The organism is Terriglobus sp. TAA 43, from assembly GCF_000800015.1.
Classification (GTDB): domain Bacteria; phylum Acidobacteriota; class Terriglobia; order Terriglobales; family Acidobacteriaceae; genus Terriglobus.
The window spans coordinates 3341924-3399594 of sequence record NZ_JUGR01000001.1 but is presented as its reverse complement, the minus strand read 5'-3'; the positions used below and the strand labels follow the sequence as shown (position 1 = coordinate 3399594).

Genomic DNA, 57671 nt, shown 5'->3' with positions numbered 1-57671 from the left:
GGCACACTCTCTTTGACTATAAGGAATGACGGACAACCCTGACAGAAGGTTTCGTGAGAATTAACGCCAGGCACCCGTGAGCGCTAATACCGCGTCTTTATAATCTCCATGTTGCCGGTCCCTCACTCCGGCATCTCCGTATCGCGGATAACAAAGAGACAGGGAGTCGCAAACCATGGAAGACGATCGCCTGTCCGGCGTCGCCGCAACTGTATACCCAGAGGCGAATGAGGCCAATGATGTGCCTCTGTGCGTCGACCTCGACGGCACCCTGGTAAAAAGCGACACCCTCATCGACGCGGTTCTCCTGCTGGTCCGTCAGCAACCCGCTTCCCCGCTGCACTGGCACCGCTGGGTCAGCAAGGGCCGGGCAGGGTTCAAGCGCGAAATCACCGGCCGAGCCCAGGTCGATGTCGAATTTCTGCCCTACAACCAGCCGCTGCTGGAATACCTGTGGGAACAGCACGCTCTGGGACGCCGCATTTATCTCGCAACTGCGGCAGACATTGGGTTTGCGCAACAAGTCGCTGACCACTTTGGCGACCTGTTCACGGGTGTACTCGCCTCCGATGGCACCCTGAATCTGGCGGGATCCAACAAGCTGAAGGCTTTTCAGGACCGCTTCCCCGAAGGCTTTACCTACATCGGCAACGCCATTCCCGATCGCACACTCCTACGTGAAAGCGTCCTGCCCATGGTCGCCAATCCGCACCGGAAACTGCGGAAGGCCCTCCAGGCCGACCGCACCGCCATTCACCGCGAATTTATCGACCGCAGGTCCACATCCAAGGTCTTTTTGAAGACCATCCGGGCGCACCAGTGGGCGAAGAATGCCCTCATCTTCCTGCCCACCATCCTGGCCCACGACTTCTCAGGGCGCAGCTTGATCGCCTGCCTTTTGGCGTTCTTCTCCCTGTCCTTCTGCGCCAGCGCGACCTACATCATCAACGATCTGCTCGACATCGAAGCAGATCGCCGCCACCCGCGAAAGCGCCTCAGGCCCTTCGCCTCCGGAGACCTCTCACCCATTGCGGGTGTAGCAATTGTGGTGGCGTTTTTCCTGATTGCCGTGGTGCTCGCCGTTCTCGTACCGCACACCGCCGGCCATTTCTCCGGGACTGTACAGCGAACGGGACTGCTCCAGGCACCGGCCAGTTTTGTCCTGTGGCTTGGCATTTACACCGTCACCACGCTGGCTTATTCCTTTGCTTTGAAGAGGATGATGCTTGTCGACGTCATCGTCCTCAGCGGCCTTTACACCATTCGTCTCCTGGCTGGTGCGGCTGCCAGTGGTGTGTTCATCTCAGAATGGCTGGCCGCATTCTCCATCTTCTTCTTCCTCTCGCTGGCCTTCGTCAAACGCTTCAGTGAGCTTGAACTGATGGTCGCCAGCGGGCGCGACAAGGCCTCCGGGCGCGGATACGGCACCGGCGACATCGAGCAACTGCGAGCCCTGGGCACCTCCAGCGCATTTGCCGCAGTCGTTGTGCTCAGCATGTACATCTCCAACCTGACTGCGGCGCACCTATACACCCACATGAGCCGTCTGTGGCTCATCGAACCGGTGCTGATTCTCTGGATCAGCCGAGTCTGGCTGCTGGCCAGCCGCGGCCAGTTGCATGAAGACCCCGTCGTTTACGCCATCACCGATCGCATGAGCTGGCTATTGGGCGCTGTATGCGCTCTCATCGTGTGGCTCGCCCTGTAGCGCCTCGCGCTCGTTTATCCTGTAAAGACGCATCATGACGGATACCATCACACCCCTGAGCGCGTTCGATGACGCCTCGCTCGACCAGGCTTTCCGCGCACTCACGGACGAAGTTCGCTCCGCAGCCGCGCAACTGACCACGCCCGAAGCGCAGGAAAACTTCCGCCTCGACTGGCTTGGCCGCAAACAGGGCCGCCTGAAGCTGCTCAGCGAAAGCTGGCTGAAGACCGCGCCGCCCGAAGCGAAGAAGTCGCTCGGCATGCGCTTCAACGCCCTGAAAAACGAAATTGAAGCAGCACTTCTCGCTGGCCCAACCAGCATGGCGGCTGAAGGTTCATCGCTGGACCTCTCCCTGCCCGGCATCCGCCGCACCATCGGCACGGAGCATCCGCTCACGCGCACCATGCGTGAGATGACCGCCGTCTTCGCCGCGCTGGGCTATTCCATCGGCATCGGGCCCGAAGTGGAAAGCGACTTCTACAACTTCGAGGCGCTCAACTTCCCGCCGAACCATCCCGCGCGCGACACGCAGGACACCCTCGTCGTCGCCGACCAGGACAAGAAGCCGCTACGCGAGCGCCTGTTGATGCGCACGCACACTTCGCCCGTGCAGATTCGCACGATGATCTCGCAGCCACCACCGCTGCGCATCGTCATCCCCGGCAAGGTGCACCGCAACGACGAAAGCGACGCCACACACTCGCCCATCTTCCATCAGGTGGAAGGCCTCTGCGTCGACACGAACATCACCTTCAGCGACCTGAAGGGCACGCTCGATCACGCGATGAAAGCGTTCTTCGGATCGTCCGTGAAGACGCGCTTCTTCCCATCGTTCTTTCCCTTCACGGAGCCCAGCGCCGACGTGCAGATCTCCTGCCCCTTCTGCGGACAGAAGGGCTGCCGCAAGTGCAAGTTCTCCGGCTGGATTGAACTTCTGGGATGCGGCATGGTCGATCCCGCCGTCTTCGCCGCAGTGGATCAACGCCGCATTGAAAACGGACTCGAACCCGCGTACGACAGCAAGAAGATCAGCGGCTTCGCCTTCGGCATGGGTGTGGAACGCATCGCCATGATGAAGTATGGCGTAGGCGACATCGGTCAGTTTTACTCCGGCGACCTTCGTTTCTTGTCGCAGTTTGTTTAGCGCGATAGCGCACAGGATTTGCAATGAATATTCTCAGCAACTGGCTGCGCGAATATCTTCCCGCGCTCGAAGTAAGTGATCGGCAACTCGCCGACGACCTCACCCTCCGCGGCATCGCCGTGGAAGGCGTACACGCTCTGCCCGATGGTGGCTCGTTGTTCGAAATGGACATCACCACCAATCGCGTCGACGCCATGAACCACTACGGCATCGCACGCGAAGCCGCCACCATCTACGGCGTACCGCTACTGCAACTGGAAGATCGTCGCGTGCTCAACGCAGAAGGCGAACCCACCGGCTGCGTTCCCACAGAGGCAAACGGTGCGTACCCCGTACGCATCGACGCGCCCGAACTCTGTGGCCGTTTCACCGCGCAGGTCATCCGTGGCGTCACCGTCAAGCCCAGTGAAGGCATCGTCGCAGAGCGTTTCGCGCAGATAGGTCAAAAGCCCATCTCCAACGCTGTCGACATCACCAACTACAACTGGCTTTCGATGGGTCACCCCACGCACGTTTTCGACCTCGACACCATCGAAGGCGGCATCATCGTGCGTCGCGCCCACGCAGGCGAGAAGATCACACTGCTCGACGGCAGCGAGAAGACGCTCACCACTGACGACGTTGTTATCGCCGATGAGAAGAAAGCACTCAGCCTCGCCGGTGTGATGGGCGGATGGGATTCGCGCGTCACCGAAGAGACGAAGAACATCCTCGTGGAAGCTGCATGGTTCGATCCAGCAACCATCCGCGCCACCTCTCGTCGCCACGGCCTGCACACCGACGCATCGCACCGCTACGAACGCGGAGCCGACCTCGGCGCATGTGCTCTTGCAAATCGTCTGGTCACGCGCGGTGTCATCGCAGCATGCGGTGGCGAAGCCATCGGCGCCATGAGCGATGTCGTCATCGAAGCGCAGGAACTGCGCACCACCAAGCGCCCACACGTCGCGCTCTCAGTCGAAGAAGTGCAGCGCCTCCTCGGCACCACCATCGAGGAAAGCACTGCAGGCCACCTCGTTCCTGCAGATGTTGTGGAGCAATATCTGCAAGCACTCGGCTGCCATCTGCGCCCCAGTGCGGACGCCGCAACCTACGAAGTCACATTGCCCTCGTGGCGTCTCGACCTCGAACGCGAAATCGACCTCATCGAAGAGATCGCACGCGTCTACGGCTACAACCGTTTTGCAGACACACTGCCCAGCTTCTCCGGCGGTGTTATCGCTCTGCCGCACGCAGCAAAAGAAGAAATCGTACGCACCACGTTGCTCGCGCTCGGCTGGACAGAAGCCATCAGCAGCACCTTCGCCTCGGAGACCGACTCGGCGATTTTCACCACGGAATCCGCAGTGCCCATGGGCAATCCGCTCAATGCGGAAGCAGGCAATCTGCGCCCGTCGCTGCTACCCGGCATGGCTGGCATGCTGCTACTCAACAGCACACGCGACGTCGCCGCAGTTCGCCTCTTCGAATACGGCACCGTCTTCATTGGCACCACAGCACAGGTGAACGAGCATCCTTCGCTGACACTCGGCGCATACGGCAACGCATCTGCCACACGCACCATCGACGTGTCAGACGCGCTCTTCTTCGAAGTCAAAGGCGCAGTGGAAGAACTGCTCTCCCGCTTCGTTGCAAGTGCACCAACGTTCACAGCAGACAATCTGCCGAAGTGGATTGCTCCCGGTCGCGGCGCATCCATCACGCTCGAAGGCAAGACCATTGGTTGGTTCGGTGAACTAACCAATGAAGAACGCGAGCGCCGCAAGCTGAAAGAAAACGTGGTCCTCGCAGAGCTGAACATCCCGGCTCTCTTCGCCTTCGACCTGAAACAGCCCGCAGCAAAAGAACCTTCGCGCTATCAGGCCGTCGAACGCGACTTCTCGTTCCTCTTCGCAGACAACATCACCTGGTCCGCTGTCTCGCAGGCCATCGCTGCATTGAACATCGCAGAGATGATCTCGCTGCAACCCATCGAAATCTTCCGCGACGTTAAGGGCAAGGCGGTTCCCAAGGGCGAATACTCGCTCCTCCTCCGCACTATCTTCCAATCGCCGGAACGCACACTGCGTGAAGAAGAGATCGCAGGATGGCAGGAAGCCATCGTTGCGGCGCTCATCAAGCTCGGCGGCAAACACCGAGCCGCATAGCCCACGAACAAAACCAAAATTAAAGGGGATGCCACAAAGGCATCCCCTTTAACTGCATCACACGCCGAAGGCGTCGAGAACAGTGCGAAGCACCTATTGCGGAGGCTTCGGCGAGAAGTATCCCTTACGCGCACGCACGTGATAGCGCTGGTCAACCGTAGAGAGATAGATCGTACGGAAAGAGCCATCCTGCTTCAGATCAGCCGGACGATAGCGCAGCGAATACTGCGAACGCAGTTCCGTCTCAATCTCCTGGAATCCCTTGGCCACATCTTCAATCTTCAGGGGGAAGAAGGTGCGTCCGCCGGTCGCTTCGCTCAAACGCATCAACACATCGTCACCCTTGTCGCGCGACGGCGAAACATTGGTGGAGATGGTGTACACCAGCGTATCCGCGCGCTGGCATTCCTTAATGGCTTCCTGTTCCTGCACGCGCGAGTAGTTATCCTCACCGTCAGAAACCACAATCAGCGCCTTACGAATCGTCTCGTTGCTGGTCACCGTCAGCATCTGGTCGCGGCACGTTTGATAGATCGCATCGAAGAACGCCGTACCGCCACCGGGCCGCAGCTTCTCAATCGCCGTGCTCAGCTTGTCGATGGAGTTGGTGTAATCCTGCACCAGGTCCAGTCGCACATCAAAACCGCTGACAAATGCCGCGTCCTGACGTGGACGCAACACCTGCAACAGAAACTCCGTCGCCGCCTGCTGTTCAAACTGAAAGCGCGTGCGGATGGAGTTGGATGTGTCCAGCATGATGCCAATGCGCAGCGGCAGATTTGCCTGCTGCGTAAAGCTGATGATGCGCTCCGGATGACGACCATCGTCCAACAGGCCAAAGTCCTGCTGTTTCAGGCCGGTAACAAAGTGGCCCTTCTTATCCGTAACCGTGAACACCTGGTACACCTCAGGCACAAAGGCCTTCAGCGTATAGCCGCCACCTTGTGCATCCCCCGTGGGCTGCTCGCTCTGCGGAGGAGCCGCCCCGGGTTGCGCATTCGTATTCGCCGGTGGAAGCGGTGCGGACGGCTGCTGCTGAGCGGACAAAGTGATCGATGTGGCCACCAGTGCAACGGTGCCGGCGGCTAAAACTGCGAACTTGCGAAAAACTGCCATACGGGGCGTAGTTTACCAATCCTCGGCGTGTTTTGGCTTGGCGGGCGCCGCCGGAATTTCCAGCGCACGAAGCTGCTCTAAGAGAGACGCAAGTTCTTCCGGCAGGGGAGCCTCCAGATCCAGTTCTTTTCCTGTGATCGGATGTTCCAGCACCAAATGCGCTGCGTGAAGAAAATTACGATGCAGTGTCGGCCCAGTACCCTCTGCTTTTATCCCCGGAATCTTCGCGGGCGCGCCGTACAACGTATCGCCCACCACCGGATGCCCCAGCGACTGCATGTGGACGCGGATCTGATGCGTGCGGCCCGTTTCAATCTTCACGTCCAGCAATGTGAAATCGCCAGCGGTGGTGTGCAGGCGCTCCAGCACGGTGTACAGACTGCGCGCCGGACGCGGATCATTCGGCCTCCGCGAGGTGCGCTCTTCCGGCTCATCCGGATGACGCTTCGCAGGTGTGCCGTGGCTGTCCGTGGTCAGGTAGCGGTTCCCCACACGCGTGGTCATGCGCGTACGACGCAGACGATCGCGCGCAATCGGCAAATCGATGATGCCGCGATCACTCTTCACATGCCGATGCACCAGAGTGATGTAGCGCTTCTCAAGCGACCGCTCTGAGAACTTCTCGGCCAGCGCACGATGCGCCGCATCACTCTTCGCCACCATGATCAACCCGCTGGTCTGCTTGTCCAGGCGATGCACAATGCCCGGACGCAGCGCCCCGCCCACATCGCTCAGCTTGTCCTTGAAATGAAACAGCAGCGCGTTCACCAACGTTCCACTGCTGCGAGCATCATCGGTAAGACCGCTGCCCGCATGCACCATCATGCCCGCAGGCTTATCAATCACGGCCATGTGCTTGTCTTCATACACAATGCTCAGCGGAATATCTTCCGCCGTGGCACGCAGCGGCGCGGGCTGCGGCTCGCCTTCCACCACAATCTGCTCATTGCCGTGCATCTTGTACTTCGCCTTCGCAGACGAACCACTCACACGCACCTGGCCATGCTCAATTAACAACTGCGCGCGCGCACGGCTGATCTCCGGCAGCGCCCATGCCAGATAGGCATCCAACCGCATGCCACGCGCTTCAGGCGTAGCAACCAGCGTGCGCGTCGTGGTCAATCCACCAGAGGAAGAGACAGCCTCCACCGGCAGAATCAACTCATCATCCTCGTCCATCGAGGACGCAGGCAGCTCCTTCGCTACGGTCGTTTCCCGCTGCTGCCGCTTGCCGCTCTTCTGATATCCCTTGCCACGCTTATCCGGCACAGCCGTGTTCGGAATCACAGGCTTCACCGCGGGAACTTCTTCGCCATAGAGCACGGCTTCCGTCACCGCCAGCTCTGCAGCTTCTGCATCGCGCGCCGCATCCCGCTGTGTGCGGTAATCCGCCTTCACAGACTGCCGACGCTTGCCTTTCGGCAACATATTTTTACTGGGCATAACGCACGCCCTTTCGTTGAAAGAAAAAACTCAACCCCCCCACCGCCAGCAACATCAGCACAAGCTGGTCCACCCGCAGCAGGTTGCCAAGCATCGTCTCCGGCAGAACCCAGCCCGGACGAAGTGTATCCACAAAAAACCGAATCAGTGCAGCAAGCGTCAGCCCAAGCCCAAACGTCTCGCCCGGCTGCGACTCACGATGCAGCCACACAAACGCCACCGCACACGCCACCAGCGTCAACACCGCGGAATACAACGCAACAGGATGATATCCCTGATCGCCAAACACCACACCCAACCGCGACGTTGTGGCCAATCCAAGATCATCGCCAGAGAAGTGTGTCCCGAGGTGCAGAAACGCCTGCAACAACAGCGCCGCAGGAGCCAGCGCATCCAGCGTGCGCAACCACGGCATCCGTTTGACCAGCATGTACACCGCGCCGCTAACCAGCGCCAGCAACAATCCCCACTTCGTCACCGTGGGCAACGTCAAAATGTACAGCGGATACTTCGCGAACGACTTCCACACCTGCGCCACAATAATCAGTCGCGACAGCACCAAGGTTCCTGCAGCCATCCATAGACACAGGTTCCACACGGCATCCTCATTCAGCCGCATCACCCGCGCACCACGCGCCGCCAGCGAAATCGCCAACACCAGCCCCAATGCAGCAATCGCCCCAAACGTGGGGACAGTCACCGGGCCGATACGGAAGAGATGCGGGTGCATAAGACGCTGTCTTTAAGAATACTTGGGAATCTCTTCACAGTTCTCAACCTGGAAAGATCACCACAGCAATTCCCCGAAACCATGACATGCATTCGGCAAAACAAAACGGTGGCTCCATGAAAGAGCCACCGTTTCAATCAAGCGAGGACCGACCCACTGGGCCGTGTTGGAAGCGCCGGTGAACCCGCTAATAAGCGGTGGGATTCAGCCGTGGCTCTTTAGGCATTCCGGACTGGCGGACACTGCACACCGAACCATGTATACGAGCCGAACCCCTGTTCAATGAATGTTGGTTCAACCGACGTTGTTCCCCCACCTGCTTTGCAGGTCGGTCATCTAAAGGCAGATGCTACGCGGAGTGCGAAGGGTTTGCAAGTTGAGTAACAAAACCATTTTGTGCCAGCAAAAATGCCCCAATGCCCCTTGCGTTTACTGTCCTGGAGATGGTCCGCTGCCCGTGGATGCTAACTGCTTTTGTTCCTTCGCCTGGGCCACCAGTTTTCGAATGCGCCCATCAATGTTCGATCCTGATCCCACATTCTCCGCCATCAACACACCGTTGGCATCAATCGTGAAGTAATGCGGAATGGCATCGATACCAAACATCTTCGTCACACTATGATCCGCATCCAGGTACTGATTCCAACTCATGCCATTGTCGGCAATGAACTGCCGCCATTTGTTGGCGTCGGAGTCCCAGGAGATGCTGATGATTTCGAGCGGTTCATCTTTATAAGCTTCCGCCAGCTTCTTCATGTGTGGAAGTTCTTCTTTACACGGACCGCACCATGTCGCCCAGAAATCAATCAACACCACACGGCCATGCATGTCATCCAGGTTGAATCGCTTGCCGCCGAGTGTGTTTACCAATACCGCAGGCGCCATCTTTTCGCGCGCCATCTCAGGGTGACTGGAAAAGTACGTCGCGCGCGACAGCAGCGCATCATCCTTCCGCGTCAACTTCGCGTACTGACCAAAGGCCGCACCCGCATCCGCATCCTGCTTCATCAGCGCCAGCACTTGACCGTCGTAAAAGTAAGCAGCCGTGGCATGCGCAGCGGCAGCCTTCTGTAACTCCGCATGGGCATCCTGCAGCACAGCCATATTCGGCTTGTTCCTGTCGACCATAGCAATCGCTACGCGCCCTTCAGCAAGCTCAGCACGCACATGATCAAGCGGCTGTTCGCTTGCAGCATCCCACTCCTTCGCAGCCTTCAGCGCATCTTTGTACTCACCCAGTCGTAACTGCGAAGTGAACACGCCTTCCAAACACTCCATGCAGTGGCCACCCGCCACCTTGTTCGCCTTCTTCCATGTGCCAGGCGCAAACATAATCTTGTTATTCAGGCGTTGCTCGTCCTTTGCCTCAGCGCGAAGCTTCTGGAACTCAGGCAGGTTTTCATAGGCAGGGGCAGACGTCTGCGCAACGCACGCAGAACCCATAACAAGCAGCAGAACAAAGGAGAAAATTTTCACAGCAAGCAGATTACTCGAGCCGCTCCAGACGGCCACAAAAATCTTCTATTGACGTCCCATTTAGGGAATGCGCGTTATCGTTACTTCTTCGCCGCCCACAAAATCGCGCGCTTCAAAATCCCATCAAACACGGGATCTTCGTAGTAGCTATTGTCATGGCCCAGCGCGATATAAAACTCGCGTCCGCCATCAAACTCCTGCCACCAGGCAATCGGCATGGGATTCGGAAAATCCTTGCGATCCAGCTTGAAGTTCGTCACATCCAGCTTCGACGTATCCACCGTCAGCAGCGGATGAATCGTATCGCTGAAGCGCTTCGTAAAGTAGCACTCATCGTTCACCGTGAACTCCGCCGGAACACCCTGCATCGCCGGGAACTTCGGATCAACTACCTTCACCGTGAACTGCTGCTTCTTCGGATGCATCAGAAAGCGGCCGCCCACCATCTGCGCAAACCAGTCCCAGTTCCGCTCATTGCCAGAAGCCGAGTGGATACCCACCCAACCACCGCCATGCTCAATCCATCCCTTAAACGCATCGCGCTGCGCCTGCGTGCTGAACGCCTCATTGTTGCTGTTGCTGAACACCATAACGGTGTACTTCTTCAGATTTTCCGGCGTGAACACGATCGGATCGTCCGTGTTGTCCGTGGGAATCTTCAATTCCGCCGCAATCTTCTCCACCGCCACCACACTGCTGGCACGGTTGCCGTGGATATACCCTTTGCCGTCTGCCGTGTAACTGCGCGTGTAGATCAGAATGCGATCCTGCGCGACCGCCGCAGCTGATGAACACAGTAACAACAGGGCAAGCAGACGTTTCATCCCAATCCTTTCGTGCCTCCGCAAATCAACAGAAGCACATCGGCGGCATGGTATCGCGCCATTGGAAGCGTTTGCAACCAATGCAAAAGAGAAGGGCGCAGCCGAAGCCACGCCCTCTCGCAAAATGAAACGCTAATCGTTTACACGGCCACGCGATACTCATCACGCAAAGCTTCATCCAGCATGGATGCCAGCGAATGCGCACGATGCCGGTTTGCCGTCTCCGCGTGATCCAGCGAATCCAGCAGCTCACGGTGACGCTCGCGCAGTTCCATCAACTCATCTGCAATGTTCAACGCTGCCAACACGGCTACACGCAACGAATCCACGGTAGCGCCCTGCGACGACACCGCACGCATCTTGCTGTCCACAAGCTGCGAAAGCGCCTCGATATGCTGAGGATCGATGCCGCGCAGATGGTAGTTCTGGTCGTAGATGGCAACCGTTACGGACTGGGGGACGGAATTCTGCATGCCTTCTCTTCTTTTCTTCGGTTACACCAGTTCGTCGAGCTGCTTCAGCATCGCGTCCACGCGACCCTTCACCTGCTCGCGCTCGTTCTTCATCGAATGCAACTCGGCGGTAAGCTGCGAATTCTCCGCAGAAGCCGTGTCCAGCAATTCCTTCAGCGCCTCCACTTCAGACTCTGCCGTGGCGCGTGCCTCGCGCTCTTTCCGGATCAGCTCCACGGTGCGAAGAACGCGCTGTTCTAGCGCCTGAAACTCGTCAACGCTGATAGTAGTGGTGGCCATAAAATCCGGTGCTCCTCTGCGCAATAGATTGCTCGCTTCCGCGAGTATAGGTTGGTGATTTGTGAATGCCGAATAGCAAATCGCATTGGGGGTATCTCTTTTGGCTACCCCCGCCGCTTCACGACACTACTTGCGTTTCCAGGTAACGCCGTCTTTACCGTCTTCGATTACGACGCCCTTTTCCAGCAGTTCGTTGCGAATGGCATCCCCGCGAGCGAAATTCCGCTTCTTGCGAGCGTCCGTGCGCTCTGCAATCAGCGCTTCAATTTCCTCATCTGTGATGCTCTGCGCCTGCAGCAACTCCGCTGCGATATCGGTACGGCCTTCCGTTTGCGCCCACTCCACAGCGGCCTTGCTGACAGCCGCATCGCGGTCCGTCAACACGTCAAACACCGCATCGAAGTCGTTCAATAGCTTCTGCACCGCGTCCACGTTGCCGCGGCCAAATGTGCCGTGATCCAGCGTGATGTTCGCCGCCCGCACCATGTCAAATACCGCAGCACGCGCCTCGGCTGTATTCAGATCGTTCTGCAACGCAGCATGAAACGCATCGCGCTTCGCCACGGTCAGCGCCAGCAACTCCTCATTTGCAGACTCAGGCAACGCGGGATTCTTCACCGCAGCATCCAGCCTGCGCACAAACGTCCGCAGACGTTCAATCGCATTCGCGCTCTCCGTCAGACCTTCAAACGTGAAGTTCATCTGGTTGCGATACGGCACGCTGATCAGCAAAAAACGAATCGCCGACGCGCGATATCCCTTCAGCAGCAGGTCGCGCAGCGTGAAGAAGTTGCCCTCGCTCTTGGACATCTTCTTGCCCTCAACGAGCAGAAAACGCACATGGAACCAGTGCCGCGCAAACGGCTGATGCGTCGCGCACTCACTCTGCGCAATTTCATTCTCATGGTGCGGGAACGTTAGATCCTCGCCACCAGCATGCACGTCAAAGTTCGGCCCCAGGTGCTTCAGCGCCATCGCCGAACACTCAATGTGCCATCCCGGACGTCCTTCGCCAATCTCCGTCTGCCACGACGCCTCACCGGGCTTCGTCGCCTTCCATAGGGCAAAGTCACGCGCGGCATCCTTCTCGTACTCGTCCACATCCACGCGGGCGCCGTCTTCAATGCCGTCCAGGTCTTTGCCGCTCAGCTTGCCGTAATCCGGAAACTTCGCAATGCGGAAGTACCACGAGCCATCCTCGGTCTTGTACGCAATGTCCTCGCTGGCAAGCTGCTCCACCAGCGCGACCATCTCGGGGATGCTCTCCGTCGCATGCGCCACAATCTCCGGGCGTTCCACGCCCAGCGCATCCATGTCTTCGAAGAAAGCCTTCTCGTACTTTGCCGTGTAGTCGCCAATGGACATGCCGGCAGCGCCAGCATTGCGGATGATCTTGTCATCCACATCCGTGATGTTCATCACGTGCTTCAGCGCCAGGCCATTCAGCCGCGCAGCGCGCCGCAACACATCCACATGCAGGAACGTGCGGAAGTTGCCAATGTGGCCGTAGTCATACACGGTGGGGCCGCAACAGTACATGCGCAGCGTGTTGTCCCGCGACGCAGTCAGCGGCTCCACGCGGCTGCCAAGAGTATTAAAGAGTTCGATGGGCATCCGGCGGATTCGCGTGCCTTCCGGGACTTGCGAGCGCGCCCGGGCCACCGCCCCGCCGCCGCATTCCGTCGTTTTTAATCTTATCCGAGGCGAAGCTGTGGCGTGGCATTCAAAGCGGGTCCCGCAAACTCACCCTGCGCGAACTTCGGCCACGCCGCCGCCGCAATCATCGCCGCGTTATCCGTGGACATGGCCGCAGCCGGGAATCGCACCTTCAAACCGCGCTTCTCCGCCTCCGCCTCAAACCGCGCCCTAAGTTCGCGATTCGCCGCCACGCCGCCGCTCACCACAATCCGTTTCGCACCAAAATGCTGCGCTGCCGCCATCGTCTGCCGGATCAGGTTTCCCACCACCGCTGCCTGAAAACTCGCGATCAGGTCCAGCGTCTCCGTATCGCAAAGCGCACGAACATCGTCCAGCGTCGGCGAATCAACCTTCTCCAGCGCAGCCCGCCGCTCCTCAATTGCCGCCTTCATGCCATGCGTTTCGATGTACCGCAGCACCGCCGTCTTGATCCCGCTGAATGAAAAATCAAACGAAGGCTCATCCGCCGTCCCGCGATTAATCTCCACAAACCGGAACGGCACCGCCTTCGGATTTCCAAATGCACTCAGCCCATCAATCCACGGCCCACCGGGATACCCCAGCCCCAGCAGCTTCGCCACCTTGTCATACGCCTCACCGGCAGCGTCATCCACGGTCCGACCCACATTCCGATAGCGCCAAACACCATCCTCAAACGCAGCAAGATAAAGATGCGTATGCCCACCGCTAACAACCAACGCCAACGTAGACTCGGCTGACTCACCGCCCTTCTCCATCAGTACCGCATGAATATGCCCCTCAAGATGATTCACCGCAATCAGCGGCTTCCCCAGCGCATACGCATACGCCTTGGCATACGAAATCCCCACCAGCAGCGCGCCAGCCAACCCCGGCCCTGCCGTCACGGCAACAGCATCCACATCCTTCGCTTCAATGCCCGCCTGCCGCAGCGACTCCCGCACCACCGGCACAATGTTCCGCAGATGTTCGCGGCTAGCCAACTCCGGCACCACGCCGCCATAAAGCGCGTGCATCTGCATCTGCGTCGCCACCACGTTCGACAGCACGTCGCTTCCCGCACGCACCACCGCCGCCGCAGTTTCGTCGCAGGAGCTTTCAATCCCCAAAATCAGGCCATTGCCCATCTCTTTATCGTATCGGGATTAGTGCACGCCCGCTTCCGCCAGCCGCTGCTTCCATATCTGCAACAGCAAAATCGCCGACGCCACCAGCACCGGCCCCAGAATGAACCCACTGATGCCAAAGAAAGCCAACCCGCCAAAGATGGCAACAAACACCACGCCCGTATGCAGATCCGTCTTTTTCCCCACAAACACCGGATAAAGAAAGTTATCCATGGTGCTCACCACAGCGCTGCACCAGATCGCCAGGATCAGGCACTTGGTCCAACTCAGCACCAATCCCACATACAAACAGATCGGCACCCACGCCAGAAACGCGCCAAACGCCGGAATCAAACAACAAACAAACGTGACAAATCCCCACAACAGCGCACCCGGCACACCCACCAGTCCGTACGCCACACCGGAAGCCACTCCCTGCAACATGGCAATCAGCAAACGTCCCGCGAAAATCGCCTCGATAACGTCCCGCAGCTTCAGACTGAAATCAAATGTCTCGTCCTCGCGCAGCGGCAAGATCGACTCCCACGCACGCAGAGCCACGGCCTCGTCCCGCACCAGGAAGAAGTAGAAAAACAGCAGCAAAACAATGCTCACAATGCCGTGAACGATCGCGCCAAACGCCTGCCCTACCTTCGGCGCAGACCACCCCGCAATCGCGCGACCTGACATGCCCGGAGCAAACTGCGTAATCGCATTTTGGATCGCATCGCCCAGCTTCGGGTGCTTCATCGCAAGCTCTGCAAGAAAGTCATCCACGCCGCCCGACTCCACATAACGAACCAGCGCAATCGCCTGCACCACCAGGTGCTTGATGAGCACATACATCGGCACAAACAACACCAGGCTCACCAACGCCACCATGGCAATCCCAGCCAACGTAGGGGACCACCGCTTGCGCAACCACACTGACAGCGGCTGTGTCACCACAGCCAACGTGATCGCGCCGATGATGGGGAACATCAGCGTGTGGGCAAACAGCAGCGTCGCCACCACGCACGTCAGCGTCAGCGCAAACAGCGCCGCAGTTCTCCACTGCACATACCCTGTGCCCGATTCCGTCGTGAAATGGCTCATGCGTTCTTCCAGTTTCTGATGCAGATTTTCACATCACTGCTGCCGCAAAGACATCCTCACACGAAAGGAGCATCCTAGAGAGTGATGAAGGCACTGAAAAACGCGAAAGCAACAAAGTCATTTCGAGCGGCGCTACACATTGTGGAAGAACTGCGCGACCGCGGATTCCAAGCCTATTTCGCAGGCGGATGCGTGCGCGACCTGCTCATGGGCATCGCCCCCAAGGACTACGACGTAGCCACCAACGCGCGCCCTGAAACTGTGATGATGGGCTTCGATCGCACCTTCTCTGTCGGCGCGCATTTCGGCGTCGTCATCGTATGCAGCGCCAACAAAGGCGAAGGCTGCGAAGTACAAACAGAAGTTGCCACCTTCCGTTGCGACGGCGAATACGTCGATGGCCGTCGCCCCGTGGACGTGGAGTACGCAGAAAAACCAGAAGACGATGTACAGCGCCGCGACTTCACCATCAACGGCATGCTGCTCGATCCCATCGGCCTCACCGAAGACAACATCAAAGAAAAACTGCTCGACTTCGTAAACGGCCAGCAGGATCTGCACGCAGGCATCGTGCGCGCCATCGGCGATCCCCAGAAGCGCTTCGAAGAAGACAAGCTCCGCATGCTGCGCGCGGTTCGATTCACAGCGCGCTTTGATTTCACTATCGAAGAACAAACCATGCGCGCCATCCAGCAGCAAGCTGCCACCATCACGCAGGTCAGCAACGAACGTATCCGCGACGAGCTAACCAAAATGCTCATCGAAGGCCACGCGAAACGAGCCTTCGAACTGCTCGACGAAACCGGGCTCCTGCAACACGTACTGCCCGAAGTTGCCGCCATGAAAGGTGTGGAACAACCGCCCGAATATCACCCCGAAGGCGACGTGTGGATTCACACGCTCATGCTGCTCGATCAACTTCCCGCAAACGTAAAAGGCACACTGGCATGGGGCGCACTGCTGCACGACGTAGGAAAACCGCCAACATTTCACGCACCCGACCCTGCTGATCCAAAGCCGCGCATCCGCTTCAACGGCCACGCCGAAGTCGGCGCCACCATGACGCGCGCCATCATGAACCGCCTGCGCTTCTCATCAGCAGACATCGATCAGGTCGTCTCGCTCGTCGCCAACCACATGCGCTTCGGCGACGTGAAACACATGAAGCAAAGCACGCTCAAACGCTTCTTCCGCCTGAACGATTTCCCTGAGCATCTCGCGCTGCACAAGCTCGACGTCACCAGCTCGCACAACCTGCTGGATCTATATCGCTACGCAAAAGAAGAGTTCGAGAAAGCCCCCGAAGAGATCTACAAACCCACGTTATTACTCACCGGGCGTGACCTCATCGATGCAGGCCTCAAACCCGGTCCACGCTTCAAACAACTGCTGCAGGACCTGGAAGACGCGCAGCTCGAAGGAACCATCCACACACGCGAAGAAGCCATCAATCTCTTGCGTGATCTGCTCGCAAAATCTCCCGTGGAGACAACCCGTTGAAACACGTCATCGTGATTGGTGCAGGAATCGCAGGCCTGATAGCTGCAATGAAGCTACGCGCCAGCAGCGACCTGCAGGTAACGCTGCTTGAAGCGCAGGACCGCATCGGCGGCCGCATTCGCACTGTGCAGCAGGACGGCAACTTCATCGAACTCGGTGCGGAATTCATACACGGCAATCCACCCGAACTTCTCGCTCTACTCGAAGACCTCAACCTCGAAACTTACGAGCTATCCGGCCAGGACTTCAACTACGACTGCAGCGACGACTCGCTCCACCCGCAGGATGAAGGCACACATAGCGATAAAGATTCACCATTCAACGTCCTCGAACAGATGACGGCATGGAGCGATGCTCACTCCACAGAAGACCTCGCATTCGACGCATGGTGCGAGCGCGAAAACATCGATCCTGACGTTCACTCTGGCGCGCGTGGATACGTGGAAGGTTTCAACGCCGCCGATGCATCCCGCATCTCTGTGCGCTCACTCGCCATCCAGCAGGACGCAGAAGACAGCATCGCAGGCGACGCGTTGCACCACGTAAAAGGCGGATACCATCGCCTTCCTGAAGAACTCGCCGCACGATTCAAACGTCTCGGCGGAACACTCCGTCTGCAATCACAAGTGAAATCCATCACATGGTCGCGCGGATCAGTAGATGTCCAACTGCACTCAGGCGAATCGCTTCATGCAGACGCCGCAATCATCACGCTGCCGCTCGGCGTCCTGCAATCATCCGGCGTTACGTTCGATCCCGCACCAGCAGACATTCTTCAACATGCCAACCGCATGGCGATGGGCCCCGTCCTTCGCATGAGCCTCATCTTCCGTAGTCGCTGGTGGGCGGAGCTTGACCACCTCCAGAAGAAGGCGCTTCAGAAACTCTCCTTCATCCTCCCTGAAGAGCAGCGAAGCGATCTGAACTTCCGCGTCTTCTGGACTGGCTATCCCTCACTCGATCCCGCACTCACAGCATGGGCGGGCGGTCCAGCCGCCGAAGCCTTCGCCACCAAAACTAATCAGCAAATCGCCGAAGCCGCATGCCACGACCTCTCACGCATCTTCGGCGTTCCGAAGCAGCAGATACTCGATGAACTCGTCACGCACCACCGCCACAACTGGAGCAGCGATCCACTCTTCGGCGGCGCTTATTCATGGGTCCCAGCGGGTGCAGTCGACGCCTCAGAAAAGATGTCGCATCCCGTAGAAGACACACTCTTCTTCGCAGGCGAACACACGGACATCACCGGCCATTGGGGCACCGTTCACGGAGCACTGCGCAGCGGCATCCGCGCCGCACAACAGCTATTGGATTCGCACTAAGCAGCCTTACTCGCAGTCACCAGCGCAACAGAAGCCAGGATGATTGCCATCGCAATCCACTGCGATCCATGCAGCGATTCATGCAGCAGCACCGAACTCAAAGCCACGCTGACAATCGGATTCACGTAGGCATACGTTGCCACCTTCGCCACCGGCACATGATGCAGCAGCCACATGTATGCGGTGTAGCCCACCAACGATCCAAAGAACACCAGCCACAACACCGCCAGCAGCGCGCTCTTATTCCAATGCGCACTCTGCCATCCACCCAGCGCTGATCCCAGCACAATGCTCAACGTACCGCCCAGCAACATCTGCCAGCCAGCACCGAGTAGAGGATCAACCTGCGAAGGCTTGCGTCCCGAATAAAGCGACCCAACAACCCACAGCAGGTCCGCCACCAGCATGATCATCACGCCGGTCGATGCAGAACCGACACCACCTCGCAGCAGCGGAGCCAGCAAAACAACCAGCCCTGCAAACCCCAACACCGTGCCCGACCAGCCCATGCGGTTCAAAGGCGTTCCGCCAGGAATAAACGTCTCCGCCAACGCGATCATCAATGGAATCGCCGCAGCTAACAATGCAGCCAGCCCAGCAGAAAGCGACTGCTCTGCCCAACTGATCATCACGTTATTGCCCGTAAGCATCACCACACCCAGCAACAACGCACGCTGAAACTCCGCACGCGGCAACACAATCCGAGTACCGCGCAACGCAAGTACCGTCAGCATGATCACGCCCGCCGCACAGTAACGAAACCCCGAGACAAACGCAGGCGAAAGCGACTGCACACCCACGCGAATCGCAACAAACGTCGATCCCCAGAAAAAGTAAACGCAGGCAAACGCAACAATGACGAGCGAACGCGATGTGGCTTCATGCTTTCGGGTCATGGGCCACAGCCTATCAGGCACCGCCGTTGCCACAGCGCAATCTTCGCCGTACCATCGCCTTAGCGACCTGAACGATGGACTTTCTCAACAAAAAGCGCTTCGACCTAAACCGCTCCACCCCCTCAGCAGATGCAGAGCGCCTCGTCAGCGCCAGCAGCATGGGCGAAGACGCAGCCTTCGAACTCAAGCTGCGCCCCAACCGCCTCGGCGAATTCATCGGCCAGCACAAGGCAAAAGAGCAGCTCGCCATCGCGCTCGAAGCCGCCAAGTCACGCGGCGATGCTCTCGATCACGTTCTGCTCTACGGCCCCCCGGGTCTTGGCAAAACCACGCTCGCCACCATCATCGCCAACGAGATGAACGTGGGCTTCCAGCAAACCAGCGGCCCCGCCCTGCAAATCCAGGGCGACCTCACCGCCATCCTCACCAACCTGCGCGAAAAGCAGGTGCTCTTCCTCGACGAAATCCACCGTCTGCAGCCGGTACTGGAAGAAAAACTCTACACAGCACTCGAGGACTACAAGCTCGACATCATCATCGGCCAGGGCCCTGCAGCACGCACCCACGTGATGGAGATTCGTCCCTTCACCTTCGTCGCTGCAACAACGCGTCCCGGCCTGCTGTCATCGCCACTGCGTTCACGCTTCGGCATCCTGTTGCGACTCGAGTTCTACAACGATGACGACCTTCGCTTCATCGTTGAACGCAGCGCGGAAGTCCTCGGCGTGCAGATCGACGCAGATGGCGCAGCAGAAATCGCCATGCGTTCGCGCGGCACACCGCGTATCGCCAACCGACTCCTCCGCCGCGTTCGCGACTACGCACAGGTGCGCGCCAACGGCGTCATCGACCAGAAGACCGCACAGGCCGCACTGCAGATGCTGGAAGTCGACCCCCACGGATTCGACGAACTCGATCGCCGCCTCCTTCGCACCATCATCGAAAAGTACGACGGCGGCCCCGTCGGCCTGAACACCCTGGCCGCAGCACTCGCCGAAGAAGAAGACGCGCTCGAAGAGGTCTACGAACCCTTCCTCATGCAAATCGGCTTCCTCGACCGCACCCCCCGCGGCCGAGTCGCCACACGCCGCGCCTACGAGCACTTCGGCTATCCCGTGCCCACCAAGGCAAATCAATTCGATAAGCCAACCCTGTTCGACTAAGCTGGAAGTATGTCGATTGCAGAAAATTTAGAGCAGGTACGCGCGGAAATCGCAGCCGCCTGCGCCAAAGCGAACCGTAACCCCGCAGACGTGAAGCTGATGGCCGTTTCCAAAACCTGGGGTCCGGACGTCGTCGCCGAAGCGTTCCGCGCAGGCCAGCGCCTTTTCGGTGAAAACCGCTTGCAGGAGTGGGAGCACAAGCAGCAGCAGCTCCACACCATCCTCGGTGAAGACGTGGGCCAGCTTGAGATGCATCTCATCGGCAACCTGCAGTCCAACAAGACCAGCAAAGCCGCATGGGTCTTCAGCGCCGTGGATTCAGTGGACAGCCTGAAGGTTGCGAACCGTCTCAACGACGTCTGTGAACAGGTTGGCAAAGTCCTGCCCATCCTCGTCGAAGTCAAACTCTCCGAGGAAGAAACCAAGCACGGCATCGGCGAATACGCCCTCACCGGCCTGCTGCGCAACATCCTCGAAGAAATGAACGGCCTGGAAGTCCGCGGCCTGATGATGGTCCCGCCGTACACCGACGATCCCGAAGGCGCACGCCCCTACTTCCGTCGCCTCCGCGAACTCCGCGACGAAGCCGTAGCCACCATCGAAGGCCTCTCACTCCCCGAACTCTCCATGGGCATGTCGCACGACTTCGCAGTAGCCATCGAAGAAGGCTCCACCTGCGTCCGCGTAGGCTCCGCCATCTTCGGCACCCGCACCAAGTACCGCGAAGACGACGAAGAATAGTTTCGCAATGAACATCCGAGACATCGACGGCGGCGTAAGTTTCGCAATCCGCGTGCAGCCCGGCGCATCGCGCGAAGGCGTCGTCGGTCTCTACGGCGAAGCCATCAAGATCGCACTGAACGCACCCGCCGTCGATGGCAAAGCGAACGAAGCACTCATCCGCTATCTCGCCACCGCGCTCAACGTTCCGAAGACAAGCATCAACATCGCCGCGGGTCTCACTTCGCGCTCCAAGGTGATCCACGTTCTCGGCGTCACAAACGAAGAAGCCGCGGCAAAGCTCTCGCCCGCCGCGGCCGTTTAAACCAATTCCAGAGTTACGCCGACTGCATCGCAGCCGTCTTCACCACAAACGTCTCGCCTTCACTCATCACATCCACACGATTCGCCACGCCAAGCTTCTTCGCCGCTGCCATCAGCCGGACCGGAGGCTCATCCATGGGCTCTTTGCCCAGCGGAAACGTGCCATAGTGCATCGGAATCATCGTCGTTGCAGATTCCAGATCCAGAAACGCCTGCAATCCCTCTTCCGGCGAAGTATGCACCGCGCGATAGCTATCCGGGTAGTAAGCGCCAATCGGCAGCAACGCAATCTCCGGCTGCAGCCTGCGCCCAATCTCGCGGAAGCCATTGAAGTAAGCCGTATCGCCTGAGTGGTACACGCTGTGCCCCGCGCCTTCGATCACATACCCACCAAACAGCCGGTGCGTATCGCTGAACATGCGCGCGCCCCAGTGCTTCGCAGGAGTCATCGTCACGGACACATCATCGCCCTCAAGCGACGTCTTCTCCCACCACTCCAACTCCGTCACCTTGCGAAAGCCAACCTTGGCAACCAGATCGCTCACGCCCTTTGGCACAATCGCCTCCGGTGCCACGCCCGTCAGCTTCTTCGCATGACGAACAATCCTCCGCAGCGACGGCAGATTCAGGTGATCCATATGCGCATGGGTCAGCAGAACCGCATCAATCGGCGGCAGATGGTCAATCTCCACACCCGGCAGCCGAGCGCGACGCAGCAGGATCAACCGCGTTGCAAACACGGGATCTACCAGCACATTGCGGCCAGCAATCTGGATAAGGAATGAAGAATGGCCAATGAAGGTAACGCCAAGCTCTTCCGGGTCCACCAGCTTCGGCGGATTCGGTTTGCCCTGCATCGGTTGGCGGTGGCTCTCACGAACAACATTCCAGAGCTGCCGCAGTTTACGTAAAACAGACGGGTGATTCTGAACTTTGCTCACGGTCATTGGATGTTCCAGGCTGAATAACGATGCGGACGCCCCTCTGGACTAAGCGGCCTGCAACCTCGCCGCCCGGGCATCCCACCACTTCATCACCCAGCGGCGGCCCGGACGCTCCACATACAAATGCAGCAGGAGACTCAGAGGCAGAAGAACAAGCAGCCGAGGCACCAGGCCGGCAATCGTCATCGGCCAGTGAAAGACCCACCATGCCCAGTCGTTAAACATGAAATGCGTCAGGTAAAACGCATAGCTTGCCTCGCCCGCCAGAACAAACGGGGACCACGACAGCACATTCGACACGATATTCGGACGTGCAAGCCCATAAAGAATCAGCACATAGCAAGGAATCAGCAGACCGTTATGCAGCAGAACGAACGGCAGATGATCCGCGAAGAGCAAAGCGGTAACCATCACCACGCTCCCAACGGCCAAGGCCACCTTTGCAAAGCCGTCGCTGATCGGCCGTTGCAAATAAATCCATCCCGCCACGATGCCGCACAGGAACTGGGGAAGCATCAGCGGTGGGAATCGGCGAACAACGTACACCACCGGACCATGATTGGACAGAGCGACCTCGCTCCATGCGCGGGCGGGGTCAAGATGCATGGCAATCATGCCTGGAATCAAAGCAAGAACCCAGCATCCCGCCAGCAGCAATATGCCATGGCGCAGGGAGTTTGGCCGCAAGCGCGGAGCGATGAAGGGGAAACAGAAGTAAAAGAAAGCTTCTTCTGACAAGCTCCACGCAACGATATTGAAAAACGGCGTCAGGCGGATATGCCAGGACTGCAGCATGAATACCTGCGCTATGTACGCAATCACGTGGTACTTAGGGTGAAAAATTACTTTATAGCTAAGAAAGCCCGCAATGATCGTGACGAGCAGGTACAGCGGATACACGCGCGCAAAGCGGGCCACAAGAAAGCGTTTTACGTCTCCCTTCCCACTGACAAACTCCACGCCATGCGTGTAGACCAGGATGAACCCGGAAAGGAAGAAGAAGAAACTGACAGCCGTGTAGCCAGCACCCCAGAACCCGGCAAACCTGCCCCACAATTCAAATGGGCGCACCATGTGAAAGAAGCCCACATACAGTGCGGCCAGCGCACGTATGCTCGTCAACGCTTTCAGGTGCGGTGGACGCTTAACTGTTGTTGCCGATGAAACAGGATTCCGTACTTCAGTAAGCGGAGAAAAACGGTCATCGGTTGGGGGCATCGGGCTAATTATACTGAGCACCTCACTACCTCAAATGAAACACCCGTGTATCGATAGGCCCCCGAATCGGGCAAATTTCCCCTACATCACCACAGCTCTTCAAACCGATAAAATGAACAGTAATGCCCACAATGCTGTCCACGCACGCCCATTACATCCTGTTGGTCGTCGCGTCGCTGGCAGCCGGCGCTCTCAACGCAGCAGCGGCAGGCGGATCATTCATCAGCTTCCCGGCCATGCTCGGCGTGGGTATCCCGCCCGTCCAGGCCAACGCAACAAACACCGTCGCCATCTGGCCCGGCCAGCTCACCAGCGTTCTGAAACTCCGCAACGACCTCCGCCGCGAACTCCTCGTCGTTGCATTCATCACCTCCATCCTCGGCGGAGTGGCTGGAGCGCTGATTCTACTGTGGTTGCCCCCACAAATCTTTCTTTACATCCTGCCCTGGATGATCAGCAGCGCCACCCTGCTGTTCCTCTTTTCCGGACGCATCAGCCGCTGGATGCGTAAAGAAACAAGCCAGCCACATGTACATCGCCCCATCTCATCGTTGCTCCTCTTTCCGCTGCTGCTGCCGGTGTGCATTTACATCGGCTACTTCGGCGCAGGCGGAGGCCTCATGGTCATGGCGCTGCTCGCCCTCCTGGGCGTGGACGACATGCACCAGCTCAACGGCATGAAAGTCCTCGTCGCCTGCCTCTCCAACTTTTCGGCAGTCGTCACCTTCATCGTGGAGCGCGCCGTCGTCTGGCATTACTGCTTCATCGCCATGATCGCCGCAGGCATCGGCGGTTATATCGGCGCACATTACGCCCGCAAACTTCCCCAACGCGCCATGCGCATCCTCGTCATCATCGTCGGATTCAGTGTCAGCGGCTATTTCTTCTACCGCACCCTGCATCCGGCCCACTGAAGGAAGAGAATTAGAAGTATGAGTCACGAAGGCATCCGCATGATCAGCCGCGAAGAGAGTGAGCGCACCGCCGCCACCGAACAGCCGCTGCCCCCTGCCGCCATCAGCCCCGCCAAGGTCAAAGTCGACATCACCAACGGCACTGGCATGGAGATCACCTGGAAAGACGGCCACCACTCCAAGTGGACTTTCCCCTACCTCCGCGACGCCTGCCCCTGCGCCACCTGCCACGAAGAACGCGAGAAGACAGGCCGCGCCCTCGGCGAACCCCGCCCCGCGCCCAAGGCCCTCTTCCCCATCTACACGCCGCCCGCAAAGCCCAACAGCGCAGAGCCCATCGGCCGCTACGCCATCAAGTTCAAGTGGGCCGACGGCCACGAAAGCGGCATCTACTCCTGGGACTTCCTTCGCCGTCTCGATCAGAACGCATTGCCCTTCAAGGTAGCCGCAAAATGACCGCGACCACACCACAGATCGCAGCCCTCGAAGCAAAGCTGAAACCGCTTTACGACCAGCTCGCAAACCACCGCCTCTACAGCTCGTTCCACACTCTCGCTGACCTGCACACCTTCATGGAGTCGCATGTCTTCGCCGTGTGGGACTTCATGAGCCTGCTCAAAGCGCTCCAGCGCGGACTCACCTGCATCGACGTCCCATGGATTCCGAGCACATTCCCCGAGAGCCGACGCCTCGTCAACGAGATCGTCCTCGGCGAAGAAACCGACGTCTACAACGGCCAATCCCTCAGCCACTTCGAGCTGTATCTCCTCGCTATGAAGCAGTGCGGAGCCGACACTACCGCCATCGACCGCCTCGTCTTCGCACTGCGCGACGGCGCCGATCTGCACCAAGCCGTGCGCGGTAGCCACGCCTCCGAACCGGCAAAGCTCTTCGTGCGCGACACCTTCCACATCCTCAGCGAAGAGAAACTCCACACCACCGCTGCAGCCTTCACCTTCGGCCGTGAAGACCTCATCCCGGCAATGTTCAAAGGCTTCGTGCGCGATCTGAACCGCGACCTCGGCGGCAACCTCGACACCTTCCTCTGGTACCTCGAACGCCACATTGAAGTCGACGGCGAAGCACACGGCCCCATGGCCCTCCGCATGATCGCCGAACTCTGCGGCAACGACGAGCACAAGTGGCAGGAAGCCGAACAAGCCGCTACCTACGCCCTGCAGTCGCGCCTCACCCTCTGGGACGGCATCGCCAACACCATCATGAAACGTTAGCGACAGGCCTACGCAACTTCGCGCATCCTGTAGCCTTCGCACCACCGCCAACGTCCAATCGTTCATGCGATACTCCGCGCCTGTTGCCGCCCTCCTGTGCGCCTCTCTGCTCGCCTTCCCCCTGCCTGCCCTGGCTCAAAGCGCCTCACAAGCAGACGCCAAGACGCAAACGCTGAACGTCGACGCACGCCTCGTCGTCGTCCCCGTCACCGTCCGCGACAGCAAGGAAAAGCTCGTCCGCACCCTGACCAAGGACGACTTCACCCTCACCGTCGATGCCAAATCGCAGAACATCCGTTACTTCGACAAGGAGAACAACCTCCCGCTCACGCTCGGCCTCATGGTCGACGTCAGCGGCAGCCAGCGCACCGTCCTCGACGCGGAGCGCACCGCCTCCTCCTCCTTCCTCGACAACATGCTGCAACCCGACCGCGACAACGCTTTCATCATCCAGTTCGGTCGGCAGGCAGACCTCCTTGCAGACGTCACTAACTCCATGCCGAAACTCCAGGCAGCCCTGCAAAAGATTGACTCCGACCGCGAAAAGCCTCAATTCAATCAGGACGACCGTAGCGACAACGGCAACGGCAGCGGCAACTCAGGCAACAGCGGAAGCACCAGCAACAACGGCGGCTACGGCAGCGGAGGCTACGGCGGCTACGGTGGACAAGGCCGTCACGGCGGCGGTCAGCGTCCCGGAGGAGGTGGCCAGCGCGGAGGAGCAGGCGGCGGCACGCTCCTGTACGACGCCGTCTATCTCGCTTCCACCGAAGTCCTGCCCAAACCCACCAAGGACGCCAAGCCCGCTGGCCCCAGCCGCCGAGCACTCATCCTGCTCACCGACGGCGACGACCGCGGCAGCCGCGAATCCCTCACCGACGCCATTGAAGCCGCGCAACGCGCCGACTTCACCGTCTACGCGATCTATTACAAAGGCGAACAGGATCACAACGGCTACGGCAACGGATTCCCCGGACGCTTTCCCGGCGGCCGCGGTGGCTTCCCCGGCGGTGGCGGCCGCATGGGTGATCAGGGCAGCCGCGAAAAGAACGACGGCAAGAAAATCCTGCAACGCATGACCGAAGAAACCGGCGGCCGCATGTTTGAAGTCACCAAGAAATACACCGTCGCCGACATCTACAAGGACATCGCAGAAGAACTCCGCAGCCAGTACCGCCTCGGCTTCTCACCCGTAAACAACGACGACGGCTACCACCGCCTCACCGTCGACATCCCCAAGCAGAAGAAGCTCATCCTGCAATACCGCGACGGCTATTACACCGGCGTACCCAAGCAGCAGTAAGACAAAACTCGCCAGCGGTATTGACGGAAAACCGCAAAGCATCGCTACGATAGCGTATGCAAACACTCTTTGTGCAGGAGACGCCCCGCGACGGCAGGCGCACGTCCATTCAAAGAGTGGCCTCCGTGGTGTTGCACCTTGTTCTGCTCGCGGCCTTCACCTTCCAAGTCCACAAGGTGGTGAAGGTCGTCGCGCGTCCGCACAAAGTCGCGGCTGTCATTATTCCGTACGCCCCCGGCCACCAGGCCGTCGTGCAAAAGCCGCGACCCAAAGTTCAGCCGCCCAAAGACCCGCCAAAGCTTCCGCTCAAGCGGCCCGATCCTCCGCCCGTCAGCAGCGGCGGCGATCCCACCGGCGAAGACGACGTCTCCGTGGCCACCGCCGATTTCTATCCCGACCCCAAGCCCGATCTCGCTATGTTGCCCCACGGCACGAATGGCGATATCGTCGTCGATATCGTCATCGACGAAAGCGGCAAAGTCGTCGAAACCACACTCGATCAGGGCCTGGGGCACGGCTTCGACGAAGCCGTCATGGCCGTCATCCAGACCTGGATCTTCACTCCCGCCACCAAGGCAGGCAAGCCCGTAGCCAGCAAGCAACAACTCCTCTTCCATTTCGTGCGCGCATAATCTCGCGCTGCTACGCGTGCAGAAACGCCGCGTAGTTTACGTTGGTAAACATCCTCTCTTCTGGAGACGTCATGCGCGTACTTCGTGCCTGGGCAGCAGTGTCCATGTGCTCAGCGATAGCCATTGCAGCCGCTCAGGCTCCATCGGCAAAACCTGCCACTGCTAAACCCGCGCCGCCCGCGGCGGCCGCCGCTGCCACCACCACCGAAGACGGCAGCCCCATTCCCGCTTCGCCGTTTCCATCCGGCCCACCCAGCAAGGCAGGCGAACAACTCACGACCATCCACAAGGTCGACATGGCATGGCGCGAAACGCAGCGTGGATACCGCCCACCCGGCGCGCGTCAACGCATCCAGCCCTCTGTGCTTCCAGCGGTTGACGCAGCCACGCAACAGAAGGCGCTCGAACACTACGAAGGTGTAAAGGCACAGCTCGACAAGCTCTCCACCGACGGCATGAGCGAAGCCGAGCGCATGAACCTGGAGATTTACGTCTACCAGATCAACACGCAGATCGCCGACAAGAAGTTCAAGGAGTATGAGAAGCCCGTCAACTCCCTCGAAACCTTCTGGACAGAAGCGCAGGGCACCGGCCAGCGCGGCTTCCGCACAGAAAAGGATTACGAGAATTACCTGCTCTGGATGGCGGACATCCCGCGCTACTTCCAGGAAAACATCGTCAACATGCGCGCAGGCGTGGCTCGCGGATTCGCACCGCCGAAGATCACGCTAAACGGACGCGATCAGACCATCGTCCCCATCGCCAACGCCACCAGCGCCGATGCAACACCCTTCTGGAAGGCATTCACCCACATGCCCTCCACGGTCAACACTGCGGAGCAGGCGCGCCTCCGCGCCGAAGGCAAGAAGGTCATCGAACAGCAGGTCATCCCCGCGTACAAGGAACTGCTCACCTTCTGGAACGCCGAATACTATCCGCACACGCAGGCCTCCATCGCCGCAGAATCACTGCCTGACGGCAAGGCCTATTACAAGGCGCAGATCAAGCGTTACACCACGCTCGACCTCACAGCGGAAGAGATCCACAACATCGGCCTCGCTGAAGTCGCCAAGATTCATCAGGAAATGCTCGACACCATCGCGGAAGCCAAGTTCCAGGGCGACTTCCCAGCCTTTCTCAAATTCCTCCGCACCGATCCGCAGTTCTACGCCAAGACCCCCGACGAACTCCTCGGCAAAGCCTCGTACATGATGAAGGAGTTCGACGATAAGTCCGACCGCTACTTCGGCTATCAACCACGCGGACGCTTCGGCATCCACCCCATCCCCGACGAAGTCGCGCCCTACCAGCCAGCAGGCTTCGGTGGTGCAGGCGGATTCCAGATCAACCTGTACGACCTGCCGTCGCGCCCCATCTACGCCATGCCCGCACTCACGCTGCATGAAGCTGCCCCCGGCCACTCTTGGGCCGGCCTCATCGCGCGCGAGCATCAGAACCCCGACGGCTTCCGTGGAGGAGGTTCCGCCTTCGGTGAAGGCTGGGCACTCTACTGCGAACGCCTCGGCACTGAGATGGACATGTACCACACGCCCTACGAAAAATTCGGCATGCTCAGCTTCCAGTCGTGGCGCGCTTCCCGTCTCGTCGTCGACACCGGCATGCACTCCATGGGCTGGACGCGCGAACAGGCACAACAGTTCCTGCGTGAGAACACAGCACTCAGCGAACATGACATTGAAGAAGAAGTCGATCGCTACATCTCCTGGCCCGGCCAGGCCCTCAGCTACTACCTGGGCATGACCGTCATACAGAAAGAGCGTCAACACGCACAACAGGCGCTGGGCAAGAAGTTCAACCTGCGCGCCTTCCACGATGCCATTCTCGCCACCGGCGGCGTGCCCCTTCCCGTGCTCGAGGAATACCTTGAAGCATGGATCAAGGGCGGCGGTGTCGGCCCCTATCCAGAGATGGAAAAGTAAACCTCTCTTCACACCAAGAGTTATGGGCACGCAAAACGCGTGCCCATAACTTTTGAAACACAATCATCCACAGCTAAGGTGCAATGCGACGCACCACCGTGATCGGAATCGAACCATCCGGACGCGGAGCTACCTTCCAGCTCAACGTGTCGTCTTCCACTTCGTATTCGCGAACCTGCGTCGTGTCATCGCCATTCGGATACGTGCTGCGATCGATATGCAGAGTGATCTTGTTCGCAGCAGCATCTACGGTATAAGTGCCAAAGCTGCAACTGCTACTCAGCTGCGCCTCCTTGTACTCGTCGAACGTCCCCTTCTCACGATCCTTGCTCGCAAACTTCGTCCGCACATTCCGAAACACATCAATCATGAAGTGGCCATCCGCCGTAAACACCGCCATACCGTGCGGCTCAGCACCATAGTCAGAAACACGCGTTCCGTTCGGCAGTAACTTATCTGCAGCAATCAGTTGCCAGCTACCAACAAACGGATTCCCGCTCTTTTCCTGGCCATTCAAAGCGCAGACAAAAAGCATCGCACTCGCAAGAAGCGAGACATATTTGTTCTTCATAAATGGATCACCCTTCTACTTCTCTCGCACGGCAACTAAGTCGATTTCAACCAACGCGCCACGAGCACCCGCAGGCAAAACCACAGACAATGTAGTGCGCGCCGGCTTATGCGGCTGCTCCTTCGTGCCAAAGAACTGCGTATAGGCCGCCGTCATTCCCGCCACATCCATCTTGTTATCCTTCGCAGGATCAGCCCCCAGAAACACGCGCACCATGGCTACGTTGCGGAACGTCAGCTTCTGCGTCGCAAGAAACGCCTCCAGGTCCTTGAGAATGCCTTCAGTCTGCGACTTGGTGTCAGGATGCGACTTAATATCCGGGTCTAGCCATCCGCTCACATACAGTGTGTTTCCAACCCAGTTCGCACCAGCAATCGGCAGCACGGAATTATTCGAATTCTGGCTCGCTGGCAATGGAACTTCTTTTATCGTTTGCGCAAGCGCTGGCATAGAACCTGCCAGCATGGCGGAGGCAAGAAGCAGACCGCTGATCTTCATGCAGTCCAACGTAGTCGCTATACTTCCGCCGCGCAATTTGATTCTTTTTACGTGTAACGTGAGCCGCGCTTATGCCTTCTTCACAATGCGCATGTTTTCCGGATAAGCCAATCCCGCAAGAATCCCCTGCGTCGCCGTGGCCAGCAACGAATGCAAAGCATCCACCGCAGAGATATCCGTGGCATTCGGACTACGATGCAGCGCAACAGGAAAGCCGGGAAGCACAGGCAAACGGTGTAACGACTTACTCGCCGTCAGCGCGGACGGCAACTGCATCGCAGTCCGTGCCGTAATTCCAAGCCCACCCTGCAACGCCGCCCAAAGACCATCAAGACTCGGACTCGTCGCTGCAATCCGATACGGAATACCGGCATCTTCCAGATGCTGCACCGCGGCCTTACGAAAAGCGCACTGCGGCCCCAGCAACGCCAGCGGCAGCGCAGTCTCCTGCATACGAAAGCCTCGGCTCGCAATCCACAGCACCGGCAATTCGCCCAACAGCAACGCATCTTTACGATCGGCAAATCCAATCGTCAACGCCACATCAAGCTGGCCCTTATCCAACGCTTCAATCAGCGCGCCGTTACCCTCGATGCGCAGCTCCACCTGCGTCCGCGGATACAGCGTCGTGAACTGCCGCAAAGCATCTGGCAACACCGAAGCAAAATCCTGCGGCGCACCAATGCGAACCGTACCCGCCAGCGTCACGCCCTGCATCGTCTGCAACAGGTCATCATTCAGCGCCAGCATCCGGCGCGCATAACCCAGCGCCGTCTGCCCAGCCTCAGTCAGCTTCAGCACACGCCCCTGCTTACGAAACAGCGGCGTCCCCAACTCTTCCTGAAGACGCTTCATCTGCAAACTGATCGCAGAAGGCGTTCGCCCAAGCCGTTCCGCAGCCTGCGCAAACCCACCCACATCGTTCGTCGTTACCAGCGTCCGTAATGTATCCAGATCAAGATTGCGCAGAAGCATTGTGCGTTGAGCCTACACCCACTACCGATCATTTGCTTCCAGGAAATTGGTATCGATCGCCCCACCCACCACCCGCGAAAAGTCCTCAACAGAACACGCATACGCAGGTGCTGGCCCACTGCATCCTGGCACAAAGACAGGAGCGATAGAAGGCCCATTCTGCTCCGTCAAAGGCTGCAGATAACGCATCTGATCCAACGTCTGGCTCACATACGAAATCTGCACCGTGTTCTTCCCCGTCGAGCGGCTGTGATGCACCTCAAACACAAAGCCACCACCCGGCGGCGTCGCGTTGAAAGTCTGATCCTTGAGCACCCAATCGACTCGCAGCAGACCACCCAACCAGCTCAGATTGCCATCATGTCCATCCAGCAAAATGAAACGATCCGTCGCCACACCAAGCTCGCGCGGAACAGCTTTCCCTGAAGCCGTAACCTCAATCGTCGCGCGAATACGATCCGCAAGATTCGAAGCGACCACCTGCGCAGAATACGGCGTGCGCAGCATGAAGTCGTGATAGCGAGTGTTCATCTCCATCAACTGATCAAGATCAGCACGCGTGATGCGCCCCCATCCCACCTGCTCCATCGCCATACCTTCCGTGTACTCCAACAGAAAGTGCTCGGCAAAGTCCGCGCCCAGACTCACAGGATTTTCTTCGCGCGCATTGCGCGGCATCGCCTTGCCATCCTTCACGCGAACCGCGCGAAAGTCCGGCGTGTTGGCATCGCAATCCTTGTCCAACGCAGTGCAGTCATGCATCACGTGATACATCAATGCCATCGGCACGGCGAACGCATGCACATACCAGTCAGGATTGTTCGCCATTCGTCCATCAACAGCATCGGTAAGCTGCTGTTGATTCACCGCAGCACCACTGGCCCCAGTGAACAAACGATTGCGCTTTCCCTTAGCAGCCTGATGCACTGCAATGTCACAACCCGGCGCAAGCCCATCCAACATCGCATGCGCCGACGCAATCGTGCGCTGCGAAGTATTCGACTCTGCATAGATGCCGCGCTTATCGCACGATGAGCCATCCAACAACGACGCATAACGAGTGCGATACCACTCACCCAGCAGATTCAGCGCCTTTGTTCCATGCGGTGTAAGAACGCCCTGCTCTACAGGCCACGCAGGCCACGGCTGCGCGTTATAAGAACTCGCACGAATCTCGCTCTCAATCGGTGCACGTACACCATGCCGCACAAGGACGATAACCCCGCGCAACTCATCATCCGCGGACGTAGCCCGCGCCTGCGCAACGGCAGTGAGAGTTACGTACGATGCTGCAACCAAAAGCGACGCAATACGTTTCCAATACATTTGAAAATCTTTCAGAGCACAGCGTTCACCGACACACAGTCGTGCAAGCCGGACAGAGAAAACCTGTCCGGCCCATATCCACTTACTTTGCCGAGAAGTTCGTCGCAGCAGGCCGCAGCGACTGCGAGTTCTGCTTCAACAACGGAGCCAGCACTTCATACTGATCCGTCGCAATGAAGTTCACACCAGCCGCAATCGCACCCTTCATGCGCTGCACACCCGCATCCAACGATCCGAAGTTATAACCCTGCCCCCAGCCGTTCTTCTCATTCGGCTCTGTCGGATCAAACCCGTCGATCGTGTAGAAGCGAATCCAATAACCAAGCGTATGCGCATGGTCCACGAGCGCCTTCAATCGCGCCTGATCCGCAGCGGTCCAATCACCGGCCTTGTGCTGACCACCTTCTTCCACTGCAGCCCACGAGTTATTCGACCAACGCCGATAGTTCGTCGGACGATCCACCAGCATCGCTTCCGGCGCGGCAGTGGCCACCCAATGCGCGCGCTCCGCACCCTTCATCCCCGCAGGCGCTTCCACGGAATGCGCAGAACCAAAGATCAACAGCTTGCCACCAACCGGCACAGCATCGTTGAACACCTTCGCCTGCTCGTCGTTATCTTCTGTAATGGCCAGGATCGGCCTGCGCTCAATCTTCGAGAGCGTGTGCGGATCGTTTGTCTGCGCCGCAGTCGAAAGCCAAGGCTGATACTCATTCAGCAAATCCCACACAGCATGCAGCAGCGCTGGCTGATTGTCCTTGAAGTCAAAGTGCAACACGACAACCGGCCAGGTGTCCTTCTTGTTTTCCCTGATGGCCTTCTCAATCGTCGGACGCACTTGCTCAAAGAAGTAATCGCGCAACGTCGGTTCCTGCCCTGTGGGCTTCGGCGTATGCGACACCACAACACGCCCCTTGCCCGTAGCCGGATCCACATACCAAGCAAGATCCTGCTCAATCGAAACCGGGAACCCCGACGACAACGCGCGATACACGCGATTGTTCCAATGCCCCTCATACGGATAGCAGTTATGCGCATCCAGTACAGGCTGGTTGTTATTCAGAAAATTCAGGTCAGCCTTTTGCGCATGCGCACCACCGGCAATAGCGCAAAGAAGAAGGGCAGCGAAACAACGAACAGATTTGCGAATCATGAAACACTCCTCGAACGTGCAGACATTTCGATTGTCCAGAACGCGCACAACAGTTCCGTGAATTTAGAACAACAATCAAATCACGAACTGCATGCACCGCCCCAAAAACAAAGATGCCCGGCTGCAAGCAAAGCGGCCGGGCATCGTCATTCCAAAAGCTAGAGTTACTTCGCCGGTTCAGAGATCGTAATGTTCCGATACTGAATCACGCCGTGGTGGTCGCCCTGCAGGAAGAACGGTCCCGGCTCAGCTTCGTTGCTGTCCAGCGCGCCGCCGGTGGGTCCCGGAATCTCCACGTTGTCGTGATACAGCTTGCCATCGCGATACACCGTTACATGGCGACCAACAAACGTAACGTCATAGGTTGTCCACTTGCCCAGGCCCAGCTCCGAACCTGCCGGCGGCGGGTACCAGCTATAGATCGCGCCCATCTCGTGCGTCGGCTGCTTGCCGCCTTCCGTGCCCACCTGCAGTTCATAACGACCGCGCAGATAGATACCGCTGTTCCCGCCTTCCGGGCAGTTCACTTCAATGTGCAACTTGAAGTCCTGGAACTTCTCGGTCGTCTTGATGTTCGCAGCAGGAGGAATGCGCTGTCCCGGCACTTCCGGGTTGTCATTCACGAGCTCGCCATCACGAGCCACCCACTTGTTGTTGGCCACCATGCCGATGGGTTCCCAACCGGTCAGGTCCTTGCCGTTGAACAACGGACGCGGCTTCGTCCACTTCTTCGGCATCGGACGATCCAGCTTCGGCGCCGTCACGCCGGCCAGCGACGAGCCATCGGCCTCACCGCCACGCTTCTCCACACCCGTCAGCTTTCCTGCACTCGGCGACGTCAGTTCCCAGCTCACAGCCGGACCACGCCCCGCAGGCTCCACAACCAGCACCAGCTTGTCGCCGTCCACATTGGCATCGGAAATCGGGTGCCATGCGCCACCGCGCGGCTGATACTTGCCTTCCAACTTGCCGCCGTTATTGGTCAGCTCAATCCACTGGGCATACGACTTACCGCTCGTAGGCGTTACCGTCATGTCCCAGCGACCCAGGAATGCTTTGGAGTCTTGCGCAGAGACAGTTGAGACGAGCGCGGCAGCCAACAGAGAGGCGAAAAAGATCTTCGTTTTCACGGGTTCGAGTGTAACCTTTCTCGCCCTACGCCTGTCACCTGCTTTGTTTAACACCTTGCAAAATGACGCGCCTACTTCAGCCAACCAGATAAGCTTTTCCCGAAGCCCCAGGCGATCCCCCTACAGGCATCAAAAATAATTTCCAGAACGGTGTCGAATCCCGTTCCGACCGTTCGTCGAGTTGGTAATAGAGGGCAAAACCGCCCACCAGAGTTGTTCTCAAGGAGAAGTCCATGCCGCAATTCCTCATTGCCGTGCAGCACCCCAACAACTACGACCCCTCGCTGGAAGGCGACGACATGATCCGCGACATCGGCGAGCTAAACCAGCAGATGGACGCAGCAGGTGCTCGCTTCTTCGCCGGCGGCCTCGAATCGCCAGACCACGCAAAATCGCTGCGCAAGCAATCAAACGGCAACGTCGCCGTCACGGACGGCCCTTACCTCGAAGCCAAGGAATACATCGGCGGCTTCTGGATTCTCGAATGCGCCGACATGGACGAAGCACTCGCCTGGGCAAGCAAAGCCGTCATCGCCTGCCGTACACCCATCGAAGTGCGAGCCTTCCACCGCAGTCGCCCACAAAGAAAATCCAACTAACTCTCCGGAGCCCCCAATGCGAAAGCTCAGAATCTTCGAACACATCTCCATCGACGGCATCATCGAAGCATCCGGCGGCCCCTACGGCGACTGGACCGCACCCTACCGCACCCCGGAAGGATTCGCCGCAGTCACCGCCATGTACGGTGAAAACTTCGACCTCATCCTCGGCCGCACCACCTACGACCAATGGTCCGACTACTGGCCCAAAGCCCCCAGCAACCCCATGTCCGACCGCCTCAACGCCGCAACGAAATACATCGTCACTCACCGCCCGGAAAGCCTCGCATGGGGTCCCTTCGAAGCCGTCACCAATCTCGTCGAAGGCGTCCGCCACATCAAGGCCACAGACGGTGCAGACCTCATCGTCTGCGGCAGTTCCACACTCACCTCAACACTGATCCAGCAAGGGCTCGCAGACGAACTTATCCTCCTCGTCAATCCCGTCCTGCTCGGCACCGGCAAACGACTCTTCGCGGAAGGCACGCCGCCGCGCTCCTTCCAACTTCAAAACTCCAACGCCCTCCCATCCGGCATCGTCATCAACACCTTCAGCTTCGCCGGATCTCTACAAAACCTGAAATAAGGAGCAATTCAAAATGCGTTTCATGATGATCGTCATTCCCAAAGGCTACGAATCCGCACCACCCGACTCTGCACCCTCCGCCGAAGCCGTAGCCAAAATGATGGAGTACAACAAAGCCCTGCAAAAAGCAGGCGTCCTTCTCGGTCTTGACGGCCTTCTGCCGCCATCCACCGGCGCACGCGTCTCTTTCGACAAGAGCGGCAAACCCACCGTCACGGACGGCCCCTTTGCAGAAGCGAAAGAAGTCATCGGCGGCTACTGGATCATTCAGGTACGCTCGCGCGAAGAAGCCATCGAATGGGCCAAGCGCGCACCCTTCGACGAAAACGGAATCATTGAAGTGCGCCAGATTCAGGAAATGGCTGACTTCCCCGAAGACGTCCAGAAAGCCGCAGAAGGCTTCGACCAACTCAAGAACAACACACGATAACCATGAGCGACGTCCATAAATCGATTGAGGCCGTGTGGAGGATGGAATCCACACGCCTCATCGCGGCCATCGCCCGCGTCACACGCGATGTGGGCGTCGCAGAAGAACTCGCACAAGACGCCCTCATCACCGCGATCGAAGTGTGGACAGAAGAAGGCATCCCCGAAAATCCCGCGGCATGGCTCATGACCGCAGCCAAACGTCGCGCCATCGACTCACTCCGCCGTGGCCGCATGCTCATGCAAAAACATGAAGAGATCGCGCGCGAACTCGAATGGCAACAGCAACGCCTGGCAGATGCCATGGACCACGCACTCGATCAGGTCATTGAAGATGACGTACTGCGCCTCATCTTCACCGCATGTCATCAGGTACTCGCCGTGGAAGGCCGCATCGCACTCACACTGCGTCTTATTGGCGGCCTCACCACACCTGAGATCGCGCGCGCCTTCCTCGTCCCGGAAAAGACCCTCGCACAACGCATCGTCCGCGCAAAGAAAACACTCACCGAAGCACACGTCCCCTACGAAACACCACGCGGCGACGAGTTACACCAGCGCGTTGAATCCGTTCTCCTCGTCGTCTACCTCATCTTCAACGAGGGCTACGCCGCCACCTCAGGCGACGAATGGATGCGCTCCTCACTCTGCGAAGAAGCACTGCGCATCACCCGCATCCTCACCCAACTCTTACCCAACGAGTCAGAAGCCCAGGCCCTTCTCGCTCTCATGGAACTCCAAGCCTCACGCACCGCAGCACGACGAGGCAAAGACGGCGAAGCAATCCTGCTGCCCGATCAGAACCGAGCCCTCTGGGACCACGCACAAATCCACCGCGGCATCCACGCCCTCACACAAGCGCAAAAGCTAGGTGGAGGTGCAAGAACCTACGCCCTGCAAGCCGCCATCGCCGCATGCCACGCACAAGCCCGCACCGCAAAAGAAACAGACTGGGAACGCATCGTCCTTCTCTACGACGCGCTGATGCAAATCAATCCATCCCCCATCGTCGCCCTCAATCGAGCCGTAGCCGTCAGCATGGCGCAAGGCCCCGCCGCAGGCCTCGAAGCCCTCGACAACACAATCAAACTCACCAGCGACACCGCACTAGCCAGCTACCACCTCTTCCCCAGCGTCCGCGGCGACTTCCTCATGAAGATGGGCCGACTCGCAGAAGCCAAAGAAGAAATCCAACGCGCCCTAACCCTGACTCAAAACCAGCGCGAACAAGAACTCTTAACAAAGAAGCTGCAACAAATCGAAGCCACAAATTCATAGCAGCAAGTTCGTCCACCTGCGGCGCAAAGAACAATACAGGGCACACCAACCACATGCGGTTGGTTGCTGACGAGAACGGCTTTTCTCGGGACACACCGTAATCGAGGCAGTGTGAGCGAGACTCCTTCGAGAGCTTCAGTTTTCCGAAGGCCGCTCTATGTGGTCAATCACTAACGTTTCCACTTTTCCTTTTGCCGGTACCAGCTTCAAGCCGATCTGTTGTGCAAGAGAGCCAGGGGATGCTTCTTCCGGAGCTTGCTGTAAACCGTCTGGAGAAACGGACGAAGCAATTGGCTTTCGCAATGTGATGTCGTATTTCCCGCTTAGACCGGTTCGGTCTTGAACCTGCCAGTCGGCCGAAAGCGAATGTGTCAGTTGAGCGATTGTGATCCCGAAAAAGTGAATTGAAATCTCGCCCTCGCTGCGGGCCATGGAAAGCATTCCGCCTCCAGGGAATGGATGAGCGCCTGCATGAGCCTCAGCTGGATTTGACTCTTTAAACTTAGGCCCGTCCTTGTCTACGGTAAGCAAATACACTTGGGCATTCTTCATTTCTCGATGCACAACTAACTTCAACCTGTCAGCCAGCATGGATTGCAGCATGGCCTGCAGCATTTCAGGCTGTTTGACCGGATCATGCCAATCGGCGAGGTCCGCCTCGTCGACTTTCGCGCTGATGTTGTAGCGGGCATCATCGCTGTATGCCCAGCCAGGGAGTCCAATGACTTCTTTATCCGAGTAGGCCGAAGCCCCACCGGTTTGTGGCACATAAGCTGACAGGATCGGCAACGCTAGAAACATGTTCCTCATTTCGTAGCCATCCTGAGTTGCTGCGCCCACTGTTTGGGGACCGCCGGGTTCGTTTGGTCGTATGGAAACGACAGAGAACTCTAGCTGTTTACCGGTGGCCGCGCGACTATTTTGAGTACTGGCTGCCCGAACGACTCCGAAAAACACTGGAATGATCAGTGATAGACAAACGACCGTCCCCAACAGGAGCCTCCGTAAGAGAGTCAGGTTTTCAACAACGTGCCCTGTCATGATTCTGACGATTCGATTTTTAAGGTCAGCACTCGCCATGCCGGATACGCACACTATGGGGGCTTCAACACAAAATCTGGACGCTTTCAGAAGGCTTTCAGCGTAGACGCTCGGTTTCCCGATCAGTTGCACCGTCGCTTCATCGCACGCGTGCTCACGCTCCAACACCATGCGGGTGCCGATCCACCAGACCAACGGATGGAACCAAAACAAGGCCTCCACTGCCATATGGATTGCGGCAATGAGATTATCGTGACGTCGTACGTGCATGAGTTCATGCACGAGGATGGATTCGATATGCTCGTTCTCCAACCTCTCGGTGAGTTGTAGCGGCCATAACATCACCGGACGGACGATACCGAATATCCCTGGTTCGGTCAGGTCGGACGCACCCAACACCACGACTTGGCGGGACACAGACACCAGTGATTCGACGCGTTGCAGAATCTCCACCTCTCTGCCATTGATCAGAGGAGCGGCTTGCTTCAGTGACGCGAAGACTTGCATCCACCGCATTCCCCAGATCGCGAATACAACCAGAGTGCCCAGACCCCACACGGACATCAGCGTTAGCGCCAGATAGCCTGCAGTTTCATGGGGAAGATCTTGTAAAGGCGCTTCGGGCACAATGACCAGACCAGAAAACGGCTGCCCCACAGACTCAAGAGCGTTAGAGAGACTGGGGTGATTGAACGAAGCGGAATGTTGTTTGGGTAGAAGGCTTCCGAGTGCGAATAACAACGAAAAAGGAAGCAGGAACTTGACCGAAGCTGCAAGCCAAAGCCAGTGCCTCACGCGAGCGCGGTTGTTTCTCAATGATAGGGTCAGCAGCCCGAGCATCGTAGCGAATATGGTTGATTGAAGAAGGTGATTTGCCAGCGTTGGCTCGGCTTTTTGTACGAGAGAGATCGCTTCTCTGATCATTGCGGATCACCTCCATTCTTCATTTCCTTGAGAGTTTTTTCAGCGAATTCCACGTCCTCAAGCGTCAATTTCCCAGCACCAATCAGGTGTGCCATAACTGGACGGGACTTTCCGCCAAAGAACGCGAGCAGTTCATCGACAAGCCTCCGCTGGGCCGCGTCACGAGAAGTTGTCGCTGTGAAGATGTGGAAGTTGCCTACCTTACGCACACGGCGAATGATCTTCTTCTCTTCCATCCGATACATCGTCTTTTGCACCGTCGTATACCCAGGTCTCTTCTTCTCTGGAAAGGCCTCTTGGATCTCTCGTATCGATGCCTCCCCTCGATTCCATAGGGCATCCATGATCTGGAACTCTAACTTCGTGAGCTTCGCCGCAGCCATATATTTACGACTCCTGTCGTTTTATTTACGACAATTGTCAGCGACAGTAAGCGCACGATGGGATTGCGGTCAAGGGTGAAGTTGGCGCGGCTGCGTCAGAAGCGAGTCACTCTCCGACAGACGATTAGTTCCGGCAAGTTGGCTTCCCGGAAGTGATGCCCATCGGTCTTACTCGATCGACAGCAACAAGGCCGATGCACGCATCGAAACAAAGTTCGTCGAAATTAAATTCGCTGCGTGGCCGCCATCCATTTCGCGCGTCTCACAGAACCCGCGGCTGGCCACGCCGAAGTCGTCGAGAACCTGCACGAAATGCTGTCAAGCCCTATTACCACCTAACCCCAACAAACGAAAAGAAATAGAGTTGGCATGGTATTTCCGCCAAACCATTAAAATAGAACTAGGTAGAAAAGGGCCGCGAAAATCGCGGCCCTAACTCGTTTAGAAAGAAGATTTTGCCCGTAACCCCAATGGGCAGACGATTTTACAGCCACCCCAAACGTAAACCCAATAGAAAGACGATTTTAGAAAAACAGGGGGAGGGGGAGGGGCATCCCTACCGTCACGCCGAAGGCGTCGAGAACGGTACGAAGTACCTATGAATTCAGGATCGTAATCTTCCCATCCGTTGTCTTCCGGAAGGCATGCAACTGGTTCGCATCCGCGCCCACATGCCGCAAAATCACCGCATCCTTCGCAGCTTCCAAGTGGGTAAACCCGATTACCTTACCGCCAAATGGCCCGCGCTTCTCCGGCGGAACAGACCAGTTCACCAGCTCCGCTCCGCCGCCGCCGCTCACCACGAACGACGTCGGATGCCCATCGAACTCCAGGTGCTGCAGGTCATGGTCATGCCCTGTCAGGTAGAAGTCCACCTTATGCTGCCGTAGCAAAGGATCCCAGCGAGGGATCAGGATGCGGTTATCCCGGTGAACACCGTTGGTGTACAGAGGATGATGGCAGACAACCGCAACAAACGGTGTTGTCCGCGGCTTGCGTAACTGCTCGGCAAACCACGCATCCTGCGCATCGGCGTCAGCGTGGCTCATCAGATAGCTTCCCGGCGAAAAGTCCCACGACTTCGTGCCCGGCAGATTGGAATCCAGGCAGATGAACGTGATCAGCGGGTTCTTCTCAGGCCACGTAAACGTGTAGTGCTTGTCCGGCAACGTCCAGCGTGTCTTGTGCTGCTTCGGATAGTCGAGCTGCAGCTGCACCTTGTCGAACCCTGCATGGTGCTCATAGTCATGGTTCCCCAGCACCGCGTAAGCAGGCCCGGGAAACAGGTTCGTGGGATACATGTTCTCGAACTGGTCGTTCCACCGCGGATCGTTCACTCCGCCGGGAAGACGACCATACCAGTTGTCGCCCAGCAGGAACATCGCACCGGGATGGCTCTGGTTGTTCTCCATCCACTTCGCCATGGACACTGCCACAGCCTTCTGTTGGTCCAGATACTTATCCGTACCCCAGTCCCCGATCATGAACATGTGCGCCGCCCCAGAATCCGGCTTGGCAAACGACGCCGACTGCGCAAATAGCGACGACGGATTGAGTGCCGCAAGAGCCGAGAACGCGAATGTCTGCCGCAGAAACGACCGGCGCGATAGAGGATGCAGTTCTGCCAAGTGTCCAAACTCCCGTTCACGGACTCGATGGCCGGAAAACCGGCACGTCTCGGAAAGTGTCCCAGATAAGGCTTACGCCAACCTTAAGGCCTCAGAAGGATCGCCCGTTCCCAGACCTCTCCACGTCCGATGCAACAAGCCTCTGAGCGGCTGTCCCGCAGGAACGCGACGACCTATCGATTGGACGGTTATGACGCCGCTTAACGACGCCCGATCGCACCCGGATCAGGCACGAAGTACAGGAACGCTCCCAGAGCAATCAGTAGCGCCAGATACACCGTAAGCGTCCGCACACTGTTCTCCTGCGGCGCATCCGGCGTAAACATACGCCACGCCATGCCAGCAGCCAGGAACAGGAAGACACCCTCATGCATCAGCCCGAAGAACAGCACGCATGACACCAGCAGCAACCCACGTCCCAGCCGGTTCAGCGCATAGGTCGCCTGCGCACCGTCAAACCACAGCACCGGGATCAGGTTCACCAGGTTGATGAGTGCACCGGTATACGCCAACGCCTGGAACACCGGCTGGTGTGTCCACACATACAGCCCCAGGCACGCAACCGCAGCACCCAATCCCCATACCGGCCCAGCCAGCGCAATGGCCGCCAACTCCGGCATCGTGATGCCCTCGCTATACCAGCGGACATATGCCCCCAGCCCCGGTAGCAACACCGGCAGGTCCGCCCGCAACCCCCGCCGGCGTACCGCTACGTAATGTCCCATCTCATGCACAAGGATCGCTGCGATAAATCCAAGCGCAAATTTCCAGCCGAAAAGCGCCCAATACAAAGCGAAATAGCCCAGAAATCCCAACAGGAACTTCAGCTTGAAGATGAGGAAGAAGAAACTCTTCAACTTTACAGCGGCGACAAACAGCGGAAACAAAGGTCCTAACCGCTTCTTCCACTTCGCCTGCCGATCATCGACTGCTTGCTGACGGCCTTCCAGCGAAGCGATATGCTGACGGATCTGATCTGCTTGCGAAGCATCTTCAGGCAGCCAGGGCAAAGCCGACAGCCACAACTCGCGCGCATCGACCAAGCGATCTTCCTGCTCTGCTCGTGCAGCCGCAGCGCCAATGCTGTTCAGATGCTGCGAGTAAACCAACGTGCCGCAATCTGGACACGCGAGAATGCCTTCCGCAATCCAATGCTCACAGTTTGGACAGGAGTAGATCGCCTCAGGAGTAGGAACAGTGGCCGGTTCCGTACTTACAGCTCCCGGCAGGAGGGCATTCGAGTTGGCATAATCCGGCACAGCGCTAGGGATAATCTTACGCTTCCGCTAGGGACGACCGCAGTTGCAGTCGACACCGTGTTGTGGAGGCATAGCCCCATCCATGGCAGGAATGCAATGGCCATGCGGATCGCGGTTCGGATTGCCCAGCTTCTCTGCGATGCGTTGCTCAAAACGCTCCGAGATGAAGTGTTCCAAACGCTCTGCTTCATCGTGCAGTTCTTCGATCGGATATCCGAGTACCTGGAACAGGAATGTCTCCAGCAAGCGGTGGTGGCGTACAATCTCCAGCGCGCGGCTGCGTCCTGCAGGTGAAAGCAATACACCGTGGCCCAGCTTGTAGTCGATCAGCGAACCCTTTTCACCAGACAGCTTCTGCAGCATGTTGGTGATAGAAGCGGGCGCGACACCAAGACGTTTGGCAAGCTCAGAACTACCAACGCGACGCGGCGGTTCACCACCGAGCGCATAGATCGCCTTTAGGTAATCGTCCACGGATTCGCTGCTGCGCCGGGCCGTTACCCTCTGCTTTGCCATAGGTGTCATTCTACCGCTGCACTCTTTAGTGCACTAACCCTGGATTCTTGCTCGCACTTAGTAGATTCGCCATGATGCGGAACGAACCCGGAACACCTTCTGGCATCTCGCGGAAGAATGCGTAGGCCAGATAAACATAGGTTCCTTTGCCATAGCGCGCATAGAGCAGGCCGCCTTGCTGCGGATCCTGGTCAGTGTCATGTACTTCGGTGAGCGCTTTGTATTCCGGCGCGAACGAACGTGTGAAACCGTGGCCACGCTCTTCCACCCAGTTATCAAAGTCGGCAGCTCCGATGTGATTCGGCCATGTCATAAGCGGATCGTCCGGATGAAGGATGCTTACCTTTGCATCTTCCTCTACGACCGTGTGTGCCTGATCACCGGGAACCGAAATGGGATACGGACCGTAGTCATGATCAAACTCGCCAGACTGATACTGCACAATCACCGTGCCACCGTTGCGCACATAATCCAGCAGGCGCCTGTTCGCGGAACGCATCACTGGGCGGGCAGTGTAAGTTCGCACGCCGAGCACAATGCAGTCATACGCAGAAAGATCGCCACGCTGCAGGTCCACATCAGTGAGCAGAACAGGATCAACACCCAGTTCGCGCAGGCTCTCCGGCACTTCATCACCAGAGCCCATCACATAGCCCACGCGCAACGTCGGGGCCACCTTCACATCGACGCCTGTAACGCGGCTGGTGGAAGGTGCATAGCGTGGATAAGGACGGATTCCCGGATAACCAATTGTCGTGAAGCCTTGCGTGAATTGCTTGCCGTTGTAATCTGCAACCGCCGTGATGCGATACGTCTTCTGCTGCAGTCCTGACGTGTGCACGCGGAACTTCAACACAGCATCTTCATCCACTCGCATAGTGTGGAATGAAGCAGACGCTGGTTCGGCCGACCACCCCTCAGGAAGCTTCAGCTCCAGCTTGCCTTCAGCTGGTCCCTTCACGCTGCTATGCACTGTCACCTGTAACGGCAGCATCGTGTCATTCAAAGGAAGAATGCCGCTCGCCGGAGAGACAGTAACGGAGATGGCAGGCGCAACCAACAACGGTTCATACACAGTCCCGATGCCGTTGTAACGATGCGTCGCCTGTACCACTCCCGCCAGCGATGCGTGCGTTCCATTGAACGTATAGTCCGCAACCGCCTGCAATGGATACGGCGCGGTGGGCAACGTGAGATATCGCGGGTCTTGAATGTCGTAATAGCTTTGTTCAAGATTTGGACGAGAGAAATACGGCACCGTTGGCTTAGCATCTGCGGGCACTGTTGCTTGCTGCGAAAAGTCTTTTGAACCACCGGCAGTCAACGTTTCGCCCGCAGCCTTATCTGCGTTTAGTTTCCAATCGCCGCCGTCTACAGGTACAAGATGAACACTATCGATCTTCACCGGCGTCATGCCTTGATCTGTTACGTGGACATTCACGCCGAACGTCTCACCAGCAATGACGCTCTGCGTGGAAGATTCACCTCTCCCTCCGGAAGGGAGGCTGGCCACAAGGCTCATTCCCAACGATTGAGCCAACGCAGTTTCAAACTGCCGCTCCTTAATCTCAAGCTCAAACACAGCGTTATAGCGAGAGTCATCCGGAAGCTTTGCAACCTTCAACGACGCAATCAACGCGCGCGTCTGATCTAATCCTTTGGCAAGCGCAGGAGCGGACTTGGAAGGATCATTCGCATCAAACATCGTTGTGGCTTCGTTTACCTGCGATGCTATTGCGCTCAGCTTCTGCTTCGCATCCGCTTGATTCGCAGCAGGAAGATACGAAGCTATGCCCTGTAGAGAGGTATCGATTCCGTCGAAAAAGCCCTGCTCCTTTTCCGGCGATGACGAGCCACCCGCACGCGATGCATACAGGTGATAACTTCCGATGGAAGGTCCGGGAAGAGGCACCGGGACGCCGCCATTCTGCGATTTCTGCTGATTCAAACCCTCGCGCGCAATCTGCGCGTAGCTCTCCCCAAACAATGCGTTGTAGGTTCCGGACGGCACAGTCACGGTTGCAGGAGGAACGAAATCCATGGTGGCGCCGGTGACATAGTTGCGATACAGCAACGGCTCTGTCTTGCCAGTCGCGTAGTCAAACACAGTCTTGCCAGAGGCACGCGCGAATGGTGCACGTGCGTAAACCTTTGACGGTGCCCACGGACGCAAACCCTCCTTCAACTGTTCAGGAAACATCTTCGGATCGCCCGCGGCATTGAAGACTTCCTGCGCCGCCACACCCGCGGTCTGATGATGCCCATGTCCGTCGGAAACATTGCCGGAAAACACGCTCGTGATAACCATCGGCCGCGTTTCGCGCACCACACGAACAGCGTCTCCCAGAACGCGATCATGCCCCCACTGCTTCAACGTTTCTTCGCGCGTCTTCGAAAATCCGAAATCTGCCACGCGCGTGTAATACAGATGCACTCCGTAATAGCGATTCGCAGCAAGATGCTCCTGGGTGCGCAGAATGCCCAGCGAGTCCCAGAAATCGCTTGTCATCACATTCTGTCCGCCTTCGCCACGATTCAGGCTCAGCAACGAAACCTCTGCGCCGACGCCGCGGCTCTCATAGGCGAGCGATGGACCGTCCTCGTCGTCAGGATGCGCATTGATTTGCAACAGGCTGGCGCGCGTACTTAACTTACGCAACGACTGAGCCAGCCCAGCAGCACCGCGATCGAATGGGAGCGGCATGGCGAATGCAGAATCCGGTTGATGCTGCGCGTCCGGCATACTCTGCGCACACAGACAAACGGGCATAAGAGCCACGGCGCTGAAAGCAAGCAGGGTACGCAGACGATGGGTAACGCGTTCGATCACGGCAGGTCCTCCGGGAGTCAGCAAACAGGCAGATAAATTGCGTGTAACTGGAATGTACCGCATTGCCTCTACAGATTGGGCTTTGGATGCTGCAACACCCGCGCTGGACGCGCGAAACTATCGGCCAATGAAGGCCTCCAGACTTAACGCTACCTGCACATTCAACGCGACAGCACAGTACACTGATGTGCGATGAATCCTTTGCTCGATGTCGCCGCTGGAGTTGTCACTGCTGGTTTGATGACCGGAGGCTACGCCTATGCGGCGAACTGGCCAACCTCGCAGATCTTCGGAAAAACGCTGATCAGCGGACCGGATGCCACTGACGGCAGACACAACGTCGCACTCACGTACGACGACGGTCCCAGCCCGCGCAACACTCCCGTGCTGCTGGATGCACTGGCAGAACACAACACACGCGCCACGTTTTTTCTCATCGGCGAACACGTGCGCAAACATCCAGAACTTGCACGGCGCATTGTGGATGCAGGCCATGTGATCGGCAACCACACCACCATGCACCCCAATCTGGCGCGGCAAAACAATCAACGTGTGCAGCAGGAACTGGACCGCTGCCAGAAGACCTTGGAAGACACGCTGGGAGTGAAGGCGAAGCTCTTTCGCCCTCCCTACGGCGCGCGCCGACCAGCAGTATTGAAAATTGCGCGTTCTATGGGGTTAACGCCCGTAATGTGGAACATCACAGCGCACGACTGGGATCCTATCGGCGTTGCAGGAATTCAATCACGCATTGATGCAGGCATTGCGAAAAACCGCCGTGCGCACCGCGCTTCCAATGTATTGCTGCACGACGCGTCGCATCTTGACGGCGAACAACTCGCGTTGCGCGAAGACACCATCGCTGTTGCGCGCGCTCTGTTGCAGCGCAGCGATCTGCATTTCGTGACACCGTTGGATTGGCTGTAAGCCCTAAAGAATTAGGAAAAACTGACGTCCTTGATGCCAATTTGAGTAAACAGCGCGAGTCCTGCAATGGTAATCACCAGTGCAATGGTCGCCGTAATAGCCACCTCGCGAAACCGTTTCAGGATGGCCCCCACCACGAGCAGCACAATAAACACAGCCAGCACTGCCAGAATCCAGTTGAAGTCATACGTGCGGACATGCGTAGCCGACTGCGACACCACACGCTGGATACGAATGGATGGAACGATCATGCCTGCAATAAATCCGACAAAAGCCGCCACCACCAGCAGGCCCGTCTGCCACAGCACCGCAATCACATGCTTCATCGCGTCTCCTTTACCATTTCCGATTCGAACGCATGAAAGCGGCGCTCCAGTTCCCACTGCTGCGTAGCCTTATCACTACCTTTCAGGAAAGTGCTGCACGATGCAGATGGTGTGGACGCCGATGCAACGCATCCACTCCGCATCGTCGTATAGCGATCCTGTGCACTCCACAAACTGTCGCCTGCGAGGAACGAATGCTCCAGCGAAGCTCGTGCACTCGTCTTTAACTGCGCATAAGTAAGTCCCTGCTCGGTAACAGCGCGCAGATATTCATTTGTCAGGTCGATGCGCGAAACACCCTCATCATCCGTGGACAAAGCAAACGGCACACCGGCTGCAAGATAACTGTGCAGCGGATGTTCCTTCCCTTTTATGCCGAGGATGCCATCGTTCGAGGTGAGGTTCACTTCCACCATGATGTGTTTTGCCGACATGGTCTTCAGCAGCGACGCAGAATTCGTCTCAAACATCAGATCCACACCATGGCCGATGCGTTCCGCACCAGCAACTTCCACTGCATCATGGATATGAAAGCGCAAGCCATCTGGCGGAACCATCCCCGGAGCCAGCTCGCCTGCATGCAGTGACAGATGCACCTTCGGATACACGCTGCGTAGATACTTCAACATCAGCATTTGGTTTCCATACTGCGACATGGAAAGGTACGTATCTTCTGGCTGCACAAAGTTAATGCCGACGATGCGCGGATCCACACTGGCCAGTTCAAATCCCAGCAACGTCTGCGCAAACACACGTTCCGGCTCGCCACTACGCAGCACCTGGTACAGATAACGCACCTGCACGCTGCATGCGACAGTGGCCTGTGCCGTGCCGCAATGCTCGCGTTCATTGCGCGTGCGATCTATCGCATCCATATCGGCTCGGTCGATGGCGATGTTGTCGCGCAAACCACCCGCCAGCAATGCCTCGCGCATCTTCGCAGGATCGCCGCCCCAGTGCTGTTCCGCGGCCAACTTTATGGCGACACTGAAGTCGGGCGTGTTCATGATTTCCAAATACTGCTCATTCTGAGCAGCAGCTCGAGTGGCCACCTCATCCACCCACTCGCCCTGATGCTCTTTGCGAAGACCGCTGAAACGACCAAAAGTAGCAAAGAACTGATCGTGACCGCTCCATCCGGAGGTCGGCACAAACGAACGCATGCTGAAGCTATCGATCAAGCGGTCGTACAACGCCTGATTCTTGAAGGCCTCGGCGGCAGGCTCCGTTCCTTCGGCGCACACAGGCTTGGGTGGCAGGCTTCGTGTCGTACCCACATTCGGTGACAGCACCAGCTTCACCGGATCCACGCAAAGATTATCGGTTGCGGCATTTGCAATAAAAGTCTCGGCATAGACCGCGCCCGAAAGATGCATGTGCAAATCGCCGCCCTTCGGCATGCGCGTCAGAAATGCGCGCAACTGCGGCGGGTTGTTACGGATCGCCTCCAGCCGGGCCGACACGCGCGATTCTGTACCCGGCGTCTGCGCCACGGATAGGCTAGCGCAGGTAGCAACACCCAACAAAAGCGCGACAATGCGCGGCAGGAAAGTCATGCAGCAGAAACTCCTTACACAAAAACAATGGGCCGCCAGACAGACAGCAGCGGGAAAACGCGATGCCTAAGCATAGCGGAGGAGCCATCTGGCTGGAACCAGATTTGGCGCAGCGCCGTAGCCTTGGTATACTTAGCAAGTCGTTCTGGGCCGCCGCATCTTCTGCGCCGCATGCTTCAGAAAACCGGCGGGTAGCAAGGGACCCCGGTCAATGCAAAACGACAGATATCCCAAGGCCAGATAGCTCAGTGGTAGAGCGCGGCCCTGAAAAGGCCGGCGTCGGCGGTTCGATCCCGTCTCTGGCCACCACCTCCCCAGAAAATGAAACACACGGTTTCGCTCCTACCGGGCGCTGGCTTGAGTGCGTTCAAATGCCCCTAAAAGTCAACATGCGCGCGGAGCGATGGTACCCAGACGGGTCCACGATCGCGGTTGTATCCCGGATTATTGATATGGGAGAGCCCTGGCGCAAAGTACAGACCACGCCACGCATGCGCGTTGTAGTAAGCCTCGACGATGTTCTCTCGGCCGTAACGCAGCGCTCCGTCCCCCAGAATGAACCCCAGGCCGCCAGCAGCCAGATACTGCTGATGATCGCGCTTGATCGCGTTGGAACTGAACGCAAGTCCCGCTTTGTCGAGGGGACGTCCCCACTGATTTCCGGTGTAACTTCCGCCCAGCGTAACCGTCTGCTCAATCTCGGTGTAGGCGTAGGACTCCGTCGCGCCATCATTCCAGCCAAAGCGTCCCGCGATCGTGAGATTGCTCGTGATCGATTGCTCAAAGTTGTATCCAAAGCCATACTTCACGGCACTAAAATGCTCATGCTTCGTGATGTCGGGTGTGCTGTCCGTACCGTCATGAAAGGCTGCAATCGCCTCACGATAGCTTCCCATGTGCGCATTGTTCACAAAGGCCAGTACGCGCTGCACACCTTCATGCCCCGGCAACCATCCATGGCGTAGTTCTGCTTCCATGTTCTGACCACGGCTGCGTTTGATACTCCAATCCAGATCAATGCCATTGGCAACCGTAGGCATCAACATCAGCCCGTACCGCACAGCCCAATCGCGATCCTGGTACTCCGCCACCGCGCCATAGGTGTATCCACGCGTATCCGCGGCATAATCCCACGCACCGTTGTTATCAATACTCCAGTTCGTGAACTGCAGATGGCTGTCGCTCAGCACGCTATTGATATCGAACACATCCGGGGACGACATTTTTCCGACACGCAGTTCCAGCCGTCTCACTGGAACCTCAGTGGCCAATGCATACGGTCCGCGCTGGTTCTCCGTCATCTCGTTTGTAAAGCCAACGGTCTGGTGTATCCCAACTCGTGCGATGTACGGCTTCGATCCCAGGTTTGGATTGCGCACGACATCCAGATTCGTAAAGCCGGCAAGGCCCAACGCCTGACTGATTCCGCGTCCACCGGCCGATTCCACATCTAGAATGACGTCGGTGTTATATCGTTTTGCAGATGTTCCGTGATTTCCCAGCATTTGCCAGGGCTGCAGCCCCAGATAAAGCGTACCCACCATGGAGACTTTGTACTCGCCCCGCGACCGCAAGCTATTTGTGCCTTCGTATGGCGAATGAAACACAGGATGTCCTTGCAGGATGGTGTTGAACTGCCCTGCAACAAACCACGGAGCATTGTCAGAATGCGGGAAAATCGTCGGGGAAGGCGAAGGCGCCTGCGGCACATCCGCAGTCTGCGCTTCCAGGCTAAACGAGCCACAAAGTAGGGAGGCGGCAAAGAGCCGTGAGACGAGGAACATGGAGATCATTTCGAAACTTCTTTCGTCACGCGCGATAAGCATGCGTTCGAAGCGACCTTCGAAAAAGAGTGGCGCTGCAACGACGCTTGTCATGTTTCTTGAAAACCATGACGAAGCGAAGTCCAGTTACATCCGCATCGTCACAGCAGCCGGCCGTCCGTACTCGGAGGCTCCTGAACTGTAACGGTCATTGATAAATCCCCTGCGCAGTTGCGCCTCCGCCATTGTGTCACGGGTACCGCCGTATCCGGCATAAAGAAGTCGTAAGTTTGCAACACAACAAAAGGCCCGGTGTGGGCCTCTTGTTTTATGAAAATGTCTTTATTACTGGCTCAATACCCAGGTGTCTTTGCTGCCGCCGCCCTGGCTGCTATTCACCACCAGCGAACCTTTCTTCAGTGCCACGCGCGTTAATCCGCCGGGAACAATGCGGACCTTATCGCCATACAGGACATAGGGACGAAGATCCACGTGACGGGGTTCAAATCCTTCGCCAAACAGGCAAGGCGCACGACTGAAGGTAATGGTGGGCTGAGCAATGTAGTTGCGCGGATCAGCCTGAATCTTTCGTGCAAACTCTTCGCGTTGCTCCTTCGTGCTTTGCGGCCCAATCAACATGCCATAGCCGCCGCTCTCACCGACAGCCTTCACCACCATCTTGTCGAGATTAGCCAACACATGGGAGCGTTCAGAATCGCGTGCACAAAGGTACGTTTCCACGTTCTTCAACACCGGCTCTTCTGACAGGTAGTAACGGATGATATCCGGCACATACGCATACATCGCCTTGTCATCTGCCACACCTGTACCAAACGCATTCGTCAACGTGACATTGCCCGCACGATACGCGTTGAATAGCCCTGCGACACCAAGCATGGAATCCGGACGAAAGCTCATGGGATCAATGAAGTCATCGTCCACACGACGGTAGATCACATCCACTCGGCGCAACCCGCTGGTGGTGCGCATGTACACCACGTTGTCATGCGTGGTCAGATCGCGTCCTTCCACAAGTTCAATGCCCATCTGACGCGCGAGGTAAGCATGCTCGTAATACGCCGAGTTGAATACACCAGGAGTAAGCAGAACAATGTTCGGCTCCGGCCGGCCTTCCGGAGCAAGCGAACGCAGTGTGCTCAGCAACAATTGCGTGTATTGCTCGATGGGCCGCACGTTATAGCGGCGAAACATCACCGGGAAGATGCGCTTCATGACGCGCCGATTCGTCAGCATGTAACTGACACCGGAAGGCACACGAAGATTGTCCTCCAGCACGACAAACTCACCATTCTCCAGGCGAATTAGGTCCGTGCCAGTAACAGAGATATAGACATTCCGCGGCACCTGCAAACCAATCATGTGCCGACGAAACTGCTTGCAGCTGTACACAATCTCGCGCGGAACCACACCGTCAGACAGGATGCGGCCTTCGTTATAGATGTCCTTCAGAAATAGGTTCAACGCGGTGATGCGCTGCGTAAGCCCGCGTTCCACCACGGCCCACTCCGCCGCGGTAATCATGCGCGGAAGCAAATCGTAGGGAAAGATCTTCTCTGTGCCTTCGTCACGGCCATACACCGTAAAGGTGATGCCTTGGTTTAGAAACGAAAGATCCGCAGCCTGTTTGCGCCGTTCCACCTCGGCCCGGGGCAACGAGGAGAATTGCTCCATCAACACCTGGTAGTGCGACCGCAATTCGCCCGGTGCGGCGAACATTTCGTCGTACGCATTATCCAGCAGATATCCGTCCAGATTGGGCTTATGAAGCGCGGGATTGTCCATGAGTTCCTGACAGTATAGAGTCGCACCCGCAAACCGACTACTCCGTCTGCACGAATCGCTTGGCAATATCCTTCTAAAGCTGCCGGCGAAATGCGTTGGCGCGCCCGAACTCTTCGCGCAGTTCCGGCGTCTTCAGGTTCTCGCGCAGGTGTTGCAGTCGCTGCTCCAGCGTCAACAACGTCTCGGCGATGTTCTCCTGATTCGTGTGGGCAATGTCACGCCACATGCTGAACGGGCTACTGCCGAGCCGCGTCATCTCACGGAGAGCGCGGCCGCCAATGGCCCGCAATTCTGGAGAATCGCCAAACTTGTCTTCCAACATGGCCGACATCGCCGTGGACACCATCTGCGGCATGTGGCTTACCCACGCGCAAATTTCGTCGTGCCGTGCGGCATCCATGTCCAGCAGCTTCGCGCCAAACTTCTCCACCCATCCGCGCCACTCAGCTTCAATGGCAGTGGTCTCATGCATGGGAGTGAAAATCCACGTCGCTCCACGAAAAAGCGAGGCCTCCGCCAACGTCGCGCCGCAGCTCTCCTTGCCTGCCATAGGATGCCCGGGAAGGAAGGTCTCAGGCATAAGTCGTTCTGCCGCGCGCACGATCTCGCTCTTGGTGGAGCCCGCGTCCGTCACCAACTGGCCCGGTCGCAATTGAGGCGCGATGCCCTGCATCCACTGCAGAATCGCCATCACCGGAACAGCCAAAACAATCACATCAGACGCAGCAATTGCCGAACGATGCTCCTCTGCAGAACGCGCCGCGCGATCAATCGCACCAGAGGCCTCTGCAGCCTTCAGCTCGTCCCCACTGGCATCAATGCCTGTGATGGAACCGGCAAATCCAGCATTACGCAGCGCAAGGCCCACCGATGCACCGATGAGCCCTGTGCCGATGATGAGAACCGATTTCATTTTGCCGCAAGGTGCTCGTCAAAGAAGAGTACAGAGCGGCGCTTCGCCAAATCCGCGGCATCCGCCACGTAGCTGTTCGGATCGGGCTTCCGATTGAACGCATGGCCCGCACCGGGATACAAGAACACCGGCACTTCTGGATGCGCCAGTTGAATCTTTGCAATCGCCTCTGCGGGGATATGCGTGTCCGCACCCCCAAAGTGCAGCATGATGGGATTGCGCGGCGTCTCCTGCACCAGGCTCGGAATAAGGCCGCCGTAATAACCCACTGCCGCATCAATCTTCGACCGGCACGATGTAACCCAGGCCATTGATCCGCCGTAGCAGTAACCCACAACGCCCACCTTCACATCCGCCTGGGTACGCAGCCAAGCCACTGCCGCCTCTACATCCAGCAGAGATTTCGCCACATCAAGCTTCTGGTAAAGCGGGCCTGCCTTCGCCCAACCTGCTTCGTCATAGTTGAGAAATACATCCTTCTCAATGCGGTCAAAGATGGCGGGCGCAATGCTCATATATCCCTCGGCTGCCCACTCATCCGTTACCGCGCGGATGTGATCGTTGATGCCAAAGATCTCTTGCACCACCACCAGCGCGCCCTTCGGCTCGCCTGCAGGACGCGACACGTACGCGCTCAGTTCCACTCCATCGGATGCGGTCAGCTTTACCCACTCACTCACGACTGCTGTCTCCTGTTGGTTTTGAGTGTAGCGCGTCGTTCCATGCAATGAACAAAAGCCGTGCCCCGAAGAGCACGGCCTTTGCACATACTGGCGCGATGGATTACGCGACCGTGCGTCCCACGATCGGCGCAAGCTGACGAAGCTGTTCCACCAGCTTTTCCAGTTGCTCCGGGAACAGCGACTGAGCGCCATCGCTCATAGCCTTTTCGGGGTTCGGGTGCATCTCCATCAGCAAACCGTCTGCACCGGCAGCAACCGAAGCCAGCGCCATGGGCGGTACGAACTCGCGCTTGCCCACGCCGTGCGACGGATCGCCGAATACCGGCAGGTGTGTCAACGACTTCAGCACCGGGATAGCCGAGATGTCCATCGTGTTGCGCGTGAACGTCTCAAAGGTGCGGATGCCACGCTCGCAAAGCATCAGGTCATAGTTGCCACCAGACAGGATGTACTCAGCCGACAGCAGAACCTCTTCAATCGTCGCCGCGATGCCGCGCTTCAGCAGCACCGGCTTGCGTACGTGGCCTAGTTCACGCAGCAGGTTGAAGTTCTGCATATTGCGCGCGCCCACCTGGAAGCAGTCGATGTACGGCAGCATCACTTCAATCTGCGAAATCTCCATCACTTCCGTGATGACCAGCAGGCCAGTCTCATCGCCCACTTCGCGGAGAAGCTTCAGACCTTCCACACCCATGCCCTGGAAGCTGTACGGCGAAGAACGCGGCTTGTATGCGCCACCACGCAGGAACTGACCACCCGCGGCCTTCACCTGCTGCGCGGATAGGCGAATCTGCTCACGCGATTCCACAGAGCAAGGCCCCGCCATGATGGTTACGTTTTCGCCGCCCACCTTCACGCCGTTGGGGAAGGTGATGACCGTTCCCTCGGGACGGAAGCCGCGACCAGCCAGTTTGTACGGCGATGAGATGCGATACGCCGTCTGCACACCGGCGAGTACCTGAAACTCCGCCACATCAAAAGCTGCCGGCGTACCCACGCCCGCCAGGATCATCTGACCTTCACCGCTGGTGCGGTGCACATTGAAGCCGAGCTCCACCATCTGCTCAATTACCGCCTGGATCTGCTCCCTGCTGGCGGTTCCCTGCATCACCACGATCATCGCTGCTGTTCCTTCGCTTCCCTGCCGGCTCTCACGGCAGAATCGTTCGTTTTCTTCACTAACTTTTGGCTTACGCCTTCTTGCGCTGCAAGCCACGCATCACGTCCATGATGCGTTCGTAAATATCGGCCAGTTCGGCCTGCGGAATCTCGCCCGTGTTGCTTGCGGCGACGTGTGCCAGAACGGCCTGTTCGCGCTCTGGCTCGTAGATGTTGCTGCCGCTATGCGACTTCAACTCGCCAATGGCTGCGGCTGCCGCTGCGCGCTCGCACAGGAGCTTGACGATCTGCTCGTCGATACCGTCGATCTTCTGCCGCCAGTCTGCAATCTCCATCGTTACCCTCTGCTCTTTTGGTCTTGTGTTCTATTATCCGGCGCGGCCGCTTCTACGACCGCAAAGACTTCACGAATTTCCCAACATTTGTGGCCTCTTCACCGGCCTTGCTGTCTTCGATCAACTTCACAATTGCGCTGCCGACAATCGCCGCATCCGCAAATTCGCTCACCGAGCGTACATGCTCCGCCGTGGAGATGCCAAAACCCACCGCCACCGGAATCTTCGCGAATTGCTTCAACCGCGCCACCAGCGACTCCGCGTCGGAGGCAACCTGCGCCTGGGTCCCCGTAATGCCTACCCGCGAAATGGCATAAACGAAGCCCTTGCTATGCTCCGCGATGGCCTTCAAACGCTCGTCCGGAGAGGTGGGCGCAGCCAGGAACACCGGCGCCAGATCATTCTTGGCCATCTCCGCCAGATATTCGCCTGCTTCCTCAACAATCATGTCCGTCAGCAGAACGCCGTCAGCACCCGCGTCCTTCGCGGCCTTGCAGAAGTCCGGTAGGCCCATGCGAACCACCGGATTCAGATAGCTAAACAGGATGATGCCCGCCTGCGGCCTTGCTTCACGAATCTTCTTCGCCAACGCCAGTACATCGCTCAAACGCACGCCACGAGCCACGGCGCGCTCACTGGCTCGCTGAATTACCGGCCCATCGGCCAGAGGATCGCTGAACGGCACACCCAGCTCCAGCACCTGCGCACCGTTGTCGATCGCTGCAAGAGCAATGTCATAGGTCGCATCAAGAGATGGATCACCTGCAGTCAGATAGACAACCAGTCCAGGCTTGTTCGAGAAATCAATCGCCACTTACAAACCCTTCCCTTCAGCTCCGCGCAGTTGCATCTCTTTCGCCAAAATGCCCATGTCCTTGTCGCCGCGACCACTCACGTTAATCATGATGATCTTGTCTTTACCCAAGGTTGGCGCGACTTTGATCGCATGTGCGACAGCATGTGCAGACTCCAACGCAGGCAGAATACCCTCGGTCTGCGCCAGCACCTTCACCGCGTGCAGGGCTTCATCATCTGTAGCGCTGACATACTCCGCGCGCTTCTGGTCATGCAGCATGGCATGTTCCGGGCCAACGCTGGCATAGTCTAGGCCTGCACTCACTGAATGCGTGGAAGCCACCTGCCCCGCATCGTCCTGCAATACGTAGCTGTACGTGCCCTGCAGCACACCGGGAAAACCGCCGCTGAAACGCGCAGCATGCTCTCCAAGCGCCGTACCGCGACCGCCAGCCTCAACACCAATCAGGCGAACATTCGCATCCGGTATGAACTCGTAGAACGCACCGATTGCATTTGATCCGCCGCCCACGCACGCAATCACCACATCGGGATTACGGCCCACCTGCTCGGCAAACTGCTGCTTCGCTTCCTTGCTGATCACGCGATGGAAGTCGCGCACCATCGTCGGATACGGATGCGATCCAAGCGCCGAACCCAGGATGTAAAACGTGTCCCGGACGTTCGTGACCCAGTCACGCATCGCTTCGTTGATGGCATCTTTCAGCGTGGCCGAACCAGCGGACACGCCGCGCACTTCAGCGCCCAGAAGACGCATTCGCAGTACATTCAGGTCCTGCCGACGCATGTCCTCTTCGCCCATGTAGATCACGCAATCAAGGCCAAGCAACGCGCAGACTGTAGCCGTCGCAACGCCATGCTGCCCCGCGCCCGTTTCCGCGATGATGCGCTTCTTGCCCATCCGCTTCGCTAACAGGCCCTGTCCCAGCGCATTGTTGATCTTGTGTGCACCGGTATGCAGCAGGTCTTCACGCT

General features: G+C 57.9%; 56 protein-coding genes and 1 tRNA gene (1 of these 57 cut by a window edge). 21 read left to right on the top strand and 36 right to left on the bottom strand.

The window, feature by feature from the left end; genetic code table 11:
- Positions 1-175 precede the first annotated feature (175 nt).
- The 3 genes from M504_RS14415 to pheT are packed head-to-tail and all read left to right on the top strand — an operon-like array spanning position 176 to position 4999.
- Positions 176-1708 (top strand): UbiA family prenyltransferase, encoded by a 1533-nt coding sequence (locus tag M504_RS14415; RefSeq protein WP_084214352.1) that lies wholly within the window; start codon positions 176-178, stop codon positions 1706-1708.
- Between the two features lie 34 nt (positions 1709-1742).
- Positions 1743-2852, top strand: a complete 1110-nt coding sequence (gene pheS / locus M504_RS14410; protein ID WP_047492627.1) for a phenylalanine--tRNA ligase subunit alpha — start codon at positions 1743-1745, stop codon at positions 2850-2852.
- Positions 2853-2875: 23 nt separating this feature from the next.
- Entirely contained in the window at positions 2876-4999 is a 2124-nt protein-coding gene (gene pheT / locus M504_RS14405; RefSeq protein ID WP_047492624.1) for a phenylalanine--tRNA ligase subunit beta, read from the top strand.
- Between the two features lie 93 nt (positions 5000-5092).
- Here pheT and M504_RS14400 read toward each other — a convergent pair whose 3' ends face one another.
- From M504_RS14400 to M504_RS14355, 10 genes are all read right to left on the bottom strand, one after another.
- Positions 5093-6115: a VWA domain-containing protein gene (locus M504_RS14400; RefSeq protein ID WP_047492621.1), complete on the bottom strand. Its 1023-nt coding sequence runs from the start codon at positions 6113-6115 to the stop codon at positions 5093-5095.
- Positions 6116-6127: 12 nt separating this feature from the next.
- Positions 6128-7558: an RluA family pseudouridine synthase gene (locus M504_RS14395; RefSeq protein ID WP_047492618.1), complete on the bottom strand. Its 1431-nt coding sequence runs from the start codon at positions 7556-7558 to the stop codon at positions 6128-6130.
- A complete protein-coding gene (locus tag M504_RS14390) occupies positions 7548-8288 on the bottom strand; it encodes a prolipoprotein diacylglyceryl transferase (protein WP_047492615.1) in 741 nt (246 codons plus the stop codon). The genes M504_RS14395 and M504_RS14390 overlap by 11 nt, the downstream gene beginning before the upstream one ends.
- 429 nt (positions 8289-8717) lie before the next feature.
- A complete protein-coding gene (locus M504_RS14385) occupies positions 8718-9764 on the bottom strand; it encodes a TlpA disulfide reductase family protein (RefSeq protein ID WP_198137614.1) in 1047 nt (348 codons plus the stop codon).
- Between the two features lie 80 nt (positions 9765-9844).
- Positions 9845-10588 carry a ThuA domain-containing protein gene (locus M504_RS14380; RefSeq protein ID WP_052200745.1) on the bottom strand — a complete coding sequence of 248 codons (744 nt, stop codon included), beginning with the start codon at positions 10586-10588 and terminating at the stop codon, positions 9845-9847.
- Between the two features lie 140 nt (positions 10589-10728).
- Positions 10729-11061: a cell division protein ZapA gene (locus M504_RS14375; protein WP_047492611.1), complete on the bottom strand. Its 333-nt coding sequence runs from the start codon at positions 11059-11061 to the stop codon at positions 10729-10731.
- 21 nt (positions 11062-11082) lie between these two features.
- The gene (locus M504_RS14370; RefSeq protein WP_047492609.1) at positions 11083-11340 is read right to left on the bottom strand and encodes a hypothetical protein; all 258 of its coding nucleotides are present in this window, start codon (positions 11338-11340) and stop codon (positions 11083-11085) included.
- A 126-nt stretch (positions 11341-11466) separates the two neighbouring features.
- Entirely contained in the window at positions 11467-12954 is a 1488-nt protein-coding gene (gene cysS, locus M504_RS14365; protein WP_047492606.1) for a cysteine--tRNA ligase, read from the bottom strand.
- 80 nt (positions 12955-13034) lie between these two features.
- On the bottom strand, positions 13035-14144 hold the full coding sequence (gene tsaD / locus M504_RS14360) for a tRNA (adenosine(37)-N6)-threonylcarbamoyltransferase complex transferase subunit TsaD (RefSeq protein ID WP_047492604.1): 1110 nt from the start codon (positions 14142-14144) through the stop codon (positions 13035-13037).
- An 18-nt stretch (positions 14145-14162) separates the two neighbouring features.
- The gene (locus M504_RS14355; RefSeq protein ID WP_047492601.1) at positions 14163-15218 is read right to left on the bottom strand and encodes an AI-2E family transporter; all 1056 of its coding nucleotides are present in this window, start codon (positions 15216-15218) and stop codon (positions 14163-14165) included.
- An 84-nt stretch (positions 15219-15302) separates the two neighbouring features.
- Here M504_RS14355 and M504_RS14350 point away from each other — a divergent pair, with 84 nt between their 5' ends.
- Both M504_RS14350 and M504_RS14345 read left to right on the top strand, forming a co-directional pair.
- The gene (locus tag M504_RS14350) at positions 15303-16718 is read left to right on the top strand and encodes a CCA tRNA nucleotidyltransferase (protein WP_047492598.1); all 1416 of its coding nucleotides are present in this window, start codon (positions 15303-15305) and stop codon (positions 16716-16718) included.
- Positions 16715-18043, top strand: a complete 1329-nt coding sequence (locus M504_RS14345; protein WP_047492596.1) for an NAD(P)/FAD-dependent oxidoreductase — start codon at positions 16715-16717, stop codon at positions 18041-18043. Before M504_RS14350 ends, M504_RS14345 begins: the two co-directional genes overlap by 4 nt.
- Here M504_RS14345 and M504_RS14340 read toward each other — a convergent pair.
- A complete protein-coding gene (locus tag M504_RS14340) occupies positions 18040-18939 on the bottom strand; it encodes an EamA family transporter (RefSeq protein WP_047495062.1) in 900 nt (299 codons plus the stop codon). The two genes, M504_RS14345 and M504_RS14340, sit on opposite strands and share 4 nt — an antisense overlap.
- Positions 18940-19013: 74 nt before the next feature.
- Between M504_RS14340 and ruvB the strand changes: the two genes are divergently transcribed.
- From ruvB to M504_RS14325, 3 genes are read left to right on the top strand one after another with little or no spacing between them, the layout of a single operon-like run.
- Positions 19014-20102 carry a Holliday junction branch migration DNA helicase RuvB gene (ruvB, locus tag M504_RS14335; RefSeq protein WP_047492593.1) on the top strand — a complete coding sequence of 363 codons (1089 nt, stop codon included), beginning with the start codon at positions 19014-19016 and terminating at the stop codon, positions 20100-20102.
- A gap of 9 nt (positions 20103-20111) precedes the next feature.
- Complete coding sequence (locus M504_RS14330; protein WP_047492592.1) at positions 20112-20843, top strand: YggS family pyridoxal phosphate-dependent enzyme; 732 nt, start codon at positions 20112-20114, stop codon at positions 20841-20843.
- Positions 20844-20850: 7 nt separating this feature from the next.
- Positions 20851-21147: a DUF167 domain-containing protein gene (locus M504_RS14325; RefSeq protein ID WP_047492590.1), complete on the top strand. Its 297-nt coding sequence runs from the start codon at positions 20851-20853 to the stop codon at positions 21145-21147.
- A gap of 13 nt (positions 21148-21160) precedes the next feature.
- Here the strand turns inward: M504_RS14325 and M504_RS14320 are convergent, their stop codons facing one another.
- Together M504_RS14320 and M504_RS14315 are read right to left on the bottom strand one after the other, a co-directional pair.
- Positions 21161-22093 carry an MBL fold metallo-hydrolase gene (locus M504_RS14320; RefSeq protein ID WP_047492587.1) on the bottom strand — a complete coding sequence of 311 codons (933 nt, stop codon included), beginning with the start codon at positions 22091-22093 and terminating at the stop codon, positions 21161-21163.
- 42 nt (positions 22094-22135) lie between these two features.
- Positions 22136-23212: an acyltransferase gene (locus tag M504_RS14315; protein WP_047492583.1), complete on the bottom strand. Its 1077-nt coding sequence runs from the start codon at positions 23210-23212 to the stop codon at positions 22136-22138.
- Positions 23213-23430: 218 nt separating this feature from the next.
- On the opposite strand from M504_RS14315, the gene M504_RS14310 reads away from it, so the two are divergent.
- From M504_RS14310 to M504_RS14285, 6 genes are all read left to right on the top strand, one after another.
- Positions 23431-24222, top strand: a complete 792-nt coding sequence (locus tag M504_RS14310; protein ID WP_047492581.1) for a sulfite exporter TauE/SafE family protein — start codon at positions 23431-23433, stop codon at positions 24220-24222.
- Positions 24223-24240: 18 nt separating this feature from the next.
- Positions 24241-24678, top strand: a complete 438-nt coding sequence (locus M504_RS14305; protein ID WP_047492578.1) for a DUF971 domain-containing protein — start codon at positions 24241-24243, stop codon at positions 24676-24678.
- Positions 24675-25454 (top strand): DUF3050 domain-containing protein, encoded by a 780-nt coding sequence (locus tag M504_RS14300; RefSeq protein WP_047492573.1) that lies wholly within the window; start codon positions 24675-24677, stop codon positions 25452-25454. The genes M504_RS14305 and M504_RS14300 overlap by 4 nt, the downstream gene beginning before the upstream one ends.
- 64 nt (positions 25455-25518) lie before the next feature.
- Positions 25519-26757, top strand: a complete 1239-nt coding sequence (locus tag M504_RS14295) for a VWA domain-containing protein (RefSeq protein WP_047492570.1) — start codon at positions 25519-25521, stop codon at positions 26755-26757.
- A gap of 56 nt (positions 26758-26813) precedes the next feature.
- Positions 26814-27389, top strand: coding sequence for an energy transducer TonB (locus M504_RS14290; protein ID WP_047492567.1), 576 nt, complete (start codon positions 26814-26816; stop codon positions 27387-27389).
- Between the two features lie 71 nt (positions 27390-27460).
- Complete coding sequence (locus M504_RS14285; protein ID WP_047492565.1) at positions 27461-29329, top strand: DUF885 family protein; 1869 nt, start codon at positions 27461-27463, stop codon at positions 29327-29329.
- Positions 29330-29402: 73 nt separating this feature from the next.
- Here the strand turns inward: M504_RS14285 and M504_RS14280 are convergent, their stop codons facing one another.
- The 6 genes from M504_RS14280 to M504_RS14255 all read right to left on the bottom strand — a co-directional run bounded on the left by M504_RS14280 (position 29403) and on the right by M504_RS14255 (position 34982).
- On the bottom strand, positions 29403-29900 hold the full coding sequence (locus M504_RS14280; RefSeq protein ID WP_047492562.1) for a lipocalin-like domain-containing protein: 498 nt from the start codon (positions 29898-29900) through the stop codon (positions 29403-29405).
- Positions 29901-29915: 15 nt separating this feature from the next.
- The gene (locus M504_RS14275; RefSeq protein ID WP_047492558.1) at positions 29916-30398 is read right to left on the bottom strand and encodes a Rid family hydrolase; all 483 of its coding nucleotides are present in this window, start codon (positions 30396-30398) and stop codon (positions 29916-29918) included.
- A 69-nt stretch (positions 30399-30467) separates the two neighbouring features.
- Complete coding sequence (locus tag M504_RS14270) at positions 30468-31373, bottom strand: LysR substrate-binding domain-containing protein (protein ID WP_047492555.1); 906 nt, start codon at positions 31371-31373, stop codon at positions 30468-30470.
- A gap of 21 nt (positions 31374-31394) precedes the next feature.
- Positions 31395-32699 (bottom strand): histidine-type phosphatase, encoded by a 1305-nt coding sequence (locus M504_RS14265; RefSeq protein ID WP_047492551.1) that lies wholly within the window; start codon positions 32697-32699, stop codon positions 31395-31397.
- A gap of 82 nt (positions 32700-32781) precedes the next feature.
- Complete coding sequence (locus M504_RS14260; RefSeq protein ID WP_084214435.1) at positions 32782-33852, bottom strand: hypothetical protein; 1071 nt, start codon at positions 33850-33852, stop codon at positions 32782-32784.
- A gap of 164 nt (positions 33853-34016) precedes the next feature.
- A complete protein-coding gene (locus tag M504_RS14255) occupies positions 34017-34982 on the bottom strand; it encodes a DUF1080 domain-containing protein (RefSeq protein WP_047492549.1) in 966 nt (321 codons plus the stop codon).
- Between the two features lie 233 nt (positions 34983-35215).
- Between M504_RS14255 and M504_RS14250 the strand changes: the two genes are divergently transcribed.
- Genes M504_RS14250 through M504_RS14235 form a run of 4 tightly spaced genes read left to right on the top strand, consistent with a single transcriptional unit; the run spans position 35216 to position 37874 of the window.
- Positions 35216-35581, top strand: a complete 366-nt coding sequence (locus M504_RS14250; protein ID WP_047492547.1) for a YciI family protein — start codon at positions 35216-35218, stop codon at positions 35579-35581.
- Between the two features lie 16 nt (positions 35582-35597).
- Positions 35598-36167: a dihydrofolate reductase family protein gene (locus M504_RS14245; RefSeq protein WP_047492545.1), complete on the top strand. Its 570-nt coding sequence runs from the start codon at positions 35598-35600 to the stop codon at positions 36165-36167.
- 13 nt (positions 36168-36180) lie between these two features.
- On the top strand, positions 36181-36597 hold the full coding sequence (locus tag M504_RS14240; RefSeq protein WP_047492541.1) for a YciI family protein: 417 nt from the start codon (positions 36181-36183) through the stop codon (positions 36595-36597).
- Between the two features lie 41 nt (positions 36598-36638).
- The gene (locus M504_RS14235) at positions 36639-37874 is read left to right on the top strand and encodes an RNA polymerase sigma factor (protein ID WP_232296291.1); all 1236 of its coding nucleotides are present in this window, start codon (positions 36639-36641) and stop codon (positions 37872-37874) included.
- A 135-nt stretch (positions 37875-38009) separates the two neighbouring features.
- Here the strand turns inward: M504_RS14235 and M504_RS14230 are convergent, their stop codons facing one another.
- The 7 genes from M504_RS14230 to M504_RS14205 all read right to left on the bottom strand — a co-directional run bounded on the left by M504_RS14230 (position 38010) and on the right by M504_RS14205 (position 46455).
- Positions 38010-39839, bottom strand: a complete 1830-nt coding sequence (locus M504_RS14230) for a M56 family metallopeptidase (RefSeq protein ID WP_047492535.1) — start codon at positions 39837-39839, stop codon at positions 38010-38012.
- The gene (locus tag M504_RS14225) at positions 39836-40222 is read right to left on the bottom strand and encodes a BlaI/MecI/CopY family transcriptional regulator (RefSeq protein ID WP_047492532.1); all 387 of its coding nucleotides are present in this window, start codon (positions 40220-40222) and stop codon (positions 39836-39838) included. Before M504_RS14225 ends, M504_RS14230 begins: the two co-directional genes overlap by 4 nt.
- A gap of 168 nt (positions 40223-40390) precedes the next feature.
- A complete protein-coding gene (locus tag M504_RS22355) occupies positions 40391-40531 on the bottom strand; it encodes a hypothetical protein (RefSeq protein ID WP_198137613.1) in 141 nt (46 codons plus the stop codon).
- A gap of 287 nt (positions 40532-40818) precedes the next feature.
- Positions 40819-41850: a metallophosphoesterase gene (locus M504_RS14220; RefSeq protein WP_047492529.1), complete on the bottom strand. Its 1032-nt coding sequence runs from the start codon at positions 41848-41850 to the stop codon at positions 40819-40821.
- Positions 41851-42050: 200 nt separating this feature from the next.
- Positions 42051-43109 carry a site-2 protease family protein gene (locus M504_RS21430; protein WP_052200743.1) on the bottom strand — a complete coding sequence of 353 codons (1059 nt, stop codon included), beginning with the start codon at positions 43107-43109 and terminating at the stop codon, positions 42051-42053.
- 27 nt (positions 43110-43136) lie between these two features.
- On the bottom strand, positions 43137-43625 hold the full coding sequence (locus M504_RS14210; RefSeq protein ID WP_047492526.1) for a metal-dependent transcriptional regulator: 489 nt from the start codon (positions 43623-43625) through the stop codon (positions 43137-43139).
- 25 nt (positions 43626-43650) lie between these two features.
- The gene (locus M504_RS14205; RefSeq protein ID WP_232296290.1) at positions 43651-46455 is read right to left on the bottom strand and encodes a PIG-L family deacetylase; all 2805 of its coding nucleotides are present in this window, start codon (positions 46453-46455) and stop codon (positions 43651-43653) included.
- A 192-nt stretch (positions 46456-46647) separates the two neighbouring features.
- Here M504_RS14205 and M504_RS14200 point away from each other — a divergent pair, with 192 nt between their 5' ends.
- Positions 46648-47382 carry a polysaccharide deacetylase family protein gene (locus M504_RS14200; RefSeq protein WP_047492523.1) on the top strand — a complete coding sequence of 245 codons (735 nt, stop codon included), beginning with the start codon at positions 46648-46650 and terminating at the stop codon, positions 47380-47382.
- An 11-nt stretch (positions 47383-47393) separates the two neighbouring features.
- On the opposite strand, the gene M504_RS14195 is transcribed toward M504_RS14200, so the two are convergent.
- Together M504_RS14195 and M504_RS14190 are read right to left on the bottom strand one after the other, a co-directional pair.
- On the bottom strand, positions 47394-47708 hold the full coding sequence (locus M504_RS14195) for a hypothetical protein (RefSeq protein WP_047492520.1): 315 nt from the start codon (positions 47706-47708) through the stop codon (positions 47394-47396).
- Entirely contained in the window at positions 47705-49264 is a 1560-nt protein-coding gene (locus M504_RS14190) for an adenosine deaminase (protein WP_047492516.1), read from the bottom strand. Before M504_RS14190 ends, M504_RS14195 begins: the two co-directional genes overlap by 4 nt.
- A 234-nt stretch (positions 49265-49498) precedes the next feature.
- On the opposite strand from M504_RS14190, the gene M504_RS14185 reads away from it, so the two are divergent.
- A tRNA-Phe gene (locus tag M504_RS14185) sits at positions 49499-49573 on the top strand.
- Positions 49574-49641: 68 nt separating this feature from the next.
- On the opposite strand, the gene M504_RS14180 is transcribed toward M504_RS14185, so the two are convergent.
- On the bottom strand, positions 49642-51057 hold the full coding sequence (locus tag M504_RS14180) for a carbohydrate porin (protein ID WP_084214434.1): 1416 nt from the start codon (positions 51055-51057) through the stop codon (positions 49642-49644).
- A gap of 31 nt (positions 51058-51088) precedes the next feature.
- On the opposite strand from M504_RS14180, the gene M504_RS22110 reads away from it, so the two are divergent.
- Entirely contained in the window at positions 51089-51232 is a 144-nt protein-coding gene (locus M504_RS22110) for a hypothetical protein (RefSeq protein WP_156993793.1), read from the top strand.
- Between the two features lie 140 nt (positions 51233-51372).
- On the opposite strand, the gene M504_RS14175 is transcribed toward M504_RS22110, so the two are convergent.
- From M504_RS14175 to trpB, 7 genes are all read right to left on the bottom strand, one after another.
- Positions 51373-52788, bottom strand: coding sequence for a circularly permuted type 2 ATP-grasp protein (locus M504_RS14175; RefSeq protein ID WP_369792911.1), 1416 nt, complete (start codon positions 52786-52788; stop codon positions 51373-51375).
- Between the two features lie 115 nt (positions 52789-52903).
- On the bottom strand, positions 52904-53743 hold the full coding sequence (locus M504_RS14170) for a prephenate dehydrogenase (protein ID WP_047492510.1): 840 nt from the start codon (positions 53741-53743) through the stop codon (positions 52904-52906).
- A complete protein-coding gene (locus M504_RS14165) occupies positions 53740-54423 on the bottom strand; it encodes a dienelactone hydrolase family protein (protein WP_047495045.1) in 684 nt (227 codons plus the stop codon). Before M504_RS14165 ends, M504_RS14170 begins: the two co-directional genes overlap by 4 nt.
- Before the next feature lie 103 nt (positions 54424-54526).
- Positions 54527-55546, bottom strand: coding sequence for a 3-deoxy-7-phosphoheptulonate synthase (aroF, locus tag M504_RS14160; protein ID WP_047492507.1), 1020 nt, complete (start codon positions 55544-55546; stop codon positions 54527-54529).
- A gap of 70 nt (positions 55547-55616) precedes the next feature.
- Positions 55617-55880, bottom strand: a complete 264-nt coding sequence (pheA, locus tag M504_RS14155; RefSeq protein WP_047492504.1) for a chorismate mutase — start codon at positions 55878-55880, stop codon at positions 55617-55619.
- 52 nt (positions 55881-55932) lie between these two features.
- The gene (trpA, locus tag M504_RS14150) at positions 55933-56694 is read right to left on the bottom strand and encodes a tryptophan synthase subunit alpha (RefSeq protein WP_047492501.1); all 762 of its coding nucleotides are present in this window, start codon (positions 56692-56694) and stop codon (positions 55933-55935) included.
- Positions 56695-57671 carry the 3' portion of a tryptophan synthase subunit beta gene (trpB, locus tag M504_RS14145; protein ID WP_047492498.1) on the bottom strand. It continues 259 nt past the right edge of the window, so only the last 977 of its 1236 coding nucleotides appear in the window; the start codon falls outside the window, past its right edge — the gene reads right to left on this strand; the stop codon is at positions 56695-56697. It abuts the gene before it with no gap.

Excerpts from the sequence above, each read along its gene's own strand:
- M504_RS14400 (WP_047492621.1), bottom strand. The coding sequence starts at position 6,115 with ATGGCAGTTTTTCGCAAGTTCGCAGTTTTAGCCGCCGGCACCGTTGCA.
- M504_RS14265 (WP_047492551.1), bottom strand. The coding sequence starts at position 32,699 with ATGTATTGGAAACGTATTGCGTCGCTTTTGGTTGCAGCATCGTACGTA.
- M504_RS14310 (WP_047492581.1), top strand. The coding sequence starts at position 23,431 with ATGCCCACAATGCTGTCCACGCACGCCCATTACATCCTGTTGGTCGTC.
- M504_RS14240 (WP_047492541.1), top strand. The coding sequence starts at position 36,181 with ATGCGTTTCATGATGATCGTCATTCCCAAAGGCTACGAATCCGCACCA.
- M504_RS14285 (WP_047492565.1), top strand. The coding sequence starts at position 27,461 with ATGCGCGTACTTCGTGCCTGGGCAGCAGTGTCCATGTGCTCAGCGATA.
- M504_RS14170 (WP_047492510.1), bottom strand. The coding sequence starts at position 53,743 with ATGAAATCGGTTCTCATCATCGGCACAGGGCTCATCGGTGCATCGGTG.
- M504_RS14380 (WP_052200745.1), bottom strand. The coding sequence starts at position 10,588 with ATGAAACGTCTGCTTGCCCTGTTGTTACTGTGTTCATCAGCTGCGGCG.
- M504_RS14390 (WP_047492615.1), bottom strand. The coding sequence starts at position 8,288 with ATGCACCCGCATCTCTTCCGTATCGGCCCGGTGACTGTCCCCACGTTT.
- M504_RS14290 (WP_047492567.1), top strand. The coding sequence starts at position 26,814 with ATGCAAACACTCTTTGTGCAGGAGACGCCCCGCGACGGCAGGCGCACG.
- M504_RS14325 (WP_047492590.1), top strand. The coding sequence starts at position 20,851 with ATGAACATCCGAGACATCGACGGCGGCGTAAGTTTCGCAATCCGCGTG.
- pheA (WP_047492504.1), bottom strand. The coding sequence starts at position 55,880 with ATGGAGATTGCAGACTGGCGGCAGAAGATCGACGGTATCGACGAGCAG.
- M504_RS14350 (WP_047492598.1), top strand. The coding sequence starts at position 15,303 with ATGAAGGCACTGAAAAACGCGAAAGCAACAAAGTCATTTCGAGCGGCG.
- M504_RS14195 (WP_047492520.1), bottom strand. The coding sequence starts at position 47,708 with ATGAAGCATGTGATTGCGGTGCTGTGGCAGACGGGCCTGCTGGTGGTG.
- M504_RS14210 (WP_047492526.1), bottom strand. The coding sequence starts at position 43,625 with ATGGCAAAGCAGAGGGTAACGGCCCGGCGCAGCAGCGAATCCGTGGAC.
- M504_RS14295 (WP_047492570.1), top strand. The coding sequence starts at position 25,519 with ATGCGATACTCCGCGCCTGTTGCCGCCCTCCTGTGCGCCTCTCTGCTC.
- M504_RS14395 (WP_047492618.1), bottom strand. The coding sequence starts at position 7,558 with ATGCCCAGTAAAAATATGTTGCCGAAAGGCAAGCGTCGGCAGTCTGTG.
- M504_RS14230 (WP_047492535.1), bottom strand. The coding sequence starts at position 39,839 with ATGATCAGAGAAGCGATCTCTCTCGTACAAAAAGCCGAGCCAACGCTG.
- M504_RS14180 (WP_084214434.1), bottom strand. The coding sequence starts at position 51,057 with ATGATCTCCATGTTCCTCGTCTCACGGCTCTTTGCCGCCTCCCTACTT.
- M504_RS14235 (WP_232296291.1), top strand. The coding sequence starts at position 36,639 with ATGGAATCCACACGCCTCATCGCGGCCATCGCCCGCGTCACACGCGAT.
- M504_RS14370 (WP_047492609.1), bottom strand. The coding sequence starts at position 11,340 with ATGGCCACCACTACTATCAGCGTTGACGAGTTTCAGGCGCTAGAACAG.
- tsaD (WP_047492604.1), bottom strand. The coding sequence starts at position 14,144 with ATGGGCAATGGCCTGATTTTGGGGATTGAAAGCTCCTGCGACGAAACT.
- M504_RS14340 (WP_047495062.1), bottom strand. The coding sequence starts at position 18,939 with ATGACCCGAAAGCATGAAGCCACATCGCGTTCGCTCGTCATTGTTGCG.
- M504_RS14320 (WP_047492587.1), bottom strand. The coding sequence starts at position 22,093 with ATGACCGTGAGCAAAGTTCAGAATCACCCGTCTGTTTTACGTAAACTG.
- M504_RS14415 (WP_084214352.1), top strand. The coding sequence starts at position 176 with ATGGAAGACGATCGCCTGTCCGGCGTCGCCGCAACTGTATACCCAGAG.
- pheS (WP_047492627.1), top strand. The coding sequence starts at position 1,743 with ATGACGGATACCATCACACCCCTGAGCGCGTTCGATGACGCCTCGCTC.
- M504_RS14305 (WP_047492578.1), top strand. The coding sequence starts at position 24,241 with ATGAGTCACGAAGGCATCCGCATGATCAGCCGCGAAGAGAGTGAGCGC.
- M504_RS14375 (WP_047492611.1), bottom strand. The coding sequence starts at position 11,061 with ATGCAGAATTCCGTCCCCCAGTCCGTAACGGTTGCCATCTACGACCAG.
- M504_RS14280 (WP_047492562.1), bottom strand. The coding sequence starts at position 29,900 with ATGAAGAACAAATATGTCTCGCTTCTTGCGAGTGCGATGCTTTTTGTC.
- M504_RS22110 (WP_156993793.1), top strand. The coding sequence starts at position 51,089 with ATGCGTTCGAAGCGACCTTCGAAAAAGAGTGGCGCTGCAACGACGCTT.
- cysS (WP_047492606.1), bottom strand. The coding sequence starts at position 12,954 with ATGCCCATCGAACTCTTTAATACTCTTGGCAGCCGCGTGGAGCCGCTG.
- ruvB (WP_047492593.1), top strand. The coding sequence starts at position 19,014 with ATGGACTTTCTCAACAAAAAGCGCTTCGACCTAAACCGCTCCACCCCC.
- M504_RS14275 (WP_047492558.1), bottom strand. The coding sequence starts at position 30,398 with ATGAAGATCAGCGGTCTGCTTCTTGCCTCCGCCATGCTGGCAGGTTCT.
- M504_RS14260 (WP_084214435.1), bottom strand. The coding sequence starts at position 33,852 with ATGATTCGCAAATCTGTTCGTTGTTTCGCTGCCCTTCTTCTTTGCGCT.
- M504_RS14270 (WP_047492555.1), bottom strand. The coding sequence starts at position 31,373 with ATGCTTCTGCGCAATCTTGATCTGGATACATTACGGACGCTGGTAACG.
- M504_RS14250 (WP_047492547.1), top strand. The coding sequence starts at position 35,216 with ATGCCGCAATTCCTCATTGCCGTGCAGCACCCCAACAACTACGACCCC.
- M504_RS14300 (WP_047492573.1), top strand. The coding sequence starts at position 24,675 with ATGACCGCGACCACACCACAGATCGCAGCCCTCGAAGCAAAGCTGAAA.
- pheT (WP_047492624.1), top strand. The coding sequence starts at position 2,876 with ATGAATATTCTCAGCAACTGGCTGCGCGAATATCTTCCCGCGCTCGAA.
- M504_RS14190 (WP_047492516.1), bottom strand. The coding sequence starts at position 49,264 with ATGACTTTCCTGCCGCGCATTGTCGCGCTTTTGTTGGGTGTTGCTACC.
- M504_RS14225 (WP_047492532.1), bottom strand. The coding sequence starts at position 40,222 with ATGGCTGCGGCGAAGCTCACGAAGTTAGAGTTCCAGATCATGGATGCC.
- M504_RS14200 (WP_047492523.1), top strand. The coding sequence starts at position 46,648 with ATGAATCCTTTGCTCGATGTCGCCGCTGGAGTTGTCACTGCTGGTTTG.
- M504_RS14330 (WP_047492592.1), top strand. The coding sequence starts at position 20,112 with ATGTCGATTGCAGAAAATTTAGAGCAGGTACGCGCGGAAATCGCAGCC.
- aroF (WP_047492507.1), bottom strand. The coding sequence starts at position 55,546 with ATGATCGTGGTGATGCAGGGAACCGCCAGCAGGGAGCAGATCCAGGCG.
- M504_RS14245 (WP_047492545.1), top strand. The coding sequence starts at position 35,598 with ATGCGAAAGCTCAGAATCTTCGAACACATCTCCATCGACGGCATCATC.
- M504_RS14355 (WP_047492601.1), bottom strand. The coding sequence starts at position 15,218 with ATGAGCCATTTCACGACGGAATCGGGCACAGGGTATGTGCAGTGGAGA.